Source organism: Streptomyces tritici (genome assembly GCF_048500665.1).
Classification (GTDB): domain Bacteria; phylum Actinomycetota; class Actinomycetes; order Streptomycetales; family Streptomycetaceae; genus Streptomyces; species Streptomyces tritici.
In genome coordinates this window covers 388,345-445,228 of the sequence record NZ_CP183183.1, presented here as the reverse complement: position 1 = coordinate 445,228, position 56,884 = coordinate 388,345, and the positions used below count along the sequence as shown (strand labels likewise).

Genomic DNA, 56,884 nt, shown 5'->3' with positions numbered 1-56,884 from the left:
GTCGACGGTGAAGGTCTGGTCGGCGGTGGTGCGGATCAGTTCGCCGTGGCTGATGTCGTTGGTCCAGGTGGCGCCGCTGTTGGCCTTGCCGGCGAAGGGGTTGCTCTCGGTCGCGGCCTGGGGTGTCCAGGTGCCGTTGAGGCTGGTGGCCGTGAAGGAGCGGAAGTACCGGCCCTGCGCGCCGATCGCCTCGACGATCATGAGGTAGCGGTCCTGGCCCTGGAGTTTGTAGACCTGCGGGGCTTCGAACAGGTTGTTCTTCGTGTCGCTCATGATCGTGGTGTAGGCCGTGCCGAAACTGCCCGGGAAGTTCCCGATCGGCATGCTGGCCCGGTAGATCTTTCCGTTGTCACCGGCGAAGAACAGGTACATGTTCGTGCCGTCGGCGATGAGCGTCTGGTCGATGGGGCCCGTGTCCGAGCCGGCGATGCTGCCGGAGAAGAGCTCCTGCTCCGCCGACCAGCCGTTCGGGTTGGTGGGGTCGGTCGAGGTCCGGTAGGAGAAGGCGGTCCTGCCCCACTGGTAGGCGAGCACCCAGATGTTCTTCGGCGCGAAGTAGAAGAGCGTGGGCGCGACGACGGAACTCGACATCGTGTTCTGGCCTGCCGACGCCATCTGCGACCAGTCGGTGAACGGGGTGAAGTTCATCGAGCCCCAGCCCGCTCCCGTTCCCGCGGCGCCGTGCGTCGTCGCGTAGACGAGGTGCCTGCCGTTGTGGGGGGCGACGGTGAAGTCCTTGAGCGAGGCCCATCCCGCCTTCGGCTGCGCCAGCGGCCCCGTCGACGCCCAGCGGTACGTGGAGGGGAGTGCGCAGGCGCCGGGGGTGCCGGCGCCGACCTTGACGAGCCGCCACTGCTGGTTGGCGCCGGCCCAGTCGTCGTACTGGACGATGTTCGCGTTGTCGGCGGTGGAGGCGCCCTGCACTTCGAGGGCCTTGTTGCTGTGGCGGGCGATGAGCCTGATGTGGCCGTCCGGGCTGTCGGCCAACCGCCACTGCTGGTTGGCGCCGTTCAGGTCGGTCCACTGGACGATCGGGGCGCCGTTGGCCGTGGACCTGTTCTGGACGTCCAGCACCTTGCCGGAGTGGCGGGACTTGACGCGGTAGTAGCCGCCGCCGGAGTCCACGAACTGCCACTGCTGCTGGTTCTGGTCGTTCCTGGTCCACTGGGTGATCCGGGCGCCGTCACCGGTCGCCAGGTTGTGGACGTCCAGGGCCTTGCCGCTGTTGCGGTTGACCAGCACGTACCAGGCGTTGGTGTCGACGGTCGCCGCGGCGGCGGGCGGGGCACCGAGCACGGTGGCCCCGAACAGCAGGGACGACACGAGGGCGAGTAAGAGACCCAGGACCAGGGAGGGAGGGCGAAATCGCATCAGAAGAGCTCCTTTGGGGGATGGAGGTGAGGGCGGTGGTGGGGTGACCCCGACGAGCCGCGGAGCGGCCGCGTCGGGAGGTCGGGGGCGGGGTGGGGGTGCAGGAGGCCGCGCATGCCGAGGAGAGGGGGCATCACGACGCCGGCGGATCCACCACGAGTCCAGGTGCTCGCTCTCCAGGCGGTGTTGTTAGCGCTAACAATCCGAGGGACGATGCGGCCGGGCTTTTCACGGCGTCTCCTCAGGGGCGGAGGGTCGGACGGGACAGGTCAGCCCTTGGTGGCGCCCGCGGTGAGTCCGCCGATCAACTGCCGCTCCGCGACGGCGTAGAAGGCGAGGGCGGGGACCATGGCGAGCACGATGTAGGCGAGGACGAGCGCGTAGTCGGTCGCGTACTGGCCCTGGAACTGCTGGACGCCGACCGGGATGGTCTGCCAGGTCGGATCGTTGAACACCAGCAGCGGCAGGAAGAAGTTGTTCCAGCTCGCGACGATCGCCAGCACCGAGACCGTGCCGAGCGCCGGACGCGCCATCGGCAGAAGGATCTTCCAGAAGAAGCGGAGCTTGCCGCAGCCGTCCACGATGGCCGCCTCCTCGACCTCCCTCGGGATGGTCCGGAAGAAGCCGCGCAGAATGACGATCGTCATGGGGAGCCCGAAGGCCGCCTGCGGAAGGATCACTCCGAGCGGGTTGTCGAGCAGCTCGAAGTTGCGCAGCAGCAAGAACAGGGGCAGGACGGCCACCGCGAACGGGAACATCAGCCCGATCGTGAAGAGCGTGTAGAACAGCTCCCTGCCCGGGAAGGCGTAGCGGGCCAGTACGAACGCCGCCATCGCGGCGGCAGCCACCGTGCAGCACGTCGTGCCGATCGCGATGCCCGCGCTGTTGGCGATCTGCCGCCAGAACGTGCCGTCGCCGAGAATGCCGGTGTAGTTGCCGGTCTTCCAGTGCTGCGGCAGCCCGAACGGATTGGTCGTCAGCTCGCCGGTGCTCTTGAACCCGGAGATCACCGCGTAGATCAGCGGCACGGCGACGAACGCGCCGATGAGCCACACCACGGCGTGCATCGACAGGCCGCGTGCCGTCCTGCGGGCGTTCATCGACCGCCTCCCGTGGTGACGGCCCCGCTCAGGTCACGGCGGAGCACGTAGCGCTGGTAGAAGAGCGAGAAGACCAGACTGATCATGAACAACACCACGCTGATCGCACTGGCGTAGCCGACCTGGTAACGCTTGAACCCGAACTGGAACATCGAGATCGCCATCGTCTCGGACGAATGATTGGGCCCGCCCGCGGTCATGACCCAGACGAGGTCGAAGAGCTGGATGGCCCCGATGACCGAAAGGAAGACGCTGATCCGGATCGTCGGGCCGAGCAGCGGCAGCGTCACGTGCCGGAAGCGCTGCCAGGCGCCGGCGCCGTCGATGGCGGCGGCCTCGAGGATCTCGCCCGGGATGCTCTGCAGCCCGGCGAGGAAGAGCATCATGTGGAAGCCGAAGTACTTCCAGGTCATGACCACGAACAGGGTCGGCATGACCGTCGAGGGATCGGAGAGCCACTTGCCCTGCAGCCCCTCCAGGCCGAGGACGCCGGCGAGATGGTCGGCCATGCCGTCACCGGGAAGGAAGATCATCGTGAAGAGGACCGCCGTGACCACCTCGGACAGGATGTACGGCGCGAAGAACAGCATCCGGTAGACGGCCCGGCCGCGCAGCCTCTGGTTGAGCAGGACCGCGGTGAACAGCGCGAACGGCAACTGCACCGTGAGCGACAGGGCGATCAGGTACAGCCCGCGCCCCAGATCGCCGAGGAAGACCTGGTCGTCGAAGAGCCTGGCGTAGTTCTCGAAGCCGACGAAGTCGTCCAGGGGGCCGATCCCGCCCCACTTGAAGAAGCCGGTGTAGACCGCGACGGCGATCGGGGCGAGGACGAAGACGAGGAAGAGGACCAGAGCCGGGACGAGGAACCAGGCGATCGACGCCCAGCTTCTCAACCCGCGCAGGAGCGACCGGTCCGGGGCGGGCGGGCGCACGGGCACTGCCTGCTCCGTCCGTTCCTTGGTGAGGGTGGACACGGAGCTAGGCACTCTTCGCGGCCTCGGTGATCGACCGGGCGACCTGCTCGGGCGTCTTCTTGCCCGCGATGAGGTCGGCGACGCTGTCGTTGACCTCACTGCCGACAGCCGGCGGGTAGGCCTGGTCGAGGAAGAGCTGGAATCCCGTCGCCTTGACCAGGCTGTCGGCGACCACCTTCCTGCCGGCGTCGGTGACCTGGCTCTCCGCGCCCTTGACCACCGGCAGGTAGCCGTTGGAGGCCAGCAGCTTGGCCTGGTTCTCCAGAACGAAGAACTTCAGGAAGTCCAGCGCCTCCTTGGGGGCGCCCTTGCGCAGCGCGAAGCCGCCGCCACCGCCGAACACCTCGGTGACCAGGCCGACACCGCCGTCGACCGTCGGAAAGGGGAAGAAGCCCAGGTCCGCTCCGAGGTCGGCGCCCGCGTCCTTCTGCACCGACGGTCCCCACTGCCCCATCAGCTCCATGGCGGCCTTTCCGTTTCCCATGGTCGCGGCCTGGCCGCCGGGGGTGGCGTAGCCGGCGCCGAGGAAGGCCGGCTGGAACGGCCGCAGGTCGACCAGCTCCTTGAGGTGGGCGCCTGCCTGGACGAAGCCGGCGCCGGTGAAGTCCTTGGTGGTCGCGGCCTGTTGCAGCGCGGGAAGGCCCGCGACGCGCATCGCGAGGTAGGCCCAGTAGTAGTGGCCCGGCCATTTCTCCTTGCCCGCCAGGGCGATTGGAGTGACGCCCGCCGCCTTGAGCTTCCTGACGTCTTCGAGGAATTCGGCCCAGGTGGCCGGCGGAGCGGTGATCCCGGCCTTGGCGAAGAGCTTCTTGTTGTACCAGAAGCCGACCATGCCGACGTCGTAGGGCACCGCGTAGGTCCGGCCCCCGAACTGATAGGCCTGCAGCGAGACCGGGGTGAGCTCGGACGCCCAGCCGAACGCGTCGGTGAGGTCCTCGACCAGCCCCGCGTCGACCTGCTGCTGCAGCACGCCGCCGCCCCAGGTCTGGAAGACGTCGGGGAGCCTGCCCGACGAAGTGGTGGCGGTCAGCTTGGACTTGAACGCCTCGTTCTCCAACGAGGTCGTCTTGATCGTGATGTTCGGGTGAGCGGCCGTGAACGCCGAGGAGATCTCCGGGAAGAGGGACTTTCCCGGTTCCGTCGTGGCGATGTTCCACCACTCGAAGGTCACCTTGCCGCCGGCCGCCGGCTTGCCGCCGGAGTCATCGCCGCCGCAGGCCGCGGCCAGCGGGACGGACAGCGCGGTCAGGCCCGAGAGCGCCAGGAAGCGTCGTCGGCTCGGGGGAGTACTGGCCATGGGACCTCCGGGTGGGGGAATGCCGGTTCACTCTCGAAAATGTTTCGTAACATTCTCGAATTCGGTGCTGCCACAAACTAGGAACGCGGAGCTCCTCGGTCAAGGCCTCGCACCGAACTACCCGAATTCAGCAGGCCCGTTGGGGCTTGACAACACGTCGCGCCGACCGGAAACTCTGCGAAAGTTTGCGATACCCGGTGCCGGTCAAGGGCGTCCACGCAGAGGAGAGAAGTTGAGCGAGCAGCGTCCGACCCTGGCCGTCATCGCCGCGGAGGCAGGGGTCTCCCAGGCCACCGTGTCGAAGGTGATCAACGGCCGCTCCGATGTCGCACCCTCGACACGCGAACGGATCGAGAGCCTGCTGCGGTCTCACAACTACCTCCGCCCCGGCCGGCAGGGCAGGGCCCGCAGGTCGGGCCTGGTCGACCTGATCATCGGCGGTCTGGACAGCGCGTGGGCGGTGGAGATACTCCGCGGCGTCGAGGCCGAGTGCGCCCAGCGGAGCGTCGGCACCGTCGTGTCGCTCGTCCCGCCGGGCGAGGCCACGCCGTCGAGCTGGGCCGCGCTGCCGGTCCTGCACCACAGCGACGGAGTCATCCTCGTCACCGCCTCGGTCACCCAGGCCCAGCGCGCCCAGGTCGAACAGGCCGGCGTGGCGCTGGTCGTCATCGACCCGATCGACCTGCCGGGCAACGGTGTCCCGAGCATCGGCGCGACCAACTGGGCCGGCGGCCTCGCCGCCACGGAGCACCTGCTGCAGCTGGGGCACCGCCGGATCGCCGCGATAGGCGGGCGCAGGGAGATGCTCTGCAGCCAGGCCCGCATCGACGGGTACCGGGCCGCGCTGGAGCGGGCCGGGATCGAGGTCGACCCCGACCTGATCCGGTTCGGCGACTTCCAGCACGAGGGCGGGTTCCGGTGCGCCCAGGAACTGCTCGCCCTCCCCGAGCCGCCGACCGCCGTCTTCGCCGGGAGCGACCAGCAGGCGATGGGCGTCTACGAAGCCGCCCGGCAGGGCGGGTTGAGCATCCCGCAGGACCTCAGCGTGGTCGGCTTCGACGACCTGCCGATGTGCGAATGGCTGTCACCGCCGCTGACGACGGTGCGCCAGCCGCTGGAGGAGATGGGCCGGCTCGCCGCCCGCGCACTCTTCCAGCTCCTGGACGGCCAGCCCCTGGTCAGCCCCCGGATGGAGCTCTCGACCGAACTCAACGTCCGGCTCTCCACCGCCCCGCCCCGTCTCTAGGAGTACTCCTTGACCGAGCCCTGGCGTGACCCCCTCCTGCCCGTGTCCGTGCGAGTCGCCGATCTGCTGGAACGGATGACGCTGGAAGAGAAGGCGGGTCAGCTCGCCGGCTTCTGGGCGCTGCCCGCGGATCCGGGGACACCGGTCGCGCCGATGGAGGACGATTCCGGCGAGTCCGCGCCCGGCCTCGACGACATCGTCGCCCACGGGCTCGGCCAGCTCACCCGGGTCTACGGCACCGCGCCCATCACGGCGGAAGCCGGAATGGCGCGGCTCGCCTCGCTCCAACAGCAGGTGACCGGAGCCGGCCGGTTCGGGATCCCGGCGGTCGCCCACGAGGAGTGCCTGACCGGGTTCATGACGTTCGGGGCGACGGTCTTCCCCGCGCCGCCGGCCTGGGGTGCGTCCTTCGACCCCGGGCTCGTGCGCCGGATGGCCGCCGCCATCGGCGCGGGCATGCGGCGGGTCGGCGTCCACCAAGGGCTGGCGCCGGTGCTCGACGTGGTCCGCGACTACCGGTGGGGCAGGACCGAGGAGTGCATCGGCGAGGACCCCTATCTCGTCGGAGCGATCGGCACCGCCTACGTGCAGGGCTTGGAAGGCGCCGGGGTCGTGGCGACGCTCAAGCACTTCGCCGGGTACTCGGCCTCGCGCGGCGGCCGGAACATGGCCCCCGTCGCCTCGGGGCCGCGCGAGTTCGCCGACGTGCTGGTCGAGCCCTTCGTGCGGGCACTGCGCGAGGGAGGCGCCCGGTCGGTGATGAACAGCTACACCGACGTGGACGGCGTCCCGGTGGCCGCCGACGAACGGCTGCTGACCGAACTGCTCAGGGGAGAGCTCGGTTTCAGCGGTGTGGTCGTCGCCGACTACTACGCCGTCTCCTTCCTGGAGACCCGGCACGGCGTCACCGGATCGCGCGGCGCGGCCGGCGCACTGGCGCTGACCGCCGGAATCGACGTCGAGCTGCCCACGGCCCGCTGCTACGGCGAGCCGCTGACCGCACTCGTGCGGTCGGGAACCGTACCCGAGGAGCTCGTCGACCGCGCCGCGGAACGGGTTCTGCGGCAGAAGGCCGAACTCGGCCTGCTCGACCCCGGCTGGGAACCCGTCAAGCCCGAGCCGGTCGACCTCGACCCGCCGGAGAACCGGGCCCTCGCCAGGCTCCTGGCCGAACGGTCCACCGTGCTGCTCGCCAACGACGGCACCCTGCCGCTGCGGCCGTGCCGGGTCGCGATCAGCGGGCCGTACGCGGACGACCCCCAGGCCTTCCTCGGCTGCTACTCCTTCCCCAACCACGTCGCGCTGCCCGGCGACCCCGGCCTGGAGATCCCTACGCTCGGCGAGGCGCTCACCGCTGAGGGGTTCACGGTCACCGCGGACGATCCGGACGTGCACGTGCTGGTGCTCGGGGACCGGGCCGGCATGTTCGGCCGGGGCACCTCCGGAGAGGGCTGCGACGCCGAGACCCTCGACCTGCCCGGCGACCAGGCCGAACTCGCCGCCGCCGTCCTGGACTCCGAGGTTCCGACCGTCCTGGTCGTCGTCTCGGGACGGCCCTACGCGCTCGGCACGCTGGCCGAGCGCGCCTCGGCCGTGGTGCAGGCCTTCTTCCCCGGCGAGGAGGGCGGGACGGCACTGGCCCGGATCCTCAGCGGGGCCGCGGAACCCTCCGGGCGGCTGCCCGTCTCCATCCCCCGCCAGGCCGGCGGCCAGCCGGGCACCTATCTGCACGCCCGGCTCGGCGGGCGCACCGACTGGAGCTCGGTGGACCCGACCCCGTTGTTCCCCTTCGGACACGGGCTGAGCTGGACCAGTTTCACCTGCTCGGAGCTCTCGGTGGATCCCGTCGCCGCGACGGACGGGGCCGTCACCGTTTCGGTCACCGTACGCAACGTCGGCGAGGTCGCCGGGACGGAGGTCGTCCAGTTGTACCTCTCGGACCCCGTGGCGTCCGTCGTCCGGCCGCAGCGGTGGCTCGCCGGATTCGCCAGGGTCGAGCTGCCGCCGGGCGCGGCCGCCCGGGTCACCTTCGCCGTCCATGCCGACCGGACCTCCTTCACCGGGCTCGACCTGCGCAGGAGAGTGGAGCCCGGGGAGATCGGCGTAGCTGTCGGAAGGTCCAGCGGCGACCTTCCGCTCCAGGGCTCCTTCACTCTGGACGGCCCCGTACGTCACCCCGGGGCCGACCGGGTGCTGTCCGTGCCGGTCGACATCGTCCCGATCCCATGACCGCGTCGATGACCGCGTCGTTCGGTGATCCCGTGCTGCCCGGATTCCGGCCCGACCCGTCCGTCTGCCGCGTCGGCGCGGACTACTACCTGGTGACGTCCAGCTTCGAATGGTTCCCGGGCCTTCCCGTGTTCCACAGCCGCGATCTCGTGAACTGGCGGCGCCTCGGCTCCGCGCTCGACCGGCCGTCCCAGCTCGACCTCGAGGGCTGCGAACCCTCACGGGGCCTGTTCGCGCCGACGATCCGGCACCACGACGGGGTCTTCCACCTCGTCTGCACGCTGATGGACGGCCCCGGCCATTTCGTCGTGACGGCGACCGATCCGGCGGGCCCCTGGTCGGAGCCGCACTGGCTGGAGGGCGAGGGCTTCGACCCGTCCCTGTTCTTCGACGACGGGCCCGACGACGGCGACGGCCGGGCCTGGTTCACCGCCGCCCGCGTACGGGACGAGGCCGCCGGCCGCACGGAGATCTGGATGCGCGAGTACCTTCCCCGCGAACGACGGCTCACGGGACCCGAGCACGTCCTGTGGTCGGGGAGCCACCCGGGCGCCCGATGGTCGGAAGCCCCGCACCTCTACAAGATCGACGGCTCCTATCTCCTCCTCACCGCCGAGGGCGGCACCGATGTGGACCACAGCGTGGTGGCCGCCCGCGCCGACCGTGTGACGGGCCCCTACGAGGGCGCCCCCGGCAACCCGGTGCTCCCGCCCGCCAAGGGCCCGGTCACCTGCACCGGGCACGCCGACCTCGTCCAAACCCCGGACGGCGACTGGCGGGCCGTCCTCCTGGGCGTCCGCCCGGGCTCCGCCCTCGGCCGCGAGACCTTCCTCAGCCGGATCACCTGGGACGACGGCCGGCCGGTCTTCGCCCCGGTCGTCCACACCGACCCTCGCCGCCCCCTCCACGACGACTTCGCCACCCTCTCCGCCGACTGGAGCATTCTGCGCACCCCACCCGAACGGTTCTGGACCACCGGCGACGGACTCCGCCTCCGGCTCCGTCCCGAACGCCTCGGCGAACGCACCACCCCGTCCCTCCTGGCCCGCCCCCAGGAACAGCCCGACTGCGACGTCTCCACCGAACTGCACTTCACCCCGGCCGCACCGGACGAACAGGCAGGCCTCGCCGTGGTCCTCGACGACGACACCCACCTCCTCTTCCTCCGCACCACGGAAGGACTCAGCCTCCGCCACGGGCCCGAGGTCCTGGCCGGGATTGCCGTCCCCCCGGGCCCCGTTCGCCTGGGGGTCCGCATCCGCGGCTTCCGCCACACCTTCGCCCACGCCGCACCCGACGGCGCCTGGAAGGACCTGACCACCGTCGAAGCCACCTTCCTCACCCCGCTGTTCACCAGCGTCCAACTCGGTCTCTACGCCACCTCCAACGGCCGCCCCTCCACCAGCCAAGCCCACTTCACGTGGTTCGACGTCACGTACCCGAGCCGGCCGGAACCGCCTGGGCACCGGCGTCGATGACGCCCGTGGTCGGTTCCGGGCGCCGGCCGTTTACGGATTGCACGTGACGGCACGTGGTCACGTAATTCAGCCACCCCGCGCTTTCGACGACAGCCCGGCTTGAGGGCTCCTCATCGAAATCCTTTCGATGAACCTTGTGTCATGGGGAATGCAAGTAATGGGCTTACCCCAAGGAAGGATTCTCGAAATCCTTTCGAAACTCTTGACTTGTTTCAACGGAATTTCCAGACTGAGGCACGAGGCGGCGACCAGTCTGCCCGAGTACGAGTACCGAGTACCGGGTTCCGAGTGTTGGATTCCGGCCTTGGATAGTCACGCCCCCGGTGGTCGGCGTCCTTGATGAATGGATGCGGGCGTCGCTGACACGCATTCATTCCGCCGCGCTCTCCCATCCTTCCGCGATTTCCGTCCTGGAGGAAAATTCATGGGCTCACATTCCCTTCCCCCACCCACCGTCCGCCGGAAGATCAGCGGTCTGTGCACGGCCCTGATCGTCGGCGTCCTCGGTTCGGCCGCCGTGCTGGTGGCGCCGCCGACCTCACACGCCGCCGAGAGCACGCTCGGCGCCGCCGCGGCGCAGAGCGGCCGTTACTTCGGCACCGCCATCGCCTCGGGCCGGCTCGACGACCCGGCGTACACCGCGATCGCGGGGCGCGAGTTCAACTCGGTGACGGCCGAGAACGAGATGAAGATCGACGCCACCGAACCCCAGCGGGGCCGGTTCGACTTCACCGCCGGCGACCGCGTGTACAACTGGGCGGTACGGAACGGCAAGCAGGTGCGCGGCCACACCCTGGCCTGGCACTCCCAGCAGCCCGGCTGGATGCAGAGCCTCAGCGGCAGCACACTGCGCCAGGCCATGATCAACCACATCAACGGCGTGATGGCCCACTACAAGGGCAAGATCGTCCAGTGGGACGTCGTGAACGAGGCCTTCGCCGACGGCCCTTCGGGAGCCCGGCGCGACTCCAACCTGCAGCGCACCGGCAACGACTGGATCGAGGTCGCCTTCCGCACCGCACGCGCCGCCGACCCGGCCGCCAAGCTCTGCTACAACGACTACAACGTAGAGAACTGGACCTGGGCCAAGACCCAGGCCATGTACGCCATGGTCCGCGACTTCAAGCAGCGCGGCGTGCCGATCGACTGCGTCGGCTTCCAGTCCCACTTCAACAACGACAGTCCCTACCACAGCAACTTCCGCACCACCCTGCAGAACTTCGCCGCCCTCGGCGTCGATGTGGCCATCACCGAACTCGACATCCAGGGCGCCTCGGCCACGACCTACGCGAACGTGACCAACGACTGCCTGGCCGTCCCGCGCTGCCTCGGCATCACCGTGTGGGGCGTGCGCGACACCGACTCCTGGCGACCGGAGCACTCGCCGCTGCTGTTCAACGGCGACGGCAGCAAGAAGCCCGCCTACACCTCGGTCCTCAACGCACTCAACGCCGCCTCTCCCGCCCCGTCGCCCGGCTCTGGACAGATCAAGGGCGTCGGTTCGGGCCGCTGCCTGGACGTGCCCGGCGCCAGCACCACCGACGGAACCCAGGTCCACCTGTGGGACTGCAACAACCGCCCCAACCAGCAATGGACGTACACCGCGGGAGGCGAGCTCAGGGTCTACGGCGACAAGTGCCTGGACGCCGCCGGCACCGGCAACGGCACCAAAGTCCAGATCTACAGCTGCTGGGGTGGCGACAACCAGAAATGGCGCCTCAACTCCGACGGATCCATCGTCGGCGTCCAGTCCGGCCTCTGCCTCGACGCCACCGCCAACGCCACCGCCAACGGCACCCTGATCCAGCTCTACTCCTGCTCGAACGGCACCAACCAACGCTGGACCCGCACCTGACCATCCGTTGCGGGGGCTGAGACAGGACCTCGAAAGGTAGCCCAGCCGAGACCCCACGTCAGCCGCGGCGGGGCCGCAGGCAGCTGTACGCCTGTGGCCCCGCACGGGCGTTGGGGCCCTTGTCGGTGGAACAAATCCACGGGTCCACGGGTCCACGGGTCTTTGGTGATGAGGGAGACGGCCGTGAGCCGGCCTAGTTGTCGAACCAGACCACCAGACGGACGTTCTCGGCCCCGTGTCGCTTGGCAAGCACGGCCATGACCGACCAGACATCACCCCAGTCCTCGTCACGCGCGACCTGGTGCCGGGTGCGACGGGTTTCAGCCGCAGACGGCCCCACACGTGATTCCGTGCCGTCCCAGTCAGCCTCTTCCAACTCGGCCCAACTGATCCACGACGGGCTGTGCGCATCCTCCCGAGGACCGGTGCGCCGCCGTCGACCGCCGCCTCCCGCGCTCCTGGAGCCAGGACGCCGACCGGTGCCGCGCAGCCGGCATCCCCGACGACCTGAGGTTCGCTACGAAGCCTGCCCTGGTCACCGAGATGATCGCCCAGGCCATGGTGCCGGTGTCCGGGCCGGCTGGGTCACCGGCGACGAGGTCTACGGCGGTGGCCCTCACCTGAGTGCCGAGCGGGACAAGCGTCAGATCGGCCACGTCCTCACTGTTTCGCACAAGCGGCCGATCGCCACCCGTGCGGGAGCCTTCCGGGGCAGATGTGCCGGCCCACGGCCTGCGGAAACGTGCCTGGCAGTGTCGGTCGGCCGGAGCCGGGGTGCTGGGCGGCCGGTGTCAGGCTGCCCGGGACGGCCAGATGTGATTGCGATCGAAACGATCCTTCTGCGTCGTCCGCTCACCTCACGACCTGCGGATCCGAGTTGTGGATTCCGAGAGACTCGTGGAACCATTCGCATATGCACACCGTCATGGAGGTCGGGTTCGGTGCTGCATGCAGACCCACGGTGCGACTGACGACCATCCTGGAGATCACGTTCATGTATTCGAGACCACGTCGACGACGCGTGCTCGCCGCTGTTTCCGTGTTGACGCTCGGTGCGCTCCTGTCGCCGGTGGCGACCGCGGGCGCCTCTCCCGCGGCGCCGGCGGCTCCGGAGCCTGCCCGGATCGACCTGGTTCTCGACCTGTCCGGGTCGATGAACCAGGACGACGCCGACGGTCAGACCCGTCTCGCCGCGGCCAAGCAGGCGGTCACCCGGATCATCGACACCGCCCCCGAACAGGCGCCGCTGGGCCTGCGCGTCTACGGCGCCACGTACCCCGGACAGGACAAGAAGCGAGGCTGCGCCGACACCCAGCGGGTCCTGCCCGTCACCCCGATGGACCGGGCGGCGCGTGCCGACGCGAAGAAGCGGGTCGCCGGCTTCAAGGCGGTCGGGTTCACGCCGATCGGCGTCTCGCTCCGCGAAGCCGCCAAGGACCTCGGTCCGAGCGGCGAGCGCCGCATCATTCTGGTCTCGGACGGTGAGGACACCTGCGCGCCGCCCCCTCCGTGCGAGGTGGCCCGCGAGCTCAAGGCGCAGGGCCTCGACCTCGCCGTGGACGTGGTCGGGTTCCGGACGCCGTCCTCGGCCCGCGCGCAGCTGAAGTGCATCGCCGACGTGACCGACGGTTCGTACACGGACGCCGACGACGCCGACTCGCTGACCGCCGGTCTGGGCGCCCTCTTCCGCAAGGGGTGGCGGACCTACCAGGCCACCGGAAAGCCGGTCGAGGGCTCCCTCGACGGCTGCCGGGACGCGCCGCTGGTCGCGCCGGGTCAGTACCTCGACCGGTTCACCGGTGGGCGGGACCTCTACTACAAGGTCAAGAAGCGGCCGGACCAACTGCTGCAGGTGAGCGCCACGGCCGTCGCCGAGGAGGGCTACGGGCGCGGTTCCCTCATCACCGTCGCGGCAGGCCCTGAAGCCGACGGCGAACCTCGCGCGTGGCTCCGGGAGTTCGACCAGTCGATGGGCTGGGCGAACATCATCTCCACCGGAGGCCGCAGCAAGCCCGGCGCGGGCAGCGAGAAGCCCGCGCCGGACGACACCGGCTGCATCCTGGTCGAGAACGACGTGACCCGGCCCGGCGACAAGCCGATGCCCGTCGAGCTCCTCGTCGGCATCGCCGACAAGACGACCCGGCAGGCCGGCGCGCGGGCGCCCGAGCCCCGCACCGGGGCGGACGCCGAGGGCGGCTACTCCTTCAACAGCGCCACCCCGATCGGACCGGGCACCTACCGGCAGTCCATCACCGTCGGTGAGGCCCCCTTCTGGCGGGTCGAGGTGAAGGCGGGCCAGAAGCTGACGGTGAAGGCCGGCGTGGACATCCCGAAGGACTTCCCCAGGTCCGCGACCACCGGCTGGGGCGTCACCGTCTACAACGCCCAGCGCACGTCCACGCAGTGCAACAAGGACCAGAACGCGACCGAGCTCCTCGCGGGCCGGACCGGTCACATCGAGCGGGTCTGCGGGCCCTGGGAGATCTCGGACGAGGGCGGCGCGAGCGGCTCCGCACCCGACGGCTACGACGTGCCCGGCACGTACTACCTCCAGGCACAGGTCGCCGAGCCGGACGACGAGGCGAAGGGGATCGTCGTACCGATCTCGCTGACCGTGGACGTCACCGGCACACCGCGCTCCGGAGACGGCCCCGTGTTCTTCTTCGGCGACGACGCCGCCCACGGCCCCTCGCAGTCCGGCGCGCACGCCGGAGGCGAACAGGGAGCGAACGGCACCACGGCTGCCGCGACCGACGACGACTCGCCCCTGGGCAAGCTCGCCCTGCCGGCCGGGATCGGCGCCGGGGTCCTCCTCCTCGCCGGCCTCGCCTTCTACGCCCTCAAGCGCCGCGGGGCAGCCTGAGTCACGTTGTCGTCGCTGTGCAGCGCGGCCAGGCGGCTACGCCCGGCCGTACCGGCGCGTCGGTGCCTCGCCCTCAGAGGTGCCGCGAAGCCACGGGTTCCAGTCGCAGGCGGCGGGTCGGCCAGGGCGGGGGGTCGGCCGGGCCGAACCAGACGCGGACATCCGCGTCGGTGCGCACCGGGAGCCGGGGAAAGTCGTTCTCCGCGTGCTCGGTGCGGTGCAGCGCGTGCGCCGGGGTCAGGTGCCGGGCCGCGTAGGCGTCGAAGGCGGTCGCGTCGGACGGCCGGCAGACGGTCGCGATCACCTCGCTGACCCCCGGCTCCGCCGCGAAGCCGGGGCCGCGCAGGAGCAGCACGTCGTCGCTGTCGACCATGGTCGCGTTGGCGGCGTCGCGGTGCCGCGCCCAGACCGGACCGGAGTAGAACGCCTCCAGCGCGCGTCGGCGGTGCGCCATGTCGGGGAAGGAGCGCAGCCAGACGAAGCGATCGGGGTCGTCCAGGTCCCGGAAACGGCCTCCGAGCGTGATGCCGGCCGCCTGCTGACCGGTCACGAACTCGCGCTCGAACAGCTCGATCAGGGTGTCCCGGGCGCCCGGGTGCAATGTGTACTGCCGCAGTTCGACGATGCTCATGCGCCGCAGGTTAGGGAAGCTCCACTGACGCCCTCTGTCAGTGGACCCGCGGGGAGCGGCACATACTGGGGCCCATGCGCGCCACCCGTCTGGTCACCCTGCTCCTCCTGCTCCAGAACCGCGGCCGGATGACGGCCGGGCAACTGGCCCAGGAGCTGGAGGTCTCCGTCCGCACCGTCTACCGCGACGTGGAGGCGCTCGGCGCCGCCGGCATCCCGCTGTACGGCGAGGCCGGACACGCGGGCGGCTACCGGCTGGTCGACGGCTACCGCACCCGCCTGACCGGACTGACCGCGGACGAGGCCCAGGCCGCGTTCCTCGCCGCCCTCCCCGGAGCCGCCGCCGAACTCGGCCTCGGCGAGGCACTCGCCGCCGCGGAACTCAAACTCCGCGCCGCGCTCCCGGCGGAACTGCGCGCCCACGCCGGACGGATCCGGGAACGCTTCCTGCTCGACGCCCCCGGCTGGTACGGCGACGCCGACCGTACGCCCCACCTTTCGGCCGTCGCCGGCGCGTTGTGGGAGCGGCGGGCGCTGGTCCTGCGGTACCGGCGGTGGCGGGCGCCGGAGGAGATCGAGCGGCGGGTGGAGCCGTACGGACTGGTGCTCAAGGCCGGCCGCTGGTACCTGGTGGCGGCCGCCCCCACCGGCATCCGCACCTACCGCGTCGACCAGATCCTCGGACTCCGCACCCTCGACGAAGAGTTCACCGTCCCGGACGGCTTCGCGCTGGGCGCGTACTGGACCGGCTACCTCGCCGACTTCCGCGCCCGGCTGCACACCGGCGAGGCCCTGGTCCGTCTCACCCCCGAGGGCGCCCGGCGCCTCGGCGTACCCGCCGCCGGCGAGGGCTGGACGCAGGCACGGATCCCGATCGAGTCGGTCGCCCACGCCCACGGGGAGTTCCTCCGCCTCGGCGCCGACATCGAGGTCCTCGAACCCCTCGAACTGCGCGCCCGCATCGCCGAGACCGTCCGCACCCTGGCCGCCCGCTACGCGACCTGACCGGCACGGGACACGGCGACGCACGGGGCGCGCCGTTTGGGCCTCCCGAAGATCGGCCCCGACATGCGCGGCGCGCGGGCGGCACGTACCTTCGACAGCGGGCAGGAGGCGAAGCGCCGCGAGGTATTCGCCGGGCAGAACGGGGTGCACGATGGTGTACGACGAAGGGCTCGCCGAGCGGATCCGCGAGCGGCTGGGCGCGGATCCCGCCGTCACCGAGAAGAAGATGTTCGGCGGGCTGGCGTTCCTCCACGAGGGCAACATGGCCGTGGGTGTCGTCGGCGACGAGCTGATCGTGCGGGTCGGCTCCGACGCCACGGCCACCGCGCTCGCCCGGCCCGACACCCGCGCCTTCGACCTCACCGGACGCCCGATGCGCGGCTGGGTCGTCGTCGGCACGTCCGGGATCGCGGAGGACGCGGCCCTCGACACCTGGATCGAGGCGGGCCGCACGTACGCGGCGAGCCTGCCGCCGAAGTAGTGGGCCGGGGCGCGGGTGGGTGACCTGGAGTCGCTTTTGGCCCCGCCGGGTCCTTCGGTTCCTTCCCCCCTCCAGCGCCTCCGGCCTCTCCAGTGCCCCGGCCCGTCGACCCCTCCAGCGCCCCGGCCCTCCAGCGCCCCGGCCCTCCACCGCCCCCGGCCCCTCCAGCGCCCCCGCCCCCTCCAGCCCTCAGGACACGAAGCCGACCACGCCGAAGCCCGGCCGCGCCTCCGCCCGTCGCAGCCAGCCGATGACGTCCATCACGGCATCGAGCACCTCCCGGTCCAGCGGCGGCGCATGGCCGTCCTGCTTCGTGCGCTCGAACTGCTCCAGCGCCTCCAGGCACTGCTCGTGCGTCCACTCCCCGCAGCGCGGCAGGTCGTACGTCGGAAGGCCCTTCGGGAAGCCGTCGTAGTAGCCGAGCTCGGCCACCGAGACGGCGGTGATCCGCAGCGCCCGCAGCCCCTCGTCGACCGTCTCCAGCCAGTCGCCCCGGAACGGGCAGAAGCTGGAATTGTCGAGGAACAGCCCGGTCAGCGAGCACAGCCGCTTGTACGCGTACCCGTACTGGAACACGTACGGCCCGCGCTCCGGGTAGGGACCGCCCTGCACGACCGTCCGCAGCGCCTCGTACGCCGTCGGCGCGCCCTCCGCTATCTCGGACGAGAACCATGAATCGTCGGCGGCCATCTCGGCCCCGAAATTGTCACGCACGGCCTTCAGCAGCTCCTCGTCGCCGGAACCGACGAGGGCGCGGGTGGCCTTGAGGTCGAGCAGGTACGCACTCAGGGATGAACTCATGAGGCCACGCTAGTCGCCGCCACTGACATCCTCGGACACGAAGTGGACGTCGTAGCGGTCCTGTTCGGGCAGAAGCGTGTCGAACGGCTCCAGGCCGTGCTGGATCCGGCCGAGCGCCCGGAAGTAGCCGAAGCGGTCGACTCCCGGCGTCAGTACGGAGATCAGCTCGGCCGTCGACCCCGGCGCGGCCCCGAACGCGTGCGGCACGCCCGGCGGTACGCAGACCAGCCCGCCCGCCTCGACCGTCTCCGTCCGGCCGGCCACCGTGAACCGCATGACGCCGTCGAGCACGAGGAACAGCTCGGTCGACCGCGCGTGGAAGTGCGGCCGGGCCCCCGTCGCGCCCTCCCCGAGCACCAGGCGGTTCGCGCCCAGAGCCCCGCCCGTGTCGCTCGCGTCCGCCAGCAGGTGGAACGCGCCGCCGTGGGGGAGCGGCACGTGCTCCACGTCCTCGGGGCGCACGATGAGGGGGGTGGCGGGTGTGGGGGCAGGCGTCGGTGTCAGTGTCGGTGTCTCGTTCATGCCTGCCATTCGACCCCGGGAACAAGCCCGGAACCAGCGGCGGTTGAGCAACTCGGTGATCTCGGTTCGGCATGAATGGGGCGGCGCGGAGAGGGGGCGTGGGGCGTGGAACTGCGGCAGCTGCGGTACTTCGTCGCCGTGGCCGAGGAGGGCGGGTTCGGGCGGGCCGCGCAGCGCCTGAACATCGTCCAGTCCGCAGTGAGCCGCCAACTCGCCCGCCTGGAACGCGAACTGGGCGTGACCCTGTTCGACCGCACCACCCGGCGGGTGCGGCTGTCCGCCGCGGGCGAGCGGCTGCTGCCGGAGGCGCGCGCCGTGCTGGCCGCCGCCGACCGCACCGCGCGCCTCGCCGCCGACCTGGCGGCGGGCGAGGAGGGCGTCCTGCGGCTCGGTACGCTCCACGGCCCGGGCGACCGGCTCGACCGGATCCTCGCCGCGCTCGCCGCCACCGCGCCGCGCCTGCGGGTGACACCGGTACGCCTGCCTCCCGCCGAGCGCCTCGCCGCGGTGCGCAGCGGTGAGCTGGACGCGGCGTTCGTCCGGGCGTCGGCACCGGCGGAACCGTCCGGGCCACCCGCCGCCCCCGGCCTCGAAATGCTGCCGCTCTGGAGCGATCCGCTCTACGCGGCTCTGCCCGCCGCCCATCCGTACGCCGACGAGCCGGTCCTCGGCCTGGACCGACTGGCGGGGCTGCCGCTGCGGCTGGCGCCCCGCGCGGCCAACCCGCCGTTCCACGACCTGGTCACCGGGGCCTACCGCTCCGCCGGGCTCGTACCGCTCCTCGGGCCGCCGTTCACCGACCTCCGGGGCACACTCACCGCGATCGGCGGCGACCCGGAACCCTCGTGGACCGTCTTCTACGAGGTACGCGGCCTCCCCGCCCTGCCCCGTGTCGTCGTACGCCCGCTCGTCGCGCCGGCCGTGACCACCTCGCTCGCCGTGCCCCCGGGCCCGCCGAACCCCGCCCTGCGGCAGCTCCTCGGCGCCCTGCACTCACTGGAGGACGCCCCGTGACGCTCGTCCGCGCCTGCCTCAGGGACCGCATGTTCGCCCCGTCCATCGGCGTCCCCGAGGACATCGCCAACGCCAACAGCACCGCCTGCCTCGCCGCCCTCCTGGCCGGCCGGGGCCACACCGCGCTGACCGTCGCCGTGGGCGACGCGCTCGGCGTCCCCGCCACCCTCACCACCAGCGCCGAACCCGGCCCCGAGGGCGTCCGCGTCCGCGTCAGCGGCGCGGCGCGGGCCGAGTACTCCTGACCCGGCGGGGTACCCGCGTCGCAGGACCCACGCGCAAGGCGGGAGGCGGAGCGATGCTGCGCCGTGTCGAGGAGATCATGACCGAGCACCCGGTGACGGTGCGTTCCCTGACGTCGCTGACCGAGGCCGCGCGCGTGATGCGCGACGCCGACATCGGAGACGTCCTGGTCGTCGACGACGGCCGCCTGCGCGGCATCGTGACCGACCGCGACATCGTCGTCCGCGCTCTCGCCGAGGGCCGGGACCCCGCCCGTACCACCGTCCACTCGGTGTGCAGCCCGGACGTGGTCACGGTGGCGCCCGACGACACCCTGGCCCACGCGACCGACGTGATGCGCGAGCGCGCCCTGCGACGTCTTCCCGTCGCCGAGAACGGCCGGCTGAGGGGCATCGTGACCCTGGGCGACGTCGCCATCGAGCGCGAGCCGGCGTCCGCACTGGCGGACATCGCCTCGGCGAAGGGCGACGAGTGACGGAGGACGTGGCGGAGATGTCGGATTTCGACCTGATGGACGTCACCCTCGTGTCCGAGGACTTCGGGAGGCTCGACGTCCCCCTGCGCGGGGACAAGCGCGAGCCCGTCGCCCTGCCGGCCGGCGCGGTCGTCGCCGTGGTCCTGTCCTTCCGGACGGACACGGAGATCGACGGGCTGAAGTTCGAGGAGACCCGGTCGCGGGAGGGGCGCCGGCTCACCGCGCTCACCCACATGCTCGGCGGCTTCCGCGCCGGCGGACCGTACGAGGTCCGCCTGCCGGCGGAGCGGCTGCCGGTGGGGCCCGCGAGCTGGGGCACGTACGAGGCCACCGGCCGCTTCCTCGACGGCGACGGCCGCGAACTCGCCCAGGAGACGCACAGCTTCCGGATCGAGCCGCCTCCCCCGAACTGACGCGCCCGCCTCGTGAAGCGTAGGGACGGGACGAGCGGGGAGGCGACGGGAGGACGGCAAACGGCAACGCGCACGGAAGCGAGGACCGAGGACCAGTGAGCGAGACGCACACCGCGACGAGCCCGCGGACGGAGGCCCCGACCTTGACGCAGAAGAAGTCAAAGCCCCAGACGCAGATGCCGCAGACGCCGGCCCCGGCGCCGACGACGGAGACCCCCACCGCCACGACGCCGACCCAGATGCCGGCGCCGGAGACCCCGCCCCTGACCCTGGGCACCCCACCCCCCGACCCCGTACCCCCCAGCCCCACCCCGGCACCCGGACCCGGTCCGGGACCGCAGCCCGGACCCGTGCCCGGGCCCGTCCCGGCTCCCGGGCCGGACCCGGTGCCTCCGGCCCCGCCGCGACCGGAGCCCGACCCCCAGCCCTCACCAGGCCCGCGTCCGGATCCCCACCCGCAGCCGGGCCCTCTGCCCGGCCCCCTCCCGGCACCCGGCCCGGCGACGAGCGACCGAGTCCTGGGATGAGCTGAGCTCCGAGATCGGCAGAGGGGCGGTCGGAGCGATCGGCAAGCGATCGGCAGAGGAAGCGATCGGCCGAGGAACGGTCAGAGTCCCGCCAGCCGCCGTCCGGCCGCCGCCACCGAACGGCCGCGCCACGACACCTGCTCCCAGGGGTCGTCCTCGGCGAGCCGCTCCTCGATCGTGGCGAGCGTCCACCGCTGCGCGGTGAGTTCCGGATCGTCGAGTTCGGTCCAGCTCAGCGGGACGGCCACGGGCGCGCCCGGCCGGGCGCGTACGGCGTACGGCGCGACCGCCGTCTGGCCGTAGCCGTTGCGCTGGACGTCGAGGTACAGGCGGCCCTTGCGGGCCTGCTTGCGCGCCGCGGTGGTGAGCCGGTCCGGGTACCGGCCGGCGAGGACGTCGGCGGCGTCGCGAGCGAAGGCCCGGACCTCGTCGAAACCGGCCCGGCGGTCCAGCGCGACGACGACATGGAGGCCGCGTGAACCGGTGGTCATCAGGGCGGACGGCAGCTCCAGTTCGTCCAGCAGTTCGCGGACGTTCCGGGCCGCCTCCCTGGCCCGTTCGAAGTCCCCGCCGGGCGGGTCGAGGTCGAAGACCAGCCGGTCGGGGTGATCGGGCCGGTCGGCCCGCGACAGCCACCGGTGGGGCGTGACGCAGGCCTGGTCGGCGAGGTAGAGCAGGGTGGGCACGTCGTCGCAGACGGCGTAGTCCACCGTCCCGTCCTCCTTGGGGAGTTCGACGCGGCGCACCCAGTCGGGGAAGTGCGCGGGGGTGTCCTTCTGCATGAAGCGGCCGCCGTCGATGCCCTCGGGGTGCCGTTCCAGCATCAACGGCCGCCCCCTCAGATGCGGCAGCATGCGGCGGGCGACCGAGCGGTAGTACGCGGCGAGGTCGGCCTTGGTGATCCCGTCGTCGGGGAACAGCACCTTGTCGGCCCGTTTGATCTCGACGGACCGCCCACCCGCCCGCAGGGTCGTGGTGCCCCGCGTGTCCGCCATGTGCGCTCCCTCAGCGCGGGGTGTCGTGGGTCGGCATGTGCGGGGCCGTCACCGTGTCGTGGCGCGTCTCCTCGTGGCGGCGCCGGCGGCGGGCCCGGCCGCCCCCGAGGATCATCGCCAGCGCGAGGCAGAAGACGAGCATCAGGCCCAGGCCGGCGAGGAAGGCCCCCAGGGTGTTGATCGTGCCCAGGGTGTTGTCGAACATCGTGACCCTGTAGTCCGGGCCGCCCGAGACGTTCTCGGCGATGACCAGCCCCGTGAAGGCGGCGGCCGCCGCGAGCAGCAGAAGTCCGATGAGGCGCATGGCGACTCCTTTCCTCGCCGTCGGCGTCTGCCCACGCCTGCCGCCCTCAATCCCGGGAAGCCCGCCGCCCTCGATCCCGGGAAGCCTGCCGCCCTCGACCCCGGGAAACGGGTGGGCCCCCTCGCCGGAGGGGGCCCACCCGTCGCCGCTCGCCCGGGGCGTCTGCGTCTCAGTCCTGGCCCAGCGCCCGGGGCAGCCCGTTGCGGTCCGTCCCGAGCTTGGTGAAGACGGAGGAGAGCAGCTCCGCGACCGCCTGGGGGTCGCGCTGCATCTCCTTGCCGATCGCCGCGCTGGACAGGCCCTTCGCGGCGAGCCGGGCCGCCTCGTGCTCGGCGACCGTGAGGGTGCCCCGGCCCGAGTCGTGGAGCCGGCGCGGGCGCAGGCCCGCGGCGGCCAGCTGGGTGCGGGTCCGCGCGGCGAGCGCGTCGGCGCCGCAGACCGTGGCGACCTCCATGCCCCGGTAGAGCTGCTGCGCCGCCTGGGGCTGGTCGCCGACCGCGTACAAGGCGGTGCCGTGGTCCACGAGGGCCAGGGCCAGCTCGTACGCGGCGGGCGACTGCTCCAGGTGGGAGACGGCCTCCTGCAGCAGCATGATCGAACGGGTCGGGTCCGCCGTCGCCGCCTCCACGCGCAGGGCGTGACCGATCACGCTCGGCACGCCGAACGCCCGCGCCCGGGACACCGCCTCCGCCGCCGTGGCCGCGGCCCGCTTCGGGTCGTCCACGGCCTCCGCCATCGCGAGATCGAGCTGCCAGGGGCTCCACGAGGGGTTGCGGATCCCGCGCAGATCGAACCGCCGCCCCGCGTCGGCGAGCTGCTGCCGCGCTTCGTCGATGCGCCCCTGGGCGAGCAGGAGCTTGCCGTAGACGGCCTGCGGGTCGGGATAGACGATGGAGCGCGAGGAGTAGCGGCTCAGACCGTGCCGGTTCGCGACCTCCTCCGCCTCCGCGACGTTGCCGCGGGCGAGGAGCGTCTCGATCAGGGTGCCGACCGCGTACCACTGTGCGGGGATGTCCTGGCCGACGCGCTCCGCGATGTCCAGCCCGTTGCGGACGAAGTCCTCCGCCTCGCCGAGGCGGCCGCGCCGGTAGCGCACGTAGGCCAGCAGGGTGTACAGGAAGGACAGGTGTGCGCCGCGCCAGCCCTTCAGCTCGAACTCGACGATGCCCTTGTTGAAGAGCTCCTCGGCCCGTCCCGGCTGGTCGCAGTACATGAGGGTGATGGCGACGGCGGCCGGGACCTCGAAGCCGAAGTCCTGGTCGGTCCAGCTCATGCCGCCGTCGAGAGCCTGATCGGCGTAGTCGAGCGCGACGGTGGCCGGCTCTCCGCGCATCGCCGCGTCCCAGGCGCGCAGACCGAGGATGTGCCGCTCGGGCAGTCCGCGGCCGGTGAGCCGCTTGGCGAACTGGGCGAGGAGCCGCGACCGGGCGGGCGAGTTCTCCTCGTCGACCCGCACCGAGCTCCACTTGAACTGCTCGGCCTGCATGCGCAGTTTGGTGCGGCCGCTGCCGGCCCGACGGGCCTCTTCGGCGAGCAGCTCGGTGGCCGCTTCGAGCCGGCCGGAGTGGGCCATGGCCTGAGCCAGTCGGTACGTGATGGCCTCACGGAGGCTCTGCTCGATGTACGGCTCTTCGAGCGCGGCCTGCAGCTGGTTGATCGTCGCCACCGGATCGTGCAGCAGGTTCGCCGAGCCCAGCTCGAACAGCACCTCCGCGCGGTCCTCGGCGTTCGGGGGCTCGCGCAGCGCTCGGGTCAGGTAGCGCCGCGCGGCGTCCGGGGCGCCCGCCGAGAAGTTGTCGCGCGCGGCCTGCCGCAACTGCTGCACGACCCACGGATCGCCCTCGGGGTGCATCTCCAGTAAATGCCGGGCCGCGGCGGACGCGCCGTGCCCGTCGTTGATGAGGGCCTGTGCCGCCACGCCGTGCATGGCGACGCGGACGCCGGGCGGCATCGACCGGTACACCGCCGTGGCGATGAGCGGGTGGAAGAACTCCACGACCTCCTGACGGCGTACGTTCGTCAGCACGGTCAGGATGCGCGCCTTGCGGAGCAGCTCGATGGATTCCTTGACCTGCGCCTCGCCGAGGGCCGCGACCCCGCCGACGATGCTGGTCGGCACCGCGGTGCCGAGGACGGCGGCCGCCCAGGCGAACCGCACGGTCGACGGGCCGAGTTGCTCCAGCCGCTCGACGATGCCGCTGCCCTTGACCGCGGACGCGAGATCGCGCAGTTGCGCGATGTTGTCCTGGTGCGGCCGCAGTCCGCGCTCGCGGCCCTTCATGACCAGTTCGACGACCTCGAAGGGATTGCCGCCGCTGATCGCCCAGCACTCGCGGCAGAAGACGTCGTCGGCGCTCTCGCCGAGGAACTCCCGGATGATGCGCGTCACGCCACCGGTGGTGAGCGGGGCCAGCTCGTGCGGACGCGCGCCGCGGCGGGACATCAGCGCCCGCAGGCCGGCGGCGTCGGAGGGGATCTCGTCGGGACGACAGGCCACCATGATGACCATGCCCAGCTCTTCGGCGCGCGAGGCGAAGGTGGTGAGCCAGGCCAGGGACTCCGCGTCCGCCCAGTGCGCGTCGTCGAGAACCAGGACGACCGGTGCGCGGCGGACCGACAACTGCGTGACGACCCAGTCGAGTCCGTCGCGGACGCCCTGAGGGTCGGGCGCGATCGCTCCCTGCCGGGCGGCGGTGAGGCCCAGGGCGGGCGCGACGATGCGGTACCAGTTCCCGAACGCGTCGCGGCGTTCCTGTTCGGACATGGCCGCGAGGGTGGGCTGCAGCAGCTGGCGCATGACATGGAACGGGACCTGCCGTTCCTGCTCGCCGCCGCGCGCGAACAGCACGGTGCAACGGCGCTCGGCCGCGTACCGGCGCGCCTCCGTCAGCAGTTTCGTCTTGCCCATGCCCGCCGGGCCGACGAAGGTCAGCACGCCGCCCCGACGAGTCGCCGGGCCGTGGTCGGATCCACCGCACAACTCGTCCACCGCGCGCTGGATGTCCAGCAGCTCGGACTCCCGTTCGAGCAGTGGGTTCGAGGTGTCGCTCCTGAGATCAGTGACTGATGACATTCCCGCCCCTCCTGCGTGTGGGGCCGAGTGTATGACCTCCAGGGCGTGTCGGAGCGATTTCGCTCCGTATTCCTTCAACCTGCCCTGTACGGGGGAGACATGGTGTACCGTCTGCGCTTTTGCGCCGGGCCGGGGTATTCCGCTTCGTGCGGTGCCACGGCCCGGCGCGTTCAGCGGCGTGCCACCGGGATCATGGGCAGGGTGCTCGGCTGCGGGATGCCCGCCGGCACCTCGCGCACCTCGACGCCGGGCGCCGGCGTCAGCCGCCAGCGGGACGCGACGCTCGCGACGAACGCCAGGATCTCGGCGACGGCGAACGAGTCGCCGATGCACTTGTGCTGACCCGCCCCGAAGGGGATGTAGCGGTGGGCGCGCGGGGCCTCGCCGCCGTCACGGTCCCACCGGTCGGGGTCGAAGACCGTCGGGTCGCTGAAGAGCGCGGGGTCCCGGTGCAGCGCGTACGGGCTGTAGCCCACCTCCGCGCCCTCGGGGATCCGCACCCCGCCGAGGACCAGCGGCGCGAGGGCGCGCCGGGTGAACAGCAGAGGCGAGTGCAGTCGCAGCGCCTCCTGGAACACGTGGCGGGTGAACGTGAGTTCCCTGAGGTCCTCGGGGCGCACGGGGCGCTGCCCCACCACCCGGTCGACCTCGGCCTGGACGCGGGCTTCGGCCTCCGGATGCCGGCCGAGCTCGTGGAAGATCCACGCCAGCGTCGTGGCGGGGGTCTCCGTGCCCGCGAACATGATGGAGATGACCTCGTCCCGCACCTGCTCGGGGCTCATCGTGGCGCCCGTCTCCGGGTCGGCCGTGGTGAGCAGCAGGGACAGGGCGTCGCGGCCGTCGGTCTTCTCCGGCGCGTACCGGTCGATCACCTCGTCGATGATCTGACGGAGCCGGGCGGCGGCCGCGTCGAAGCGCCGGTTGGCCGGGACCGGGAGCCGGTCCAGCGCCTTGGGCATGACGGCCCGCAGGAGCATGCCTTCCAGCACGATGGGCAGGGAGCGGTGCACCTCGTCGACGGCCGGCTTGCTGAGGTCGCCGGAGAAGATCATGTCCGCGACCGCCGCCATGGCGTAACGACGGGTCTCGTTGAGGACGGAGATCTCCTCGCCGTCCGTCCACGACGCCGCCATCTCCTCGGCGTTGCGGCACATCGCCTCGGTGTACTCGGCGATGTGGTCGCGATGGAACGCGGGCTGCATCATCCGCCGCTGCTTGCGGTGGAACTCCCCGTCCGTGGTGACGAGGCCGTTGCCGAACATGGGCCGGAGGCGTTCGAACACCCTGCCGCGGCCGAACTGTTGGGCCTGCTGGACGAGCACGGCGTTCACGTGCTCCGGAGTCGTCGCCACATGCACCGGCCACGTCCCGATGTCCAGCCGCACGATGTCGCCGTGTTCGCGCAGGGACTCCAGGAAGCCGATCGGCTGCTTCCAGAGCTGCAGGACGTGCCCGAGGAGGGGCAGGCGTCCGGGCGCGGGGGCCGCGGGGACCGCGGTCGAGGACTGTGCTTCCACCTGTGTCACGGACCGGCCCCCCGTCATGCCACCGAGACCAGGTCCGGACGGGTGTACGCACCCTCCAGTCCGGCCGCGAAGCGTTCGTCGCTGTAGCGCGTGCACTCGTAACGCTGCCACAGCTCCGTGCCGATCATCCAGTCCTCGTAGGTGTGCACGCAGCGGGCGACCTCGTCGCGCAGGGCGGGGCCGGTGGCCGGGTCGGCCTCCAGGGTGTCGAGGAGCTGCTGCTTGGCCTTGAGGTACTCCTCGATCCGTACCTGGATGAGGGTCTCGACCTCGCGCACCGCCTCGCCGAGCGAGCTGCCGTCGCGGGCGGCGATGCGGGAGACGAGGTTGTTGGTGTCCCCGCAGGCGTACTCCTTCGGCAGCGAGAACACGTCGTTGCCCCAGGAGATGACGTCCAGCGTGCTGGCCACGACCTCCTGGAACTCGGGGAGGGCGGTGATCCGGGACGGGAGGTCGATGCCGAGGCCGGCCTCGACCATGTCCATCATCGGCAGGAGCTGGGAACTGTTGCGGCGGGTCAGGATGTAGTCCTCGACCGTGGGGCGCGCGTCGGCGCGGCGGTTGGCCGCCTCCTGGTCGAGGGAGCGGAGCACGAGCCGGACGTGGGCGCGGTAGCGGGCGGCGCAGGCGTCGGACATGCCGGCGACGATGCGCTCGCACACGTCGACGAAGCCGTTCACCAGCGAATTGCGTCCCTCCGCCCGCTCGTCGGCGCGCCCGGTGTCCAGGTACGCGGTGATGGCCCCGACGACGGGGCGCCAGGCCGCGAGCTCACCGTTGCGTATGAGGTGGTCGTGCTGGTCGTCCAGGACGAACGACCAGGCCATCCACTCGGCCAGCAACAGCACGCGCTCGTACGGCACGTCCCCGCTGACGCGGCCCGCGAGGTGGCCGCAGCCGATGCCGGAGAACTGCTCCAGGGCGTCGGTCACGAGGCCGTGGCCGACCACCCAGGCGGTCGCCTCCTCGTTGGCCCGGGCCGCCTGCGGATGCTTTGCGTTCCCGAAAGGCAGATGAAAGTCGGGGACGGAGAAATTGCGGAGCTGGTTCATTCTTCCCCCCAGGGTGAAAGAGTTCGCCTGGTGTGCCGTTGTCGGCTCGCGTGGCCCTTAATCCGCCTCCCCGCTAGGTGATCTGCCTCCTTGTCAGGTAATTAACCCCCAGGTGGGAGTGAACTGTCAATGTAGGAGGGCGAATCTGGGCGATTGATCGTAAACCCCCGTGAGCGCGGGGGAGTTGGGTATGCGGTGGGCATATTCGCCCGGTAGGGCACGGGCGGACGACCGCATGTGCGTACGAGGCCGCCCAACGTGCTTGCGGTGTCGAGCAGTTCGTCGCAGGCGGACGCGTCCCCGCCGGGTCGGCACGGGGCCGGCGGGCGGGTCGCCGGGGCCGTTCGAGGGGCGAGTCCTCCCGCCGGGGCGTTGCGGGCTTTTCGGCAGCGAATTATCGGCCGACAAGGCGGGGCGCCGGGAATTGTGCCGAGTGCCGGAGGGGGGTTCCGAGAATGGGTGAGGGGAATGCGGGAGTGGCCTCCGGAATGGGAAAGTCCGGGTCAAGGGCGGGCAATGGTGGGGAAGTGCTCGGTGGCGCGTCCGGGCGCGTCGGATTCGTTTGCAGAAACGATTCCGCGTGAAGTTCGCGGCCGTCTGTCCGATGTTTTCCGGGTGTTTGCCGAGGGGTGCCGGGGCGGTGCCGGCCCTGCGGTGTCCGGCCCGTCGGCACCCCGGCCGGCCGGGGTGCGGGGGCGGTCGGCGCTCCCGTGAAAAAGATCTTCATGGTGTGACTTCGGTCGTACACGGCTGAATAGTAGAAGCAGAAAGAAGTACACCGTTCAAAATGCGTCACTTCTCGCCGCGCGGCCGAGAATTGCTCGTGACGCGGCGAAGCGGGCCGCCGCTGCGCCGCGCCCGCGCCGGTGCAGCGCCGGTTGAACTGCGGATTCATCACGCCGTACGACGGGTGCGGGGCAATACGGCGATCTGCGTGTGCAAGCACCGCGGGCGGGGGAGGCCGGCCCGTCCCGGATGCGCGTCCGCCTCCCGACACACGCCCGCCCGGGCCGGCGGGCGCCGGTCCGGGCGGGACGGGTGACGTGGGCGGGCGGACGCGTGGTCCGCCCGTCGGGTCAGGCCTGGGGGGCCGGGTAGGTCGGGTACTCGACGCCCGAGACGTGCTGGACGACGCGGATGACCTGGCAGGAGTAGCCGAACTCGTTGTCGTACCAGAGGTACAGGATCGCGTTGTCGCCGTCGACCTTGGTCGCGCCGGCGTCGACGATCGACGCGTGGCGGGAGCCCACGAAGTCCATCGAGACGGCGTCGGGGGCGGTGGTGAAGTCGATCTGGCGCTTCAGCGGCGAGTGCAGCGAGACGTCGCGGAGGTACTCGAGCACCTCGTCGCGGGTGGTCTCGCGGCCCAGGCGCAGGCTGAGGATGGCGATCGAGACGTCCGGGACGGGGACGCGGATCGAGCTGCCGGTGATCGGCGCCTTCAGGTCCGGCAGGGCCTTCGCGACGGCCGAGGCGGCACCGGTCTCGGTGATCACCATGTTGAGCGGCGCGGAGCGGCCGCGGCGGTCGGCCTTGTGGTAGTTGTCCAGCAGGTTCTGGTCGTTCGTGAACGAGTGGACGGTCTCCACGTGACCGCGCAGCACGCCGTACTCGTCGTCCATGGCCTTCAGCGGCGGGACGATGGCGTTGGTGGTGCAGGAGGCGCAGGACAGGATCTGCTCGTCCGGCTTGATCGTGTCGTGGTTGACGCCGTGCACGATGTTCGGGACGTCGCCCTTGCCCGGGGCGGTCAGGACGACCTTGTCGATGCCCGGGCGCAGGTGCTTGGAGAGGCCCTCGCGGTCCCGCCACTTGCCCGTGTTGTCGATGAGGATGGCGTCCTTGATGCCGTACGCCGTGTAGTCGACCTCGGACGGGTCGTTGGCGTAGATCACCTTGATCTCGTTGCCGTTGGCGACGATGGTGCCGTTCGCCTCGTCGACCGTGATGGTGCCCTGGAACTGGCCGTGGATCGAGTCGCGGCGCAGCAGCGAGGCGCGCTTGACGAGGTCCTGGTCGCCGCCACCGCGGACGACGATGGCGCGCAGGCGCAGCCCGTTGCCCGAACCGGCCTTCTCGATGAGGAGGCGGGCGACGAGGCGGCCGATGCGGCCGAAGCCGTAGAGGACGACGTCGCGGCCGTCACGGCGCTCGATCTTGTTCTCGCCCGTGGCGCCGGCGACGGCCTCCGCGGTGAACTCCTCGATCGTCAGGCCGCGCGAGTCGGCCTTGTACTCGGCGGCGAGCATGCCGATGTCGATCTGGGAGGGGCCGAGGTCGAGGGTGGTCAGCGTCTGCAGGAACGGCAGCGTCTCGGTGACCGAGAGCTCCTCGCCGGCGATCTGCCGGGCGAAGCGGTGGGTCTTGAGGATGCTGACCACCGACTTGTTCACCAAGGAGCGGCTGTGCAGCAGGACGGTCACGTCCCGCTCGCGGTGCAGCTTCCCGATGATCGGGATCATCGACTCCGCGATCTCCTCGCGGTGCTTCCAGTTGGTGAACGAGTCGTCTTTGACAGTCACAGGATTATCTTTCGAGCTAGGCGGCGCTCATATGCTAACCCCACCCCTATTTGATCGATCAAGGGGGTCCCGGAAGCTGTCTGCAACCTCACAGTGCGCCCGCTCCCGCCTCCGCCTCCGTGGCCGTCGGGGCGGAGGCCGGCCCTCGGCAGGGGGCGGTGACGCTCCCTCATCTCCTCTGCCCGTGCGCGCAGTCGGGGCGTCGGTGTGAGGCAGCGCACGGGCGCAACGCGGCGCAAAGCCTTGGCGATACGCCCGGTCTGCCGCAAAGTGTCCGTGCGCCCGCAGTCGTGCCAACGGGGGACTCGGCCGGGCGGGAGTCCGGGGGGACGCATGGACACGCACATCGAGGACGCGGCACGCACCGCCACCAGACCCGACGGCGAGACCGCGCGCGACCGGGGGCGCGGAGTGCTCGAAGGGGCGTTCGCGCTGCTCGAAGCGCTGCGCCGGCGCGGGGACGAGGCGGGAGTGACGGAACTGGCGCTGGCCTGCGGGGTGCCCAAGGGCACCGCGCACCGGCTGCTCGACCAGCTCGTGGCCGTCGGAGCCGTGGAGCGGCGCGACCGGCGCTACCGGGTCGGCCCACAGCTGTACCGGCTCGGCCAGGCGTGGGAACCGCACCCGGGGCTGCGCGTCGCCGCCCGCGGCCCGGTGCAGCGGCTGCGCGCGGCGACCGGCGCCACGGTCGTGCTCGCCGTGCTGCGCGAGGACCTGGCGCTGACGGTGAGCTCGGCGCCCGGTGAGCTGGAGGCGCTGGTCCCGGTACGGGACGGGGTCGCGTTCGGGCTCGACACGGCCGCCGGCCGGGCGCTGCGCGGCCCCCGGCGGCCCGGGGCGGTGTTCGACCGGGAGGACCTGATGGCCGGGGTGTGCTGCGCGGCCCTGCCGGTACGGGCCCCCGACGGCCGCGTGGTGGCCGCGCTCGCCGCCCTGGTCCAGGCGGGCCGCCGCCTCGAACCGCTGGCCCAGGCCGTGGCCGCCGCCGGCGCCGCCGTCACCCGGCAGCTCGCCGCGGGGGTTCCGGCCCCGGCTCCGGTCTGGCTGTTCCGTCCAGTGGAACGCGCGTAGAACCGGGGCGGGCCGGCCGGGCACAGTGAGGGACGTGCCGGGGGGAACGGCACACCGGCCCGCCGGGGAAGCGGGCCGGGAGACACCGTCACGAACGTGACCCGATGTGTGGGGGGACCACATGCGCAAGAGCCGTGCCGCTCGACTGGCCGCCGCCGGACTGCTGGGCCTCGGCGCCCTCGGAGCCTTCGCGGGCACCGCGCACGCCGAGCCGATCGACTACGTCCGCATCGAGCTCCTGGAGCTCCACTGCCACCAGAACAGCGAGGGCAACCACGACGAGGCGTACATCAAGCTCACCGACGCCAACGGCAACCACGTCAAGGTGTGGCCGGGCAACGGCATCAGCTACCAGACCATGGGCGCCGGCTACGTCCGCTACCTGACCGACGCGAACGGCAACGCCGCCCTCGTCCTGGGCAAGGAGCAGGCCCGCACCCTGACCCTCTGGGACGACGACTCCTCCAGCGGCGACGACAAGCTCGGCGCCACGCTCATCACGGGCAGCGAGGCCGGCGCCGAGACCCAGTGGCGCTCGTTGGAGGGCTCCGGCGGCGTCTACACGATCGCCTACCGCGTCGTCGACATCTGACGGATCCGGGGGCGTCCGCCGCAGCCCGCAGAGGCGTCCCGGGCGCCCCCGCGTCCGGCCCGCTCAGGTGCGGCGCAGCGCCCCCTCGGCCCGCAGATCGGCCAGGGCGGGATAGCCGTCCACGGCCATGATCAGGTCGGCCTCGGCGAGCACCGACCGCAGCACGTGCACGATGCCGTCGGTCCCGCCGAGCGCCGCCCCGTACACGTACGGGCGGCCGAGGCCGACCGCCGTGGCGCCCAGCGCCAGCGCCTTGACCACGTCCGAGCCCGAGCGCACTCCGGAGTCGAACAGCACCGGCAGCCCATCGGCGGCCTCCACCACGCCCGGCAGCATGTCGAGCGCGGCGAGGCCGCCGTCGGCCTGCCGGCCGCCGTGGGTGGAGCAGTACAGGCCGTCGGCCCCGCCGTCCCGGGCCCGGCGGGCGTCCTCGGGGTGGCAGATGCCCTTGAGGATCAGCGGCAGCTCGGTCAGCGAGCGCAGCCAGGGCAGATCGTCCCAGGTCAGCGGGTTTCCGAAGACGGACACCCACTCCATGACGGTGGCCTGCGGATTGCTCTCCGGGGCCTCCTTCAGTCGGGCCCGGAAGACGGGATCCGTCGTGTAGTTGGTCAGACAGTGCCCGCGCAGCTGCGGGAAGTTGCCGCTCGCCAGGTCGCGCGGCCGCCAGCCGGGTATCCAGGTGTCCAGGGTGACCACGATCCCCTTGAATCCCGCCTCCTCCGCCCGCCGCACCAGGCTCGCCGCCAGGTCCCGGTCGGCGGGCGTGTACAGCTGGAAGAAGCCGGGCGTCTCGCCGAACTCGGCCGCCACCGCCTCCATCGGGTCCGCGCTCAGCGTCGAGGCGACCATCGGCACCCCGGTCCGCGCCGCGGCCCGCGCGGCCGCCAGATCGCCGTGACCGTCCTGCGTGCACAGCCCCAGGACCCCCACCGGCGCCATGAACACCGGCGACGGAAGCGTCAGCCCGAACAGCTCCACGCTCATGTCCCGCCGCGCGGCGCCCACCATCATCCGCGGCACCAGCCCCCAGCGCCCGAAAGCGCTCGCGTTGGCCCGCTGGGTGCGCTCCTCGCCCGCGCCGCCCGCCACGTACGACCAGACGGACGGCGGCAGTGCCGCCTCGGCCCCGGCCTCCAGCCCGGCGAAGGTCATCGGCAGGTCGGGCAGCACCCCGGCCAGGCCGTCGAGGTAGATCTCGTACTGGTAGTCCCCGAACTGCGCGGCCATCCGCCGCCCCTCCCCGCCCTCCGGCCCGGCCGGTCCGGGCGCGCCGAAGCCACCCTGCCAAGGCGGGGCCCGCAAGGCCATGGCCGCGACACGATCAGTGCCGCGACCCGATCAGTCCGGCGGCTCCGGTACGGGCTCGGTGCCCGGCTCCGGGTGCACGGGCGGCTCCTCGTCCGGCTGCGGCTCGCGCGGCACCGGCTCTCCGGGCTGCTCGGGCTGCCCGGCCTGGCCGGGCGTCGGTCCGGGGCGCGGCGGCGGCGCCGGACGCGGGCCCTCGGGGTCGTTCGGGTCCGGCCGCGTGGGCGGGTCGGGCCGCGTCGGCGGGGCCGGCGGCGGGGGGACCGGAACGGTGTCCGGGTCCGGCGGAACGGGGATCGTCACGATGTCGAGCCTCCTCACATGTGCCGGTTCGCGTAGTACCGCTCGATCAGCTGCAGGGACGGCAGATCGTCGTCGTGCTGTCCGCTCTCGAACGGCGGGGAGTCCTTGATCTCGGCCTTCGTCGCCTCGATGTGGACGGTCTCGTGCTCCCGGTCGATCCGGGACACCAGACCCGCCGGCAGCAGCACGCGGTGGCCGAAGATCCACGGGCCGGTGTCCACGACCACGTACGACCGGCCCACGTCCTCGGAGTGCCGGTCGATCTTTCCGATGGGTCCGTCGCTCGCCTCGACCCGGTAGCCGATCAGCTCGGTGCCGGGAGCGTGTCCGGACGTCTCGGAGTAGCCCCAGATGTCGCTGCCCATCTCGGTCGCCTCCTCTTCACCGGGTGCGTCTGCCCCGGATGCCCCGGGACACGCCTCCCGGCGTGTGGGGCGGGGCCCTTTCCCTCCCGGCGCGATCACGAGATATCTTGATGTCGAGCAATCTCGCATACGCAGACGTGGAGCGGAGCACCTGGTGACTGACTCGACCATCATCTACACCCACACCGACGAGGCGCCCGCCCTGGCGACGTACTCGTTCCTCCCCGTGGTCCAGGCGTACGCCGCCACGGCCGGCGTCGGCGTCGAGACCCGGGACATCTCCCTGGCCGGGCGCATCATCGCCCACTTCCCGGAGTACCTGGAGGAGGGCCAGCGCGTCCCCGACGCCCTGGCCGAGCTGGGCGAGCTGGCCAAGACGCCCGCCGCCAACATCATCAAGCTGCCGAACATCTCGGCGTCCATCCCGCAGCTCAAGGCCGCCGTCGCCGAGCTCCAGGCGCAGGGCTACGCGCTCCCGGACTACCCGGACGACCCGAAGACCGACGAGGAGCGCGAGATCCGCGCCCGCTACGACAAGGTCAAGGGCAGCGCCGTCAACCCGGTCCTGCGCGAGGGCAACTCCGACCGCCGCGCCCCCGCCTCGGTCAAGAACTACGCCAAGACCCACCCGCACCGCATGGGCGCCTGGTCCTCCGAGTCGAAGACCCGGGTCGCGACCATGGGCGAGAACGACTTCCGCTCCACGGAGAAGTCCGCCACCATCGCCGAGGCCGGCTCGCTGCGCATCGAGCACGTCGCCGCCGACGGCACCACCACCGTGCTGCGCGAGTCCGTGCCGGTCCTCGCCGGCGAGGTCGTCGACGCCTCCGTGATGCGCGTCGCCGCCCTGCGCACCTTCCTGAGCGAGCAGGTCGCCCGCGCCAAGGCCGAGGGCGTCCTGTTCTCCGTGCACCTCAAGGCCACGATGATGAAGGTCTCCGACCCGATCGTCTTCGGCCACGTGGTCCGCGCCTTCTTCCCGAAGACCTTCGAGACCCACGGCGCCGCCCTCGCCGCCGCCGGCCTCTCCCCGAACGACGGCCTCGGCACCATCCTCGCGGGCCTGTCCCAGCTGCCCGAGGGCGACGAGATCAAGGCGTCCTTCGACGACGAGCTGGCCTCCGGCCCGGCCCTCGCCATGGTCGACTCCGACAAGGGCATCACCAACCTGCACGTGCCGTCCGACGTCATCGTCGACGCCTCGATGCCGGCCATGATCCGCACCTCCGGCCACATGTGGGGCCCGGACGGCCAGGAGGCCGACACCCTCGCCGTCCTCCCGGACAGCTCCTACTCGGGCGTCTACCAGGCCGTCATCGAGGACTGCAAGGCCCACGGCGCCTTCGACCCGTCGACCATGGGCTCCGTCCCGAACGTCGGTCTGATGGCGCAGAAGGCCGAGGAGTACGGCTCCCACGACAAGACCTTCGAGATCGCCGCGGCCGGCACCGTCCGCCTCGTCGACCAGGCCGGCAACGTCGTCCTGGAGCAGGAGGTCGCCGAGGGCGACATCTTCCGCGCCTGCCAGACCAAGGACCTCCCGATCCAGGACTGGGTCAAGCTGGCCGTCAACCGCGCCCGCGCCACCGGCGACCCGGCCGTCTTCTGGCTGGACGCCGAGCGCGCCCACGACGCGCAGCTGATCGCCAAGGTCGAGCAGTACCTGCCGCAGCACGACACCGAGGGCCTGGACATCAAGATCCTGTCCCCGGTCGAGGCCACCAAGTTCTCCCTGGAGCGCATCCGCCGCGGCGAGAACACCATCTCGGTCACCGGCAACGTGCTCCGCGACTACCTGACCGACCTCTTCCCGATCCTGGAGCTGGGCACCAGCGCCAAGATGCTCTCCGTCGTCCCGCTGATGGCGGGCGGCGGCCTGTTCGAGACCGGCGCCGGCGGCTCCGCCCCGAAGCACGTCCAGCAGCTCGTCAAGGAGAACTACCTGCGCTGGGACAGCCTCGGCGAGTTCTTCGCCCTGGCCGCCTCCTTCGAGCACCTGGCGACCACCACGGGCAACGCCCGCGCCCAGGTCCTGGCCGACACCCTCGACCGCGGCACCGCGACCTTCCTCAACGAGGACAAGTCGCCCACCCGTCGCCTCGGCGGCATCGACAACCGCGGCAGCCACTTCTACCTCGCCCTCTACTGGGCGCAGGAGCTGGCCAAGCAGACCGACGACGCCGAGCTGGCCAAGGCCTTCGCGCCGCTCGCCGAGACGCTCACGGCCAACGAACAGAAGATCGTCGAGGAGCTGATCGCCGTCCAGGGCGCCCCGGCCGAGATCGGCGGCTACTACCAGCCCGACCCGGCGAAGGCCGCGGCCGTCATGCGCCCGTCCGCCACCTTCAACGAGGCCATCGCCAGCCTCGGCTGATTCCCGGCGGCCCCGGCCGCCCGCACCGCGCGCAGACCGCCCCGGCAGGCTCCCGTCCTGCCGGGGCGGTCCCGCGTCCACGCCGTTCCGGAAGCCTTTCGTCCTGCCGGTGGCGGAACCCGAACCTCGGTGTGAACCTGGGGGAATGAGCTGGGCATCATGGACGACGGCCGGGGTCTACACCGGCCGGGGCGGGGTCCTCACCGAGGAGGGCGGCATCGTCACGGGCGACCTGACGGTGCACACCACCTACGCGGACGACGAGGCGCGCGTCGCCGTGCAGTACACGGGCGCCTCCGACTGGTTCACCATGTCGGGCAGCCCCGTGCCCTGCTCCTCGGAGGAGGAGAGCCGGGACCTGCACGACGCCGTCGTCGCCGCCGTCCGCGCCGGCGGCGGGGCGACCGTCCCGCACCCGTCCGCCCCGCCGGACACCGCCGGCGAGCCACGGCGTACCGTCTCCGACTGATTCCTGTCGCGACGCCCGCATAACCGTCATCCCACGGCCCCCCGCGGATCTCCCGTACGACGGAACTCCCGTACGGCGGGACTCACGGATCAGGGACGAGGGAGCACGGACATGCACAGCGACGAGCGTCGCGCCGAGGAACTGGTGGCCGCGGCGAGGACCGGCGACCCGGCGGCCCGGGACGCGCTGGCCGCGGCGTACCTCCCGCTGGTCTACAACGTCGTGGGCCGCGCCCTGAACGGCCACGCGGACGTCGACGACGTCGTGCAGGAGACCATGGTCAGGGCCCTCGACGGGCTCGGCGGACTGCGCGAGCCGGGCCGGTTCCGCTCCTGGCTGGTCGCCATCGCCATGAACCAGATACGCCGGCGCTGGCGCGTGCGGCAGCAGCAGCCGCAGACCGGTCTCGACACCGTCGCGGAGCGGCCCGATCCGGCCGGTGACTTCGTCGACCTCACCATTCTGCGGCTCGGTCTGTCCGGGCAGCGCCGGGAGGTCGCCGAGGCCACCCGCTGGCTCGACCCCGACGACCGCGAGCTGCTCGCCCTGTGGTGGCTGGAGGCTGCCGGCCGGCTCGACCGTGCGGAGCTGGCCGAGGCGCTCGGCGTCGGCGCGCAGCACGCCGCGGTACGGGTGCGGCGGATGAAGGAGCAGCTGGAGACCGGGCGCGGGATCGTCCGCGCCCTGGCCGCCGAGCCGCGCTGCCCGTCCCTCGCCGACACCGTGGCGACCTGGGACGGCGCCCCCTCCCCGCTGTGGCGCAAGCGGATCGCCCGCCACCTGCGGGACTGCGGGGCCTGCTCGGGCACCTGGACGGGCCTGGTGCCGGCGGAGGGGCTGCTCGTCGGCCTCGGCCTGGTCGCCCCGCTCCTCGGCGCGGGCGCGGGAGCGATGGGGACGGGCGGGTACGCGACGGCTGCGGCGGCTTATGCGTATGGGGCGGGGGATGCGGGGGCGGCGTACGGGGCGGGGGATGTGGCGGTATCCGCGTCGGGGGATGCGGGGGTGTACGGGTCGGGGGAGGCGGCGTACGGGCCGGGGGATGTGGGGGTGCTGCCGGGGGACGCGGCGGTGGGTGGGCCGGGAGCCGGGGGTGATCCGGGTGCTGCGGGCCTGCCCGGCGGGCCTGCGGGTGCGGGTGCGGGTGGCGATGGTGGTGGCGGTGGCGGTGCCACGGGCGGGCGGAGTCTGGTGTTCGGGGGTGGGGCGGCGGCCGTCGTCGTGGTGCTGCTCGTCGCGTTGTGGCCCGAGCCGGACGCTCCGGCCGGGCCGCCGCCCCTCGCCGCCTCGCCGACCGTCTTCGCCACGGCCCCGCTCCCGGCCTCGCCGTCGCCGAGCCCGAGCGTCCCGCCGAGCCCCCGGGCCTCACGGCCGGTGCCGGAACCGTCCCGGACGGCGAAGCCGCCGACGCTCGCGGAACGGGTCACGCGCATCGTCAACCTCCGCCGGAGCGAGGCCGGTTGCGGCCCGCTGCGGCTCGACCCGCGGCTCACCGGGGCCGCCCGGGCGCACGGCCGCGACATGGTGGCGCGCGGCTACTTCGACCACGCGAGCCCCGACGGGCGGAACGTCGACGCCCGCGTCAGCGCCGCCGGCTACCGCTGGAGCGCGGTCGGCGAGAACCTGGCGCGCGGGCAGCGCGAGCCCGAAGCGGTCGTCGGGTCCTGGATGGACAGCGACGGTCATCGCCGCAACCTTCTCGACTGCCGTTACCGGGACACCGGCGTCGCCGCGGTGCGCGGCCCCGACGGCACGGTGTGGGTGCAGACGCTCGCGCGCCCCTCCTGAACGTCCCGGCCGGCCCGGTCCGTTCACCCTCTCGTGCCGAAGACCTGCACCCACCAGGGTCCGTTGGAGCGGAGGTTGACGCCCACGCCGAGGTCCCGGAAGGCGCAGTTGACGACGTTGCGCCGGTGCGCGGCGCTGTCCATCCAGTCGCGCATCGCGTGGGCGGGGCTCCGCGGGCCGCGGTGGATGTTCTCGCCCCAGGCGCGCCAGTCGTACCCGGCCGCCGTGATCCGGTCCCCGCCGTCCGCGCCGTCCGGGTCGCGGTGCTCGTAGTAGCCGCGCGCCGCCATGTCGTCGGCGTGCCGCTGCGCGGCGGCACGCAGCGCGCCCGACGGCCGCAGCGGGTCGCAACCAGCCCGCATCCGTTCGGCGTTGACCAGGGCGACGAGCTGCTCGGCGTACCGCTCGGCCGTGCCCGACAGCGGCTCCGCGCCCGCCCCCCGGGCCCGGGGTCCGGCGGCCGGCACCCCGCTGCGGTCCGGCGGCGCGGACGGTCCCGCGGCGGTCAGGGCGGCCCACCCGATGAGGGCCAGCAGTCCCGCCACTGCGAGAGCGCGCCGGCCGCGGCGGCGGACGGCCGCCCGTACCCCGTTGTCGGCGTCATGCTGTTCCATGCGCCCCAGTCTCGGCGCGCCCCGCGGGGACGGCACCCGGAGTCCGGCGGACGGAGGTACGCGGCGGCCGGCCGGCGCCCGTCAGTCGTGCGGGACGACCGCCACCGGGCAGTGCGCGTGGTGCAGGGCCGCGTGGGCGACCGAGCCGATCCGCGGCCCGAGCGCCCCGCGCCGGGCCCGGCGGCCCACGACCAGCAGCGAGGCCGAGGTGGAGGCGGAGAGCAGGACCTGGCCCGCGCTGCCGATCTCCACGTGCTCGATCACCCGCACCTCCGGGTGGCGTTCCCGCCACGGGGCCAGCGCCTCGCGCAGGGCCTTCTCCTCGAACGGCTCCAGACCGCCCGCCTCGTCCGCGAGGCGCAGCGAGCCGGGGCTGTACGCGTACAGCGGCGGCAGGCTCCACGCCCGTACGGCCCGCAGCGCGGCCCCCCGCGCCGCCGCGGTCTCGAAGGCGAACCGCAGCGCCGGGGCGCTGTCCTCCGGGGTGCCGAGCTGCCCCACGACGACCTCGCCCGCGTCCGCCGCGTCCGCCGAGGCGCCGGCGTCCGCGGCGTCGCGCGAGCGGACCGCGACGACCGGACGCTCCGCGCCCGCGATGATCTGCTGCCCGTACGAGCCGAGCAGGAACCCGGTCAGCGGGCCGTGGCCGCGCGAGCCGACGACGAGCATCGCGGCCCGCTCCTGGACGCCGAGCAGCGCCGCGACAGGGGTGTCCGGGACGACCTCGGCGGTCACCGTGACGTCCGGGTGCGCCTCGGCGACCGCCGACTCCGCGTGCCTGAGGACGTCCTCCGCGAGGCGCGCCTGTGTGCCGCGGTCCTGTTCGATCGGCAGGTCCAGCGGCTGCCACAGCCACGCGTGCACCAGCCGCAACGGCAGTCTCCGCCGCCCCGCCTCGCGTGCCGCCCAGTGCGCTGCGGCGAGACTCTCCGTGGAACCGTCCACTCCGGCGACGAGCTCGAGACTCATACGGCTGTCCTCCCTGTGTGGGTCGTGCGGTGTCGTAGGTCGTACCGCGCGTCGCCTTCCAGCATGCGGCCTCCGGCCGACTGGGTGAGAAACGGGGCCGGTTCAGCCCGCCAGGGGCAGCCCGGCGTTGAGGTAGTGGTCGCCGATCGCGCGCAGGCGGTGGGGCGGGGAGTGGCGGGCGGTCAGGGCGCGGGCGTCGCGCCAGAAGCGGTCGAGCCCGGTTACGCCGTCGGTGTCCGCCGGGCCGACCAGCTCCAGGACGCGGGTGGTGATCTGCTCGGCCGCCCGTCCGGTGACCGTCTCGGCCGCGGCGACGAGGACCGCGAGCTCGGCGCGCTCCTCCACCCCGAGGCCGGGGCCGGCGGCCAGACCGCGGGCCAGGCCGTCGGTCGCGCGGGCCGCCACCGAGGCGGCGGTGTGCGCGGCGGTGGCCAGTTCGCCGTAGGCGAGCAGCAGGTACGGGTCGTCGTCGCGGGCGACGAAGGCGGTCCCGTCGGGCGGGGGAGCGGCCTGCGCGGCGCGGACGGCGTCCCGGGCCTCGGCCAGCGCGCCCTCGGCGACGCCGAGCGCGACCTGCGTCAGCAGCAGCCGGGACAGGAGCGGGGCGAGGGCGGCGTACGGGGCGACGGCGTGCTCGTCGCGCGGCAGGCGGCCGAGGAGCTGGGAGGGGGCGACGGGGGTGCGCGAGAAGGCGACGGTGCCGGCGCCCGCCACGCGCTGGCCGACGCGGTCGGCGGCGGGTTCGACGCACACCGTCGGGTCGGACGGGTCGACGAGGACGACGAGGAGGTCGCCGGTCCGGGTACAGCGCGCGCCGACGACGAGCCGGTCGGCGACGGTCACGCCGGAGGCGAAGTACCGCCTGCCGTCGAGGACTCGGGGGCCGTCGGCCGGGGTCAGGGTGAGGTCGGCGCCGGTGCGGGAGGGTTCCACTCCGCCCGCGAGCAGCCAGCCCTCCCGGGCGGCCGCCCGGTCGAGCCCCTCGGCCACCCCGAAGCCCGCCACGGCGCTCGCCGCGACTCCCGTCACGGCGCCCACCGCAGCTCCTGCCCCGGAGACCGCCGCGCCCGCCGTCTCCGGCTCCGCCTCGGGCTCCGTGGCGGCGAGGAGGCGGGAGGTCCAGCTCAAGGCGTAGTGGTGGGCGAGGAGTTCGCCGACGGAGCCGTCGGCCGCCGCCACCTCCCGGATCGCCGCGCAGGCGGCCGTCCAGGCGGCGCCCCGGCGGCCGCCCGGTCCCGGCGGGGTGAGCCGGGCGGGCAGCCCCGCCTCCCGCAGCCGGGCGAGTTCGTCGTACGGGGGCTTGCCGGCCCGGTCGCGGTCGCCCGCGTCGACCGCGAGGTCGTCGGCGACCTCCCTGGTGACGCGTCGCCAGTCCGCCGCCGCAGCATCGCCTCGCATGATTCTCCGCTCCCCTCGCCGCCCCGTCCGGAAATCATTCCCACTTTCCCTACGGGAATGGTAGGGATACTTTCACGGCGAAGGCTCCGCACTCCAGAGGGAGTTCACATGGCGGACCGTCCCGTCCCGGTCAGTGAGATCTCAGGAGGGGTCAGGGGTTCGTCCACGCCTCCGGCTCCTCCGCCAGCGCCGAGACCTCCGCCGGAAGCCGCCCGGCGGCCACGTCCGCCAGCGACACCCCTTCGAGCACCCGGCGTACGTTGGCCCGCACGGCGATCCACAGCGGCAGCAGCGACTCGGCCGGCCCGGTGTACGTCAGCTCCGGTGGCCGTACCCCGCGCACCGACACCAGCGGACCGTCCACCACGCGGATCACGTCCGCGACCGAGATCTCCTCCGCCGGACGCGCCAGCCAGTACCCCCGTTGCCGCCGCGCTGGCTCTGCACCAGGCCGCCGCGCCGCATGTCGCCGAGGATGCCCTCGAGGAACTTGTGCGAGATGCCCTGCGCGTCCGCGACGGCCTCCGCCTTCAGCGGGCCCTCGTCCTGCGCTGCGGCGAGGTGGAGCGCGGCTCGCACCGCGTAATCGGCCCTGGCTGAGATGCGCATGGCCGCATTATTCCGCACCCCGGACGACGGGGTCGGCGCGGAGCCGGCGGCCGGGAGCGGGGCGACCGCACCGCGCCACGGCAGTCCAGCCGGTGCGGCGGACCGCGGCCGTCAGCCGATGCGGCGGCCGCTCAGCGGCGCGGTCTGATCGCCCGCGCCCGTGCGCACGCCCCGCAGGAAGGCCTCCAGCGCCTCCAGGGAGCTGGTCGTCGGCTGCCAGCCCAGCTCGCGGCGGGCCCGCTCGGCGGACATCACCGGCAGCCGCAGCACCGCGTCGAACAACCCCGGCGAGGCGGGGGCCAGCCGCAGCCGCCAGGCCGCGGACAGCGCCCCGCGCACCGCCCCGCGCGGCAGCCGCACGGTACGGGCGCCGAGCAGCCCCGCCAACTGGCGCGCGTCCACCACGGGGTCGGCCGCCAGGTTGAAGGCTCCGCGCACGTCGGCGAGGACCGCCAGCCGGTACGCCTGCGCCGCGTCGTCGGTGTGCAGCGTCTGGAAGCGCAGACCCTCCAGGTCCGGCACCACCGGGATCAGCCCCGGGCGCAGCAGCGCCCCGGGGAAGAACTTGCCCGCGAAGATTCGGCGCTGCTCGCTCGCCGACTCCTCCTTGAACAGGAACCCGGGGCGCATCCGCACCACCCGGACCTCCGGATGCTCGCGCTCGTACGCGTCCAGAACCCGCTCCAGGTACGCCTTCTCGCGGCAGTACGCGGCCTCCGGCCAGCCGTGCGTCGGCCACGCCTCGCTCACCCCGGGACCGGACTTGGGCCCCGGCGCGTACGCGCCCACGGACGAGGCGTACACGAGCGCCGGCACGTTCGCCGCCGCCACCGCGTCGAACACCCGCAGCGAGCCGAGGACGTTGGCCCGCCACGTCGTCACCGGGTCGTGCGTGGGCTGGAACCGCCAGGCCAGATGGACGACCGCGGACGCCTCCGCGAAGTGGCGCGCGAGCGCCGGCCCCGCGTCGTCGTCCGAGACGTCCACGGCCTCCCAGGTCGTCTTCGGCACGTCCATGTCGGGCCGGCGACGGGCCAGTCCCAGCACCGATCCGACCCGCGGGTCGGCGGCCAGGGCCCGGACCACGCTCGTGCCGACGTTCCCCGTAGCGCCGACGACGACCACCCGCAACGGCGCTGCTCCTCCGGTCTCCATGAGCCACACCCTCCGTCACGACGCCGGTGTCCGCATCCCCGGACCACCCGTCCTGCCGTGCGTGTTTCCCGTACGCCGCGGAGCATGTGCGGGGGCCAAAGGGTCACGGAGCGTGTCCGTCCGGCTCGCGGAGGCGACCGAATGGCCCCAAGATGGCGGCAGCGGGGGTCCAGCCAGGAGGACAATGATGCTGCTGCCCGACCGAAACACGATCGACCGACTCCTGCACCACTACCGGGCGCAGGAACGGACCGTACTGGCGCGCCCCGGCGACCTGGGGATCCGCCGCCGCTTCGAGGACACGGCCTATACGCTGTGTGTCCTCATGGGCGAGCGCACGGCGCGCGAGGCTGTCCATGCGGCGGAGCACTACGTCGGCCGGCGTGCCGCCGCGGCCGCTCCGGCGGGCCCGGCGGAAGCGGTGGGCCGAGCCGCGGCTCGCACCGCCGCGCCATCGGCGGGATAGTCGAGGGAAGGGGCGGACGCCGGACGAAGGAGGCGGGGCGACGGATGGTCGGTGATTCAGGGCGGTTCGACGTGGAGGTGTCGGGCGGGTCCGGCGTGGTGGTGCTCACCCTCGCCGGCGAACTCGACCACGACACGGCCGAGCCGTTGCGCACCGCGCTGGACCAGCAGATCGAGTCCGGCGCCCCCCGGATCGTCGTCGACTGCGCCGCCCTGACCTTCTGCGACTCCACCGGCCTCAACGCCCTGCTCCGCGCCCGGCTGCGCGCGCAGGAGGCGGGCGGCCGGGTGGAGCTGGCGGGCCTGCGGCCCCCGGTGAGCCGGATGTTCGAGATCACCGGGGCGCGGACCGTGTTCACGGTCCACGACGACCTGCGCGCCGCCCTCGTGGCGGCGGACCGGCGGCCGGAACAGCGGTGACGCCGATGGCCGACGACGACACGCGGGACGGGGCGGGGCCCGACGAGGTCCGCCGGCTCGAACTCCGGGGGGCCGACCGGGTGGTCACCCGCTGTCGCGACTTCACCGCCCGCGCCCTCGCCGACTGGGGCTGGACCCCGCCCGGCGACCCGGAGGCCCGCGAACTCGCCGACGACGTGCTGCTGCTCGTCTCCGAGGTCGTCACCAACGCCTGCCTGCACGCCGGCGGACCCGAGGAACTCGTGCTGCGCCACCGCCGGGGCCTGCTCCGGGCCGAGGTGTCGGACCCGAGCCCGGACCACCCCAGGCGCGGCGCCCCCCGCCCCGCCTCCCTGCCGGGCGGCCACGGCGTGATGGTCCTCGACCGGCTCGCGGGCCGCTGGGGGGCGGAGACCCGCGCGGACGGGCACGGCAAGGTGGTGTGGCTGGAGATGGTGGGCCCGCCGAGCCGCTGGTACTAGCAGTCGTCGGACCGGCGGTCGGTGCCGGCCGGCCCGTGGGAACAGTCCGTCCTAGGAGGTCGTCCTAGGAGTCCTGGCGGTTCGTCCGCTCGGCGTCCCGGTCCTCCGCGTCCCCCAGCAGGCCGTCGCGCAGGGTGGCCAGGATGCGGGCGAGCAGTCGCGAGATGTGCATCTGGGACAGACCGAGCCGCGCGCCGATCTCCGCCTGGGTGAGTTCCGCGCCGAACCGGAGCGACAGGATCTCGCGGTCGCGGGCGTCCAGCCCGGCGATCAGCGGCTTGAGCGACTCCAGAGCGTCGATCAGCTCGTACGCGTGCTCCTCCGCGCCCAGGTGGCGCACCAGACCGTTGAAGGCGTCCTCCTCGTCGCCCAGCGGGGTGTCGAGGGAGCGCGCCGCGTACGCGTTCGCGGCCTGCTCGCCCTCCGCCACCGACTCCTCGTCCGTGCCCAGCCGTACGGCCAGCTCGGCCCGGGTGGGCCGGCGGCCCAGCTCCTGCTCCAGGGCGTCGACCGCCTTCGCGAGGTCGATCCGCAGTTCCTGGAGCCGCCGGGGCACCTGGACGGACCAGCTGGTGTCACGGAAGAAGCGTTTCATCTCGCCGACGATCGTCGGCAGCGCGAACGCCGAGAACTCGATGCCGCGCCCCTGCTCGAACCGGTTGATCGCCTTGATCAGGCCGATCGTGCCGGCCTGGATGATGTCCTCGGTGGGTTCGGGCCGGTTGCGGAACCGGCGGGCGGCGAACTTCACCAGACTGAGATTGAGCTCCACCAGCGTGTTGCGTACATAGGCGTGCTCGGGCGTGCCCTCCTCCAGCTCCGCCATGCGGGCGAAGAGGGCGGTCGACAGGGTCTGCGCCTCCTGCGTGCCGACCGTCGTGGGCCGGTCGATCTCCGGAAGGCCGCCGAGGGCCTGATGCCGGACATCGGCGGACGCGGGAAGGAGCGGTCGTGCTGCGGAACCGGACATGAGGCACCTCCGACGCCGGTTCGTCGTACGAGGTTCCTACGCGAAATATGCCCCCTTTGCGGTAGTTCAAAGCCTGTCGCTGGGTACTCGCAGCGTCATGGGCGACGCACGCGAGGAGACGTCTCCGTCGACCAGTCGCCGGATTCCGCTCTCGGACGGTCCGGTGACCGTGGGAGAGTGCCGGGACCGGACCGCCGAGGTGCTCGGCGAGTGGTTCGGGCGGGACGGCGACGCCCAGCGCGCCGTGGTCGAGGACGTGCTGCTGCTGGTCACGGAAGTGGTCACCAACGCCCACACCCACGGCGGCGCCCCTGACGAACTGCTGCTCCAGCGTGCCGGCGACCGGTTGTGGGTGCAGGTCAGCGACACCAGCCCGGTCGCGCCGCGTCCGCACGGCCGGCACCGCGCAGGCCACCCCTCCGGCCACGGTCTCTACCTGCTGGAGCGACTTGCCGAGGCATGGGGCTCCGTGCCGCGGGCCGGGGGCGGGAAGGTCGTCTGGTTCGAGATGTCCGTCCCGAGCGGCTGAACGGCGCGGGCCCGGGTAGCCGCAGCAGCACAGCGAGCCCGACACGGAAAGGAGCCGGTCATGCCCCGCGGATCGAGCCCGAAGCGCGAGCGGCAGTACGAGCACATCAAGGAGAGCGCCCTGGAACGCGGCGAGAGCCGCGACCGCGCGGAGGAGATCGCCGCCCGCACCGTCAACAAGGAACGCGCGCGCTCCGGCGAGGCCAAGACGGCGAGCAAGCAGTCGCTCGAGGACATGTCGTCCTCGCGGCGCGGGGGACTGCGCTCCCACAAGGGCGCGCAGGGGCCCACGTACGACCAGCTCTACGCCGAGGCGCAGCGCCGGAACGTGCACGGCCGCTCGAAGATGAACAAGGACGAACTCAAGCGAGAGCTGGGCCAGTGAGTCGCGGCTGACCGCCGTCGACCCACAGGGGCGCGGCTCAGCCGTCGCCGCCCGTGGTCCTGCTCGCGCCCGTACGCCGGTGCCACCACCACAGCCCGGCCGCGGCCGCCAACGCGGAGCCGACGAACCCCACGGGGAAGCCGGTCCCTCCCTCCGGTTCCGTTTTCGCCTCCGCGAGGGCGGCCGCGGCGGGCTTGCGGTCCGAGTCGCCCGCCCGTTCTGCTGCTGAAGCCGCAGCATCGGCTGCCGCAGCGCGTACGGGCCCCGAAGCGGGCTGGGCGGCGGCCTGCTCGGACCGTTCGGCGGGGCCGGGCCGCAGCGTGCCGACCGGTCGTACCTTCCCGGCCGCCTCGAAGCCCCAGTCGAGCAGCCGCCGAGCCTCCTCGTACACCGCGAGCCCGCCGCCCGACTGCGGGTTCATGACCGTCACGACCAGCGTGCGACCGCCCCGCTCCGCGGCTGCGATGAGGGTGCTGCCGGCCGCGCTCGTGTAGCCGTTCTTCACGCCGAGCAGCCCGGGGTACCGCCCCACGCCGTCGTCACCGGTGAGCAGCCGATTGGTGTTGCGGATGCCGTACGACGAACTGCCGCCCGGGAAATACGCGTACGGGGTCGCGCTGTACCGGGCGAAGTCCGGGTTCCGCAGCCCCGCCCGCCCGAAGACCGCCAGGTCGTACGCAGACGAGACCTGGCCCGGGGCGTCGTAGCCGTCCGGCGACACCACCCGCGTGTCCTTGGCGCCGAGGGCCGCCGCCTTCTCCTGCATCTTGCGGGCCATGCCCTCCCAACCGCCGTCGAGCGCCGCGAGGACCCGTACCGCGTCGTTGCCGGAGCTGAGGAAGACGCCGTTCCACAGGTCCGAGACCTTGTACGTGTGGCCCGGCTGCACCCCCACGAGGCTGCTGCCGGCTCCGATGCCGTCCAGTTCCTCCTCGGTCACCTTGTGGCGCAGGTCCGCCCGCAGCCGGGGCAGCGCGGTCAGCGCGAACAGGGCCTTCATCGTGCTCGCGGGCGGCAGCCGCCGGTGTGCGTCGCGCGCGGCCAGCACCTCGCCCGTGCGCGCGTCGGCCACCACCCACGCGAGGGCGGAGACGCCGTCCGGCAGCGCCGGCGCGCCCGGCAGGCGACGGACGTGCGTCCCCGGGCGGTACAGCTCCGTGGGGTCGACGGAGGAGCGGGGCGGGGGAGTGGGCTCGGTGACGGTCGCGGCGAGGGCGGCCGGGGCCTGCAGGGCGAGGACGAGCGCCGTGGCGCCGGCGGCAGCATGACGAACGGCTGACGTGACGATCATTCAGTCACCGTAGGAAGAGCACCGCACCGACCGCAGGACGGAGTGCGCCGACCGGCGTAGCACGGCACCGTGGCCGGTCGACGGGGGCACCCCGCACGCCGGACGCCGCGACCAGGCATGCTGTCCCACGTGTCGTCACTTCCCCACCGCAGCCGACCGAGTGAGGGTGCATCACCTTGACCGCCGCCTCCGACGGGGCCGCAGCGCCCGTACCCGCCCGTGCGCCCGGCGCCCCGGACCACCCCGCCCCGCCGCCGCCCCGGGACCCGTCCGACGGCGGCTTCGGAGCCCCTCCGGGCGGACCCGCCGCCCGGGGCCCGGCGGACCGGGCAGGCGGTTCCGCGCCGCCCGGACACATGATCGTGTGCGGCGACGACGTGCTCGCGCACCGGCTCGCGAGCGAGCTCAGCGACGTGTACCGGGAGCTGGTCACCCTCGTCGTCCCCGCCGTGGCCCCCGTACCCCAGCAGCCGGACGCTCCGCGTCCCGGCCGGGCGATGGCCCTCTTCGGCCGGGTGACCGCCGCCGTGAGCCGTACCGTGACCGCGCCGGGCCCGACCACGGGCGGGACGGGCTCCGCCGCGGGCGGGACGGGACTGGGCGTCGGCGGCACCGGCCCGGCCGTGGGCGGCCCGGAGGCGGCCCGTACGACGACGACCGGCGAGATCCGGCCGATCCGCGTCATCGAGGCCGCCGAGATCGACGAGGAGGTCCTCGTCCGGGCCGGCGTCGAGCGGGCCGCGGCCCTCGCCCTCGTCCACGACGACGACGAGGCGAACATCCGCCACGCCCTCGCCGCGCGCCGGCTCAATCCGCGGCTGCGCCTGGTCATCCGCCTGTACAACCGCAAACTCGGCCAGCACCTGGAGAACCTGCTCGACCAGGCCGCCGCCGTCGCCGAACCGGGGCTCGACCTCGGCGCGCTGGACGCCGCGACCACCGTGCTCTCCGACGCGGACACCGCCGCGCCCGCCCTCGCGGCCACCGCGGTCGCCGGAACCAGCAAGATCGTGCAGGCCGGGGGCCTGCTGCTGCGCGCCGTGGACCGGCCGCCCCCGGCCCGCGGCGAGCTCACCGACCCCGGCCTGTGCACCCTGGCCCTGCTGTCGTCGACGACCAACGACCCGGCGGGCATCGAAGGTTCGCACAGCAGCGGCGACCTCGGACCGCAGCTCCTGCCCGGCGACCGCGCGGTGGCCGCCGCCACCGGTCGCGGCACGGTCGTCCTGGAGGCGATCAGCCACACCGGTCCGAACGGCACCGCGACCGCCGGCACCCGGGCCCGCACCGGCTTCCTGCCCGTCGCCTCGCTGTTCTCCCGCCGCTTCCGCTGGTCGCTGGCGGGGGTGGTCGCCGCGGTCGCGGCGATCGCCGTCGCCACCTGGCTCACCACCGGCGACCACCCGCTGCACGCCGCGTACCTGACCCTGCTCGACATCTTCGCCATCGGAGACCCGGCCGTCGACGAGCCGATCAGCCGTCAGATCCTCCAGATCCTGTCGGGCTTCACCGGCCTCCTCGTGCTGCCCGTGCTCGTCGCCGGACTCCTGGAGGCGCTCGGCACCTTCCGTTCCGCGACCTCACTGCGCCGGCCCTCGCGGGCGCTGTCCGGCCACGTCGTCCTCCTCGGCCTCGGCAAGGTCGGCACCCGCGTCCTCGCCCGGCTGCGCACCCTCGGCATCCCGGTGGTCTGCGTGGAGGCCGACCCGGAGGCCCGCGGGATCGCCCTGGCCCGTCGGCTGCGGGTCCCGACCGTGATCGGCGACGTCACCGAGGAGGGCGTCCTGGAGGCCGCGCGCGTCCACCGCGCCCACGCCCTCCTCGCCCTGACCAGCGTCGACATCACCAACCTGGAGGCCGCGCTGGCCGCCCGCGCGCTCAAACCGGACCTGCGGGTGGCCATGCGGCTGTACGACGACGACTTCGCCACCGCCGTCTACCGCACTCTCCGCGCCGCCCACCCCGAGGCGCTCACCCGCAGCCGCAGCGTCTCCCACCTGGCCGCTCCGGCGTTCGCCGGGGCGATGATGGGCCGCCAGATCCTCGGCGCCATACCGGTGGAGCGCCGCGTCCTGCTGTTCGCCGCGCTCGACGTGGCGGGCCACCCCCTCCTGGAGGGCCGCACGGTGGCCGAGGCATTCAACCCCGGCGCCTGGCGCGTCATCGCCCTGGAGACCAGAGACCCCGAACCCCGCAACGCCCGCCCCAACGGCCGCGACACCACCGAGGAAACCGGCCGGGACCAACCCCACCTGGTCTGGCAGTTGCACCCCGGCTACGTACTGAACCCCGGCGACCGCGTCGTCCTCGCCGCAACCCGCCGAGGACTCGCCGAACTCCTCTGACAAGCCCCGCCCCGGCCGACCCCGGGAACGCACCGAAGATCAACTCGCCGTCCTGGAAACCGCATTCAAACGGACCGCCCACGACTGCCGTCCCCGACCACCCGGACCCGGCGGGCGACCGCCGCTGCGGCCCATCGTCAGCGTTCACCGCATGATGACCGCAGTCGGCGCCGACCGCGCTCTCAGGTCGCCAGAAGGGGGAGACCCTGGCGGCCGGGACGCTCCCTCCTGCCCGGCGCTGCCAGGACCGCCCGGACAGTACGTGCGCCCCAGCCCCTCGTCACCCGTTTCCCCCTCCCCGCCCTGGCCGTCCCAGCCCCCGACCTCCCCCGCCCCAGGGGCTTCGGCTGCCACGGCACCGCCGCCCTCCGGGTACGCGTGAGACGGCAGTGACGAGGATCAACTCCGGTGGCGGACACCGGTTTTCACAGACTCGCCACAGGTGGAAAATGGGCCGGTACGCTGACCTGGTCACACGTTTGGATGACGCCGACGTTGGCGAGAGAACCCGTCGCACCCGCAGAACGTTATGGGCGCTAGGGGGTGGCGTTCTGCCCGAAGTCGCACCTTTGCTTACGATGTGCCCAGGGCGGGGCGGTGTGATCCAAGCACAATCGAGAAGAGGCAATCCATGGCTACCACTCTCGTCTCCGCGGCCGCCAGGCCCGGGCACGTCTCCCGTCGGTCCGCCGAACCGCGCGTGTCACTGCACCAGCGCGTCTCGGTGCTGAGCGGAGGGGACGCGAGCGCTTCCCTGAGCCGGATTCTGCCGACCCCCTCGGCCACGCCGGTCCCGCAGGTGGACGCGGCTTTCCAGTCGGCTCTCTAGCCGGCCGGAAAGTCGACTTCGCACACCATGGACCGGCCTTCGCCGACACTGACTCAGTTCGTCGTCAAGCTGCACAGTCGCTGTGATCTCGCCTGTGATCACTGCTACGTGTACGAGCACGCCGACACGAGTTGGCAAGGCCGGCCCAGAATGATCACGCGGGCGATCCTGGCCAGGACGGCGTCACGCATCGCCGAACATGCCCGCACCCACGGACTTCCGACCGTCCACGTCGTCCTCCACGGCGGCGAACCCCTCCTCGCCGGACCCGCCGGAATCCGCATGGCGGCCGAGGAACTCCACCGCGCGCTGGACGGATCGACCACCCTGGATCTGAAGATCCACACCAACGGCGTCCTCCTGAGTGAACGCTTCTGCGAGCTCTTCGACGAGCTCGGCATCACCGTGGGCGTCTCCCTCGACGGCGACAAGGAAGCCAACGACCGGCACCGCCGCTACGCCAACGGCCGCTCCAGCCACGCGCAGGTTCTCAAGGCCGTCGAGCTCCTCAACCGGCCACGCTTCCGGCACCTGTTCGCCGGGCTGCTGTGCACCATCGACGTCCGCAACGACCCGGTCAAGGTGTACGACGCACTCGTCGAACTCGACCCGCCGCGCATCGACTTCCTGCTCCCGCATGCCACCTGGGACGAGCCGCCCCTGCGGCCGGGCCCCTCACCGACGCCGTACGCGGACTGGCTCGACGCGGTCCACGAACGCTGGGACGCCACCGGCCGCCCCGTCGGCATCCGCATGTTCGAGTCGATCCACCGCACACTGCGCGGCGAGAGCAGCCTCATCGAGTCCCTCGGCCTCACCCCGGCCGATCTGGTCGTCGTCGAGACCGACGGCACCTTCGAGCAGGCCGACAGTCTCAAGACCGCCTACGACGGGGCTCCCGCCACCGGCATGGACGTGTTCGGCCACACCCTCGACGACGTCCTCGACCACCCGGGGATGGCCGCCCGCCGCCAGAGCGTGGACGACCTCAGTGCCGCCTGCCGGGCCTGCCCCGTCGTCACGTCCTGTGGAGGCGGCCTCTACGCCCACCGCTACCGGACCGGGGCCACCCCCGAGGACACCGGGTTCGACAACCCCTCCGTCTTCTGCCCCGACCTGATGGCGCTGGTGCACGCCGTCCGCGACCGTGAGAACGTCCGCCTGCGCAGCCTCGACGCCTGGCCCACCGAGGCCCCCCAGGACCTCGCCGCCTTCGACGCCCTCGCCCGTGGACACGCCGACGCCGACACCCTCGCCCGGCTGGCCCGCGCCCAACACCTTGCCGTCACCGACCTGTTGGCCGTCCTGCGGCGGCGTGCGACCGGGGCGCAGACCGAGGACGACGTGGAGCGCGCCGCCTGGGGCCTGCTCGATGTGCTCGACGCGGAGGCTCCCGACGCGCTCGACACGGTCCTCGCCCACCCCTGGACCCGGCCCTGGGCCGCGGGCCTCGTCCGCTCCGGCGGACCGGCCGGTCCGGGCCTCGCCGAACTCGCCGCCGCCGCTGCCCTGCGGGCCCGCCACCCCGCGACGGTCACCGTGCCCCTGCGCGGGCCGGCCGACGGCGCGCCCGACGGCGGCGGCCTGCTGCGCCTCCCCGGGCTCGGCGTCCTCCTCGTCGACGGCGCCACCGGGCTCGCCCAAGTCACCGCGCGCAGCGACGAGTTCCTCGTTCGCGCCGGAGGTCGCGAGCTGCGCGTGGGCTGGGACGAGGGCCTCGACTGCCCCTCCTCGTACTGGCGTCCCGTCCGGCTCGTCGAACTGCCCGGCTGGACCGTCGCCCTGGAGGACACCGACCCATTGCGCCTGGCCTGGGGGAGCACCGTCGCCGACCGCCTCGCCCCCGGTGACGTCAAAGCCTGGGCCGAGGACCTCGCCGCGGCCCGGGAATTCGTGGCCGCCCGGCTGCCCGCGTTCGCTCCGGCTCTGTCCGCCGGACTGCGCAGCGTCACGCCCCTGAACCGCACTGCGGGCCGGCCCTGCGTGGTGTCCTCCCGCGACGCCGTCGGGGCCGTGGGCATCGCCCTGCCCGAGGGGCCCGACGAACTGGCCCTGCTCCTGGTCCGGGAGACCCAGCGCCTCACGTTCCGGGCCCTGCGGGACGCCTGCTCCCTCACCCTCCCCTCCGCCCCCTCCGCGGACCACCTCCTCGACGCGATGGAGGACGCGTACGCCCGGCTCGTGGACACCGCGTACGCCCCAGGGGACGGTCGCACCACCCCGGTCCCACCGGCGCTCACCTCTCTCCCCGGCCTCTCCGCCCTCGGTGAGCGTTTCGTCGCCGGACTGCGGGGGAAGGCTGCGGAATCCCGGCCCTTCTGAGGGGAACCTCCGGACGGAAGGGGCGGCTCACGCTGTTCCGTGTGGGAATTGACCTTCCTACACTGAGCATCCATCGCATGGACGGGGGGAGTCGTTCGTGTCCGGATTCGCGGGAGGCGGGAGCCGTGATCGTGCGGCGCCGTACTTCTTTCTCAGTTACGCGCACACCCCGAAGAATCACCCGGACGACCGAGATCCCAATCACTGGGTGGAGCGCTTCTTTCGTGATCTCTGCGACCACGTCCTGCAGTTGACCTCGTTGCCCGCCGGAGTGCCGGCCGGCTTCATGGACAAGCAGATGCAGCCGGGCGAGGGCTGGCAGGAGCGGTTGTCCGAGGCGCTCTCCTACTGCCGGGTCTTCGTCCCGCTCTATTCGCCCCGCTATTTCCTGAGCGAACAGTGCGGCCGGGAATGGTTCGCGTTCTCCCAGCGGGGGGTGAATCACCAGTCGCGGGGGAACGCGAGCTCCGTCAGCGAGATCGTGCCCGCCCTGTGGGTGCCCGTCCCGCCGAAACAACTGCCGCAGCCCGCCGAGCGGTTGCAGTTCAATCACGCCAGTTTCGGCGAGGAATACGCCGACGAGGGCTTCTACGGGCTGATCAAGCTCCAGTATCTGCGCGAGCAGTACGAACGGGCCGTCTACCTGCTCGCCAAGCGCATCGTCCGGGTCGCCGAGGAGACCACCCTGCCCGACGGCGACCCCCAGCAGGAGTACCTCTCCGTCCCCAGCGCGTTCGGGCCGCCCGGCCCCGCCCGGCAGATGGACGTCTCCGTGCTCGCCTGTTCCAGCACCGAACTGCCCGAGAACCGCGGCCCCGACTGCTACGGCACGCACGCGCGCGAGTGGAACCCGTACCGCCCCGACTCCTCGCGTCCGCTGGTGGAGCATGCCGCCGAACTCGTGCGCAACCTGGACTACCAGGTGAAGGTGGGCGAGTTCGAGGCTGACGCGGGCCGCATGCTCGCACCAGGACCGCCCAGCGCCCCCGGTCTGCTGCTCATGGACCGCTGGGCGCTGACCACCCGGCACGGAAGGGAACTCGTCGACCGGCTCTGCGCCGAGGACCGTCCGTGGATCAGCGTCATGGTGCCGTGGAACCGCTCGGATCCCGACTCGGCCGCCCGGGAGACCGAACTGCGCGAGATCGCCGACACGGTCCTCGCACCCCGGCAGCTGGAGTCCGCCGGCCACCGCTCGCCCGGCGGCGGACTGCTGACCCTGGAGGCCTTCAACCAGGAACTGCCCCGGGCGGTCGAGGCCGCCGAGAGGCACTACAAGGCACACGCCCGCACGTTCCCACCGGAAGGACCCAGCACCCCGCTGCCGAGGGTGCTGCCGGGGGGCATGGGCTACGGGGCGGACGCCCCGGGGCTGCCGGCTCAGCGCACGGACGAGAAACCGAGCACGTCGGAGAAGGGGGAGGACACGCCGTATGAGCGCGAACCGTGAGGGGACCGTCGTCACCTTCTACTCGTACAAGGGCGGGACCGGCCGCACCATGGCCCTCGCCAACACCGCCTGGATCCTCGCCTCCAACGGCCACCGGGTGCTCGCGGTCGACTGGGACCTGGAAGCACCCGGCTTACACCGGTTCTTCCATCCCTTTCTCGATCTGGCCGCCCTGGAAGCCACCCCGGGGCTGATCAACCTCATCACCGAATACCAGACGGAGGTCCGCCGGCCCGCCGACCGCGAGCCGGACTGGCACCGCGAGTACGCCCGCGTCCGCCCCCACGCCACCTCCATCAACTGGGCCTTCCCCAAAGGCGGTAGCCTCGACTTCCTGTCCGCCGGACGACGCAACCGCGACTACCAGTCGACCGTCGGCAAGATGGACTGGGACGACTTCTACGAGCGGTTCAAGGGCGGCCAGTTCTTCGACGCCATGCGCGCCGACATGCGCAAGCACTACGACTACACGCTCATCGACAGCCGCACCGGCCTGAGCGACATCGCCGACATCTGCACCGTCCAGATGCCCGAGGTCCTGGTCGTCTGCTTCACCCTCAGCGACCAGAGCATCGAAGGGGCCTCCTCCGTCGCCCGCGACATCGAGGAACGGTTCGCCGACCGGAACATCCGGATCCTGCCCGTACCGATGCGGATCGACGACGGCGAGAAGGAGAAGGCCGACGCCGGACGCGCCCTCGCCCGCAAGAGCTTCACAGGACTGCCCAGCGGCATGAGCGGCGAACAGCTCGCCCAGTACTGGGGCACCGTCGAGATCCCGTACCGGCCGTTCTACGCGTACGAGGAGATCCTCGCGACCTTCGGCGACGCACCCAACGTCTCCAGCTCCCTGCTCACCTCCTGCGAGCGGCTCACCTCGGTGCTCACCGAAGGCACCGTCACCTCCATGCCGCCCATCGACGAGGCACAGCGCCTCGCCTACGTCAGCGCCTACACCCGCCGCCGGCCCGCACCGCCCGCCAACATCGTGCTGTCCTACGTCGCCGAGGACCAGATGTGGGCCGACTGGCTCAGCTCGCTGCTCAACCGCGCCGGCTTCCAGGTCGCCGCGCTCGACGCCCGCACCATGCCGCTCTCCGGTGTGGACGCCGAGTTCAGCGCCGGCGGCGGCTACCGCGTGGTCTCCGTCGTCTCCCAGGCGTACATCACCTCCCACCGCGCCCGCGCCCTGTGGGAGTCGGTCATCGGCCAGGACCCCTCCGGCGTCCGCCGCCAGCTCGTGCCCGTGCGCGTCGGCGACGTCCGGCTCGGACTGCCGCTCAGCAGCCGCGGCGTCGTCGACCTCGTCCGGCTCGACCCCGACGAGGCGACCTCGACCCTGCTGACCGCCCTGGACCGCGAGGAGGCCGTCGGCACCACACCGGTCGCACCCGGCGGCCCGCGGTTCCCCGGCGGCAGCCCCCGCATCTGGAACGTGCGGCCCCGGCACGCCTGGTTCACCGGCCGCACGCCGATCCTCGAACGGCTCCGCGATCAGTTGCGCGGCGACAGCCGGGCCGGACGCCGGCTCCCGCAGGTCCTGTACGGCCTCGGCGGCGTCGGCAAGACCCAGGTGGCCCGCGAGTACGCGCACCGCTTCCGCGCCGACTACGAGCTGGTGTGGTGGGTCGAGGCCGAGCAGCCCGACCGGGTCGTCTCCTCCCTCGGCGACCTCGCCGCCGAACTCGGCATCGGCGGCGACGGCAACGTCACCGAGGCGGCGACGGCCGCCCTCCACGCGCTGCGCCGCGGCGCCCCGTACAAGCGCTGGCTGCTGATCTTCGACAACGTCGAGGACCTGGACCAGGTGCTGGACCTGCTGCCCGACGAGACCGGGCCGGTCACCGACGGCGTGTACGGGCACATCCTCGTCACCTGCCGCAACAGGCCCGTCGCCACCCGCGTCGAGACCGTCGAGGTCGACGTCTTCACCCGCCAGGAGAGCGTCGAGCACCTCTCGCGCCGGGTCGACCGGCTGCCGGCCCGCGACGCCGACCGGGTCGCCGAAGCGGTCGGCGACCTGCCGCTCGCGGTCGAGGTGGCCGCCGCCTGGCTCGCCGAGACGGCCACCCCCGTCGACGACTACGTGGAACAGCTCAAGGCCGAGACCACCAAGGTGCTCTCCGCCGGCCGGGCCGAGGACTACGCCGAGCGCATCGGCGCCACCTGGAACATCTCCATCGACCGGCTCCGCGGCGAGTCCAAGGCGGCCGTCCGGCTCCTCGAACTGTGCGCCTTCTTCTCCGCCGAGCCGATCTCCATGAAGCTCATCAGCAGCAGCGCCATGCTGGACTACCTGCTCCCGTACGACCCCGACCTGCGGGACGGGTACATGCTCGGCAAGGTGATCCGGGCGCTGAACCGGTTCGCCCTGGCGAAGGTCGACCCGGCGGACAACAGCATCCAG

Annotated in this window: 47 protein-coding genes and 2 pseudogenes (2 of these 49 running past the window's edge); 26 read left to right on the top strand and 23 right to left on the bottom strand. The window is 72.5% G+C overall.

What is annotated here, in order from left to right:
- The 4 genes from ACNJ93_RS02090 to ACNJ93_RS02075 all read right to left on the bottom strand — a co-directional run.
- Window positions 1–1,371: the 5' portion of a non-reducing end alpha-L-arabinofuranosidase family hydrolase gene (locus tag ACNJ93_RS02090; protein WP_418955573.1), read on the bottom strand. Its footprint begins 102 nt before the window's first position; 1,371 of the gene's 1,473 nt are visible here — the first part of the coding sequence; its start codon is at window positions 1,369–1,371; the stop codon falls past the left edge of the window.
- Window positions 1,372–1,640: 269 nt separating this feature from the next.
- A complete protein-coding gene (locus tag ACNJ93_RS02085) occupies window positions 1,641–2,471 on the bottom strand; it encodes a carbohydrate ABC transporter permease (protein ID WP_418955572.1) in 831 nt (276 codons plus the stop codon).
- The gene (locus tag ACNJ93_RS02080) at window positions 2,468–3,373 is read right to left on the bottom strand and encodes a carbohydrate ABC transporter permease (protein ID WP_418961283.1); all 906 of its coding nucleotides are present in this window, start codon (window positions 3,371–3,373) and stop codon (window positions 2,468–2,470) included. Before ACNJ93_RS02080 ends, ACNJ93_RS02085 begins: the two co-directional genes overlap by 4 nt.
- Before the next feature lie 76 nt (window positions 3,374–3,449).
- A complete protein-coding gene (locus ACNJ93_RS02075; protein ID WP_418955571.1) occupies window positions 3,450–4,742 on the bottom strand; it encodes an extracellular solute-binding protein in 1,293 nt (430 codons plus the stop codon).
- Window positions 4,743–4,974: 232 nt separating this feature from the next.
- On the opposite strand from ACNJ93_RS02075, the gene ACNJ93_RS02070 reads away from it, so the two are divergent.
- The 6 genes and pseudogenes from ACNJ93_RS02070 (at window position 4,975) to ACNJ93_RS02045 (ending at window position 14,413) form a co-directional block, all read left to right on the top strand.
- Window positions 4,975–5,988, top strand: coding sequence for a LacI family DNA-binding transcriptional regulator (locus tag ACNJ93_RS02070; protein WP_418955570.1), 1,014 nt, complete (start codon window positions 4,975–4,977; stop codon window positions 5,986–5,988).
- A gap of 9 nt (window positions 5,989–5,997) precedes the next feature.
- A complete protein-coding gene (locus ACNJ93_RS02065; protein WP_418955569.1) occupies window positions 5,998–8,217 on the top strand; it encodes a glycoside hydrolase family 3 N-terminal domain-containing protein in 2,220 nt (739 codons plus the stop codon).
- Window positions 8,214–9,695: a family 43 glycosylhydrolase gene (locus ACNJ93_RS02060; protein WP_418955568.1), complete on the top strand. Its 1,482-nt coding sequence runs from the start codon at window positions 8,214–8,216 to the stop codon at window positions 9,693–9,695. The genes ACNJ93_RS02065 and ACNJ93_RS02060 overlap by 4 nt, the downstream gene beginning before the upstream one ends.
- Window positions 9,696–10,119: 424 nt before the next feature.
- Window positions 10,120–11,550, top strand: a complete 1,431-nt coding sequence (locus ACNJ93_RS02055; RefSeq protein WP_418955567.1) for an endo-1,4-beta-xylanase — start codon at window positions 10,120–10,122, stop codon at window positions 11,548–11,550.
- Window positions 11,551–11,961: 411 nt separating this feature from the next.
- Window positions 11,962–12,174, top strand: a pseudogene (locus ACNJ93_RS02050) (transposase); the annotation flags it as partial.
- Window positions 12,175–12,589: 415 nt separating this feature from the next.
- Complete coding sequence (locus ACNJ93_RS02045) at window positions 12,590–14,413, top strand: vWA domain-containing protein (RefSeq protein WP_418955566.1); 1,824 nt, start codon at window positions 12,590–12,592, stop codon at window positions 14,411–14,413.
- Between the two features lie 73 nt (window positions 14,414–14,486).
- On the opposite strand, the gene ACNJ93_RS02040 is transcribed toward ACNJ93_RS02045, so the two are convergent.
- Window positions 14,487–15,044: an NIPSNAP family protein gene (locus ACNJ93_RS02040; protein ID WP_418955565.1), complete on the bottom strand. Its 558-nt coding sequence runs from the start codon at window positions 15,042–15,044 to the stop codon at window positions 14,487–14,489.
- 74 nt (window positions 15,045–15,118) lie between these two features.
- Here ACNJ93_RS02040 and ACNJ93_RS02035 point away from each other — a divergent pair, with 74 nt between their 5' ends.
- Entirely contained in the window at window positions 15,119–16,048 is a 930-nt protein-coding gene (locus tag ACNJ93_RS02035) for a helix-turn-helix transcriptional regulator (RefSeq protein WP_418955564.1), read from the top strand.
- Window positions 16,049–16,199: 151 nt separating this feature from the next.
- Window positions 16,200–16,529, top strand: a complete 330-nt coding sequence (locus ACNJ93_RS02030) for a TfoX/Sxy family protein (RefSeq protein ID WP_418955563.1) — start codon at window positions 16,200–16,202, stop codon at window positions 16,527–16,529.
- 189 nt (window positions 16,530–16,718) lie between these two features.
- Here ACNJ93_RS02030 and ACNJ93_RS02025 read toward each other — a convergent pair whose 3' ends face one another.
- Together ACNJ93_RS02025 and ACNJ93_RS02020 are read right to left on the bottom strand one after the other, a co-directional pair.
- Entirely contained in the window at window positions 16,719–17,330 is a 612-nt protein-coding gene (locus ACNJ93_RS02025) for a DUF7691 family protein (RefSeq protein ID WP_418955562.1), read from the bottom strand.
- Between the two features lie 9 nt (window positions 17,331–17,339).
- Window positions 17,340–17,852, bottom strand: coding sequence for a cupin domain-containing protein (locus tag ACNJ93_RS02020; RefSeq protein WP_418955561.1), 513 nt, complete (start codon window positions 17,850–17,852; stop codon window positions 17,340–17,342).
- Between the two features lie 105 nt (window positions 17,853–17,957).
- Here ACNJ93_RS02020 and ACNJ93_RS02015 point away from each other — a divergent pair, with 105 nt between their 5' ends.
- Genes ACNJ93_RS02015 through ACNJ93_RS02000 form a run of 4 tightly spaced genes read left to right on the top strand, consistent with a single transcriptional unit; the run spans window position 17,958 to window position 19,997 of the window.
- Window positions 17,958–18,866: a LysR family transcriptional regulator gene (locus ACNJ93_RS02015; protein WP_418955560.1), complete on the top strand. Its 909-nt coding sequence runs from the start codon at window positions 17,958–17,960 to the stop codon at window positions 18,864–18,866.
- Window positions 18,863–19,111 (top strand): PhzF family phenazine biosynthesis protein, encoded by a 249-nt coding sequence (locus tag ACNJ93_RS02010; RefSeq protein ID WP_418955559.1) that lies wholly within the window; start codon window positions 18,863–18,865, stop codon window positions 19,109–19,111. The genes ACNJ93_RS02015 and ACNJ93_RS02010 overlap by 4 nt, the downstream gene beginning before the upstream one ends.
- A gap of 53 nt (window positions 19,112–19,164) precedes the next feature.
- Window positions 19,165–19,584, top strand: a complete 420-nt coding sequence (locus tag ACNJ93_RS02005) for a CBS domain-containing protein (protein WP_418955558.1) — start codon at window positions 19,165–19,167, stop codon at window positions 19,582–19,584.
- A 17-nt stretch (window positions 19,585–19,601) separates the two neighbouring features.
- Complete coding sequence (locus ACNJ93_RS02000; protein ID WP_418955557.1) at window positions 19,602–19,997, top strand: hypothetical protein; 396 nt, start codon at window positions 19,602–19,604, stop codon at window positions 19,995–19,997.
- A 607-nt stretch (window positions 19,998–20,604) separates the two neighbouring features.
- On the opposite strand, the gene ligD is transcribed toward ACNJ93_RS02000, so the two are convergent.
- From ligD to ACNJ93_RS01970, 6 genes are all read right to left on the bottom strand, one after another.
- Window positions 20,605–21,519 carry a non-homologous end-joining DNA ligase gene (gene ligD, locus ACNJ93_RS01995; RefSeq protein WP_418955556.1) on the bottom strand — a complete coding sequence of 305 codons (915 nt, stop codon included), beginning with the start codon at window positions 21,517–21,519 and terminating at the stop codon, window positions 20,605–20,607.
- A gap of 10 nt (window positions 21,520–21,529) precedes the next feature.
- Complete coding sequence (locus ACNJ93_RS01990) at window positions 21,530–21,823, bottom strand: hypothetical protein (protein ID WP_418955555.1); 294 nt, start codon at window positions 21,821–21,823, stop codon at window positions 21,530–21,532.
- A 169-nt stretch (window positions 21,824–21,992) separates the two neighbouring features.
- Window positions 21,993–24,896, bottom strand: a complete 2,904-nt coding sequence (locus ACNJ93_RS01985; RefSeq protein WP_418955554.1) for an ATP-binding protein — start codon at window positions 24,894–24,896, stop codon at window positions 21,993–21,995.
- 170 nt (window positions 24,897–25,066) lie between these two features.
- Window positions 25,067–26,422, bottom strand: coding sequence for a cytochrome P450 (locus ACNJ93_RS01980; protein ID WP_418955553.1), 1,356 nt, complete (start codon window positions 26,420–26,422; stop codon window positions 25,067–25,069).
- Window positions 26,423–26,436: 14 nt separating this feature from the next.
- The gene (locus tag ACNJ93_RS01975; RefSeq protein WP_418955552.1) at window positions 26,437–27,474 is read right to left on the bottom strand and encodes a terpene synthase family protein; all 1,038 of its coding nucleotides are present in this window, start codon (window positions 27,472–27,474) and stop codon (window positions 26,437–26,439) included.
- 1,076 nt (window positions 27,475–28,550) lie between these two features.
- A complete protein-coding gene (locus tag ACNJ93_RS01970; RefSeq protein ID WP_418955551.1) occupies window positions 28,551–29,996 on the bottom strand; it encodes a glyceraldehyde-3-phosphate dehydrogenase in 1,446 nt (481 codons plus the stop codon).
- A 333-nt stretch (window positions 29,997–30,329) separates the two neighbouring features.
- On the opposite strand from ACNJ93_RS01970, the gene ACNJ93_RS01965 reads away from it, so the two are divergent.
- Both ACNJ93_RS01965 and ACNJ93_RS01960 read left to right on the top strand, forming a co-directional pair.
- Entirely contained in the window at window positions 30,330–31,067 is a 738-nt protein-coding gene (locus ACNJ93_RS01965) for a helix-turn-helix domain-containing protein (RefSeq protein WP_418955550.1), read from the top strand.
- 121 nt (window positions 31,068–31,188) lie between these two features.
- Window positions 31,189–31,659, top strand: coding sequence for a hypothetical protein (locus ACNJ93_RS01960; RefSeq protein ID WP_418955549.1), 471 nt, complete (start codon window positions 31,189–31,191; stop codon window positions 31,657–31,659).
- A gap of 63 nt (window positions 31,660–31,722) precedes the next feature.
- On the opposite strand, the gene ACNJ93_RS01955 is transcribed toward ACNJ93_RS01960, so the two are convergent.
- The 3 genes from ACNJ93_RS01955 to ACNJ93_RS01945 all read right to left on the bottom strand — a co-directional run bounded on the left by ACNJ93_RS01955 (window position 31,723) and on the right by ACNJ93_RS01945 (window position 33,635).
- Complete coding sequence (locus ACNJ93_RS01955) at window positions 31,723–32,889, bottom strand: alpha-hydroxy-acid oxidizing protein (protein ID WP_418955548.1); 1,167 nt, start codon at window positions 32,887–32,889, stop codon at window positions 31,723–31,725.
- Window positions 32,890–33,000: 111 nt separating this feature from the next.
- A complete protein-coding gene (locus ACNJ93_RS01950; protein WP_418955547.1) occupies window positions 33,001–33,270 on the bottom strand; it encodes a hypothetical protein in 270 nt (89 codons plus the stop codon).
- 14 nt (window positions 33,271–33,284) lie between these two features.
- Entirely contained in the window at window positions 33,285–33,635 is a 351-nt protein-coding gene (locus tag ACNJ93_RS01945) for a PRC-barrel domain containing protein (RefSeq protein WP_418955546.1), read from the bottom strand.
- 154 nt (window positions 33,636–33,789) lie between these two features.
- Between ACNJ93_RS01945 and ACNJ93_RS01940 the strand changes: the two genes are divergently transcribed.
- The 3 genes from ACNJ93_RS01940 to ACNJ93_RS01930 all read left to right on the top strand — a co-directional run bounded on the left by ACNJ93_RS01940 (window position 33,790) and on the right by ACNJ93_RS01930 (window position 38,266).
- Entirely contained in the window at window positions 33,790–36,009 is a 2,220-nt protein-coding gene (locus tag ACNJ93_RS01940; RefSeq protein ID WP_418955545.1) for an NADP-dependent isocitrate dehydrogenase, read from the top strand.
- Between the two features lie 145 nt (window positions 36,010–36,154).
- Window positions 36,155–36,478, top strand: coding sequence for a hypothetical protein (locus tag ACNJ93_RS01935; protein ID WP_418955544.1), 324 nt, complete (start codon window positions 36,155–36,157; stop codon window positions 36,476–36,478).
- A 111-nt stretch (window positions 36,479–36,589) separates the two neighbouring features.
- Window positions 36,590–38,266, top strand: coding sequence for a sigma-70 family RNA polymerase sigma factor (locus ACNJ93_RS01930; protein WP_418955543.1), 1,677 nt, complete (start codon window positions 36,590–36,592; stop codon window positions 38,264–38,266).
- Between the two features lie 23 nt (window positions 38,267–38,289).
- Here the strand turns inward: ACNJ93_RS01930 and ACNJ93_RS01925 are convergent, their stop codons facing one another.
- From ACNJ93_RS01925 to ACNJ93_RS01905, 5 genes and pseudogenes are all read right to left on the bottom strand, one after another.
- Window positions 38,290–38,880: a CAP domain-containing protein gene (locus ACNJ93_RS01925; RefSeq protein ID WP_418955542.1), complete on the bottom strand. Its 591-nt coding sequence runs from the start codon at window positions 38,878–38,880 to the stop codon at window positions 38,290–38,292.
- An 81-nt stretch (window positions 38,881–38,961) separates the two neighbouring features.
- Window positions 38,962–39,849 (bottom strand): universal stress protein, encoded by an 888-nt coding sequence (locus tag ACNJ93_RS01920; RefSeq protein WP_418955541.1) that lies wholly within the window; start codon window positions 39,847–39,849, stop codon window positions 38,962–38,964.
- A gap of 102 nt (window positions 39,850–39,951) precedes the next feature.
- Complete coding sequence (locus ACNJ93_RS01915; protein WP_418955540.1) at window positions 39,952–41,247, bottom strand: acyl-CoA dehydrogenase; 1,296 nt, start codon at window positions 41,245–41,247, stop codon at window positions 39,952–39,954.
- 151 nt (window positions 41,248–41,398) lie between these two features.
- A pseudogene (locus tag ACNJ93_RS01910) lies at window positions 41,399–41,856 on the bottom strand (RrF2 family transcriptional regulator).
- A gap of 111 nt (window positions 41,857–41,967) precedes the next feature.
- Complete coding sequence (locus tag ACNJ93_RS01905; protein WP_418955539.1) at window positions 41,968–43,011, bottom strand: SDR family oxidoreductase; 1,044 nt, start codon at window positions 43,009–43,011, stop codon at window positions 41,968–41,970.
- Between the two features lie 187 nt (window positions 43,012–43,198).
- Between ACNJ93_RS01905 and ACNJ93_RS01900 the strand changes: the two genes are divergently transcribed.
- Genes ACNJ93_RS01900 through ACNJ93_RS01890 form a run of 3 tightly spaced genes read left to right on the top strand, consistent with a single transcriptional unit; the run spans window position 43,199 to window position 44,357 of the window.
- Complete coding sequence (locus ACNJ93_RS01900) at window positions 43,199–43,477, top strand: DUF5133 domain-containing protein (protein WP_418961282.1); 279 nt, start codon at window positions 43,199–43,201, stop codon at window positions 43,475–43,477.
- 44 nt (window positions 43,478–43,521) lie between these two features.
- Entirely contained in the window at window positions 43,522–43,896 is a 375-nt protein-coding gene (locus tag ACNJ93_RS01895; RefSeq protein WP_418955538.1) for an STAS domain-containing protein, read from the top strand.
- Window positions 43,897–43,901: 5 nt separating this feature from the next.
- Window positions 43,902–44,357, top strand: a complete 456-nt coding sequence (locus tag ACNJ93_RS01890) for an ATP-binding protein (RefSeq protein ID WP_418955537.1) — start codon at window positions 43,902–43,904, stop codon at window positions 44,355–44,357.
- A gap of 64 nt (window positions 44,358–44,421) precedes the next feature.
- Here the strand turns inward: ACNJ93_RS01890 and ACNJ93_RS01885 are convergent, their stop codons facing one another.
- Window positions 44,422–45,327: a SigB/SigF/SigG family RNA polymerase sigma factor gene (locus tag ACNJ93_RS01885; protein ID WP_418955536.1), complete on the bottom strand. Its 906-nt coding sequence runs from the start codon at window positions 45,325–45,327 to the stop codon at window positions 44,422–44,424.
- A gap of 163 nt (window positions 45,328–45,490) precedes the next feature.
- On the opposite strand from ACNJ93_RS01885, the gene ACNJ93_RS01880 reads away from it, so the two are divergent.
- Both ACNJ93_RS01880 and ACNJ93_RS01875 read left to right on the top strand, forming a co-directional pair.
- Window positions 45,491–45,856, top strand: a complete 366-nt coding sequence (locus ACNJ93_RS01880) for an ATP-binding protein (RefSeq protein ID WP_418955535.1) — start codon at window positions 45,491–45,493, stop codon at window positions 45,854–45,856.
- A gap of 60 nt (window positions 45,857–45,916) precedes the next feature.
- Window positions 45,917–46,240: a plasmid stabilization protein gene (locus ACNJ93_RS01875; protein ID WP_418955534.1), complete on the top strand. Its 324-nt coding sequence runs from the start codon at window positions 45,917–45,919 to the stop codon at window positions 46,238–46,240.
- 37 nt (window positions 46,241–46,277) lie between these two features.
- Here ACNJ93_RS01875 and ACNJ93_RS01870 read toward each other — a convergent pair whose 3' ends face one another.
- Complete coding sequence (locus ACNJ93_RS01870) at window positions 46,278–47,531, bottom strand: D-alanyl-D-alanine carboxypeptidase family protein (RefSeq protein WP_418955533.1); 1,254 nt, start codon at window positions 47,529–47,531, stop codon at window positions 46,278–46,280.
- A 356-nt stretch (window positions 47,532–47,887) separates the two neighbouring features.
- Between ACNJ93_RS01870 and ACNJ93_RS01865 the strand changes: the two genes are divergently transcribed.
- From ACNJ93_RS01865 to fxsT, 4 genes are all read left to right on the top strand, one after another.
- Window positions 47,888–49,876 (top strand): NAD-binding protein, encoded by a 1,989-nt coding sequence (locus tag ACNJ93_RS01865; protein WP_418961281.1) that lies wholly within the window; start codon window positions 47,888–47,890, stop codon window positions 49,874–49,876.
- A gap of 856 nt (window positions 49,877–50,732) precedes the next feature.
- Entirely contained in the window at window positions 50,733–53,027 is a 2,295-nt protein-coding gene (locus tag ACNJ93_RS01860) for an FxsB family cyclophane-forming radical SAM/SPASM peptide maturase (RefSeq protein ID WP_418955532.1), read from the top strand.
- 97 nt (window positions 53,028–53,124) lie between these two features.
- Complete coding sequence (locus ACNJ93_RS01855; RefSeq protein ID WP_418955531.1) at window positions 53,125–54,477, top strand: TIR-like protein FxsC; 1,353 nt, start codon at window positions 53,125–53,127, stop codon at window positions 54,475–54,477.
- Window positions 54,461–56,884, top strand: partial view of an FxSxx-COOH system tetratricopeptide repeat protein gene (gene fxsT, locus ACNJ93_RS01850; RefSeq protein ID WP_418955530.1) — the 5' portion only. Its footprint extends 1,539 nt past the window's final position; 2,424 of the gene's 3,963 nt are visible here — the first part of the coding sequence; the start codon lies at window positions 54,461–54,463; its stop codon lies beyond the right edge, outside the window. The genes ACNJ93_RS01855 and fxsT overlap by 17 nt, the downstream gene beginning before the upstream one ends.

What these genes read in the sequence shown, in the direction of transcription:
- ACNJ93_RS02085 (WP_418955572.1), bottom strand. Translation starts at nt 2,471, where the DNA reads ATGAACGCCCGCAGGACGGCACGCGGCCTGTCGATGCACGCCGTGGTG.
- ACNJ93_RS02075 (WP_418955571.1), bottom strand. Translation starts at nt 4,742, where the DNA reads ATGGCCAGTACTCCCCCGAGCCGACGACGCTTCCTGGCGCTCTCGGGC.
- ACNJ93_RS02060 (WP_418955568.1), top strand. Translation starts at nt 8,214, where the DNA reads ATGACCGCGTCGATGACCGCGTCGTTCGGTGATCCCGTGCTGCCCGGA.
- ACNJ93_RS02055 (WP_418955567.1), top strand. Translation starts at nt 10,120, where the DNA reads ATGGGCTCACATTCCCTTCCCCCACCCACCGTCCGCCGGAAGATCAGC.
- ACNJ93_RS02040 (WP_418955565.1), bottom strand. Translation starts at nt 15,044, where the DNA reads ATGAGCATCGTCGAACTGCGGCAGTACACATTGCACCCGGGCGCCCGG.
- ACNJ93_RS02035 (WP_418955564.1), top strand. Translation starts at nt 15,119, where the DNA reads ATGCGCGCCACCCGTCTGGTCACCCTGCTCCTCCTGCTCCAGAACCGC.
- ACNJ93_RS02030 (WP_418955563.1), top strand. Translation starts at nt 16,200, where the DNA reads ATGGTGTACGACGAAGGGCTCGCCGAGCGGATCCGCGAGCGGCTGGGC.
- ACNJ93_RS02025 (WP_418955562.1), bottom strand. Translation starts at nt 17,330, where the DNA reads ATGAGTTCATCCCTGAGTGCGTACCTGCTCGACCTCAAGGCCACCCGC.
- ACNJ93_RS02020 (WP_418955561.1), bottom strand. Translation starts at nt 17,852, where the DNA reads ATGAACGAGACACCGACACTGACACCGACGCCTGCCCCCACACCCGCC.
- ACNJ93_RS02005 (WP_418955558.1), top strand. Translation starts at nt 19,165, where the DNA reads ATGCTGCGCCGTGTCGAGGAGATCATGACCGAGCACCCGGTGACGGTG.
- ACNJ93_RS02000 (WP_418955557.1), top strand. Translation starts at nt 19,602, where the DNA reads ATGTCGGATTTCGACCTGATGGACGTCACCCTCGTGTCCGAGGACTTC.
- ligD (WP_418955556.1), bottom strand. Translation starts at nt 21,519, where the DNA reads ATGGCGGACACGCGGGGCACCACGACCCTGCGGGCGGGTGGGCGGTCC.
- ACNJ93_RS01990 (WP_418955555.1), bottom strand. Translation starts at nt 21,823, where the DNA reads ATGCGCCTCATCGGACTTCTGCTGCTCGCGGCGGCCGCCGCCTTCACG.
- ACNJ93_RS01985 (WP_418955554.1), bottom strand. Translation starts at nt 24,896, where the DNA reads ATGTCATCAGTCACTGATCTCAGGAGCGACACCTCGAACCCACTGCTC.
- ACNJ93_RS01975 (WP_418955552.1), bottom strand. Translation starts at nt 27,474, where the DNA reads ATGAACCAGCTCCGCAATTTCTCCGTCCCCGACTTTCATCTGCCTTTC.
- ACNJ93_RS01965 (WP_418955550.1), top strand. Translation starts at nt 30,330, where the DNA reads ATGGACACGCACATCGAGGACGCGGCACGCACCGCCACCAGACCCGAC.
- ACNJ93_RS01960 (WP_418955549.1), top strand. Translation starts at nt 31,189, where the DNA reads ATGCGCAAGAGCCGTGCCGCTCGACTGGCCGCCGCCGGACTGCTGGGC.
- ACNJ93_RS01955 (WP_418955548.1), bottom strand. Translation starts at nt 32,889, where the DNA reads ATGGCCGCGCAGTTCGGGGACTACCAGTACGAGATCTACCTCGACGGC.
- ACNJ93_RS01945 (WP_418955546.1), bottom strand. Translation starts at nt 33,635, where the DNA reads ATGGGCAGCGACATCTGGGGCTACTCCGAGACGTCCGGACACGCTCCC.
- ACNJ93_RS01935 (WP_418955544.1), top strand. Translation starts at nt 36,155, where the DNA reads ATGAGCTGGGCATCATGGACGACGGCCGGGGTCTACACCGGCCGGGGC.
- ACNJ93_RS01930 (WP_418955543.1), top strand. Translation starts at nt 36,590, where the DNA reads ATGCACAGCGACGAGCGTCGCGCCGAGGAACTGGTGGCCGCGGCGAGG.
- ACNJ93_RS01925 (WP_418955542.1), bottom strand. Translation starts at nt 38,880, where the DNA reads ATGGAACAGCATGACGCCGACAACGGGGTACGGGCGGCCGTCCGCCGC.
- ACNJ93_RS01920 (WP_418955541.1), bottom strand. Translation starts at nt 39,849, where the DNA reads ATGAGTCTCGAGCTCGTCGCCGGAGTGGACGGTTCCACGGAGAGTCTC.
- ACNJ93_RS01915 (WP_418955540.1), bottom strand. Translation starts at nt 41,247, where the DNA reads ATGCGAGGCGATGCTGCGGCGGCGGACTGGCGACGCGTCACCAGGGAG.
- ACNJ93_RS01905 (WP_418955539.1), bottom strand. Translation starts at nt 43,011, where the DNA reads ATGGAGACCGGAGGAGCAGCGCCGTTGCGGGTGGTCGTCGTCGGCGCT.
- ACNJ93_RS01900 (WP_418961282.1), top strand. Translation starts at nt 43,199, where the DNA reads ATGCTGCTGCCCGACCGAAACACGATCGACCGACTCCTGCACCACTAC.
- ACNJ93_RS01895 (WP_418955538.1), top strand. Translation starts at nt 43,522, where the DNA reads ATGGTCGGTGATTCAGGGCGGTTCGACGTGGAGGTGTCGGGCGGGTCC.
- ACNJ93_RS01890 (WP_418955537.1), top strand. Translation starts at nt 43,902, where the DNA reads ATGGCCGACGACGACACGCGGGACGGGGCGGGGCCCGACGAGGTCCGC.
- ACNJ93_RS01885 (WP_418955536.1), bottom strand. Translation starts at nt 45,327, where the DNA reads ATGTCCGGTTCCGCAGCACGACCGCTCCTTCCCGCGTCCGCCGATGTC.
- ACNJ93_RS01875 (WP_418955534.1), top strand. Translation starts at nt 45,917, where the DNA reads ATGCCCCGCGGATCGAGCCCGAAGCGCGAGCGGCAGTACGAGCACATC.
- ACNJ93_RS01870 (WP_418955533.1), bottom strand. Translation starts at nt 47,531, where the DNA reads ATGATCGTCACGTCAGCCGTTCGTCATGCTGCCGCCGGCGCCACGGCG.
- ACNJ93_RS01865 (WP_418961281.1), top strand. Translation starts at nt 47,888, where the DNA reads ATGATCGTGTGCGGCGACGACGTGCTCGCGCACCGGCTCGCGAGCGAG.
- ACNJ93_RS01860 (WP_418955532.1), top strand. Translation starts at nt 50,733, where the DNA reads ATGGACCGGCCTTCGCCGACACTGACTCAGTTCGTCGTCAAGCTGCAC.